Source organism: Mycobacterium sp. 4D054, assembly GCF_052245755.1.
Taxonomy (GTDB): domain Bacteria; phylum Actinomycetota; class Actinomycetes; order Mycobacteriales; family Mycobacteriaceae; genus Mycobacterium.
On record NZ_JBQQCF010000022.1, the window covers coordinates 1 to 56,097 of the forward strand.

At 67.6% G+C, this 56,097-nt stretch carries 56 protein-coding genes (1 of these 56 only partly in view); 29 read left to right on the top strand and 27 right to left on the bottom strand.

What is annotated here, in order from left to right; genetic code table 11:
- The 3 genes from ACTWP6_RS16810 to ACTWP6_RS16820 all read right to left on the bottom strand — a co-directional run.
- A partial coding sequence (locus ACTWP6_RS16810) for an MBL fold metallo-hydrolase (RefSeq protein WP_443188295.1) occupies positions 1-641 on the bottom strand: 641 nt, incomplete at its 3' end.
- Between the two features lie 9 nt (positions 642-650).
- Positions 651-1,859 (bottom strand): MFS transporter, encoded by a 1,209-nt coding sequence (locus ACTWP6_RS16815; protein WP_260755568.1) that lies wholly within the window; start codon positions 1,857-1,859, stop codon positions 651-653.
- A gap of 98 nt (positions 1,860-1,957) precedes the next feature.
- Positions 1,958-2,722: a LamB/YcsF family protein gene (locus tag ACTWP6_RS16820; RefSeq protein WP_260755567.1), complete on the bottom strand. Its 765-nt coding sequence runs from the start codon at positions 2,720-2,722 to the stop codon at positions 1,958-1,960.
- A 97-nt stretch (positions 2,723-2,819) separates the two neighbouring features.
- On the opposite strand from ACTWP6_RS16820, the gene ACTWP6_RS16825 reads away from it, so the two are divergent.
- From ACTWP6_RS16825 to ACTWP6_RS16840, 4 genes are read left to right on the top strand one after another with little or no spacing between them, the layout of a single operon-like run.
- The gene (locus ACTWP6_RS16825; protein WP_260755566.1) at positions 2,820-3,773 is read left to right on the top strand and encodes a metal ABC transporter solute-binding protein, Zn/Mn family; all 954 of its coding nucleotides are present in this window, start codon (positions 2,820-2,822) and stop codon (positions 3,771-3,773) included.
- Positions 3,760-4,545, top strand: coding sequence for a metal ABC transporter ATP-binding protein (locus ACTWP6_RS16830; protein ID WP_260755565.1), 786 nt, complete (start codon positions 3,760-3,762; stop codon positions 4,543-4,545). The genes ACTWP6_RS16825 and ACTWP6_RS16830 overlap by 14 nt, the downstream gene beginning before the upstream one ends.
- On the top strand, positions 4,542-5,414 hold the full coding sequence (locus tag ACTWP6_RS16835) for a metal ABC transporter permease (protein ID WP_443188296.1): 873 nt from the start codon (positions 4,542-4,544) through the stop codon (positions 5,412-5,414). The genes ACTWP6_RS16830 and ACTWP6_RS16835 overlap by 4 nt, the downstream gene beginning before the upstream one ends.
- A gap of 11 nt (positions 5,415-5,425) precedes the next feature.
- Positions 5,426-6,526 carry a LacI family DNA-binding transcriptional regulator gene (locus ACTWP6_RS16840; protein ID WP_443188297.1) on the top strand — a complete coding sequence of 367 codons (1,101 nt, stop codon included), beginning with the start codon at positions 5,426-5,428 and terminating at the stop codon, positions 6,524-6,526.
- A 10-nt stretch (positions 6,527-6,536) separates the two neighbouring features.
- On the opposite strand, the gene otsB is transcribed toward ACTWP6_RS16840, so the two are convergent.
- The gene (otsB, locus tag ACTWP6_RS16845; protein ID WP_260755562.1) at positions 6,537-7,298 is read right to left on the bottom strand and encodes a trehalose-phosphatase; all 762 of its coding nucleotides are present in this window, start codon (positions 7,296-7,298) and stop codon (positions 6,537-6,539) included.
- Between the two features lie 3 nt (positions 7,299-7,301).
- Positions 7,302-8,009 (bottom strand): cholesterol catabolism transcriptional regulator KstR, encoded by a 708-nt coding sequence (gene kstR, locus ACTWP6_RS16850; protein WP_260755561.1) that lies wholly within the window; start codon positions 8,007-8,009, stop codon positions 7,302-7,304.
- Between the two features lie 194 nt (positions 8,010-8,203).
- On the opposite strand from kstR, the gene ACTWP6_RS16855 reads away from it, so the two are divergent.
- Entirely contained in the window at positions 8,204-10,327 is a 2,124-nt protein-coding gene (locus ACTWP6_RS16855) for an acyl-CoA dehydrogenase family protein (protein WP_443188298.1), read from the top strand.
- 6 nt (positions 10,328-10,333) lie between these two features.
- Here ACTWP6_RS16855 and ACTWP6_RS16860 read toward each other — a convergent pair whose 3' ends face one another.
- Both ACTWP6_RS16860 and ACTWP6_RS16865 read right to left on the bottom strand, forming a co-directional pair.
- Entirely contained in the window at positions 10,334-10,912 is a 579-nt protein-coding gene (locus tag ACTWP6_RS16860; protein ID WP_443188299.1) for a hypothetical protein, read from the bottom strand.
- A gap of 22 nt (positions 10,913-10,934) precedes the next feature.
- Positions 10,935-12,005, bottom strand: coding sequence for a ferredoxin--NADP reductase (locus ACTWP6_RS16865; RefSeq protein WP_260755558.1), 1,071 nt, complete (start codon positions 12,003-12,005; stop codon positions 10,935-10,937).
- A 161-nt stretch (positions 12,006-12,166) separates the two neighbouring features.
- Here ACTWP6_RS16865 and hsaA point away from each other — a divergent pair, with 161 nt between their 5' ends.
- From hsaA to hsaB, 4 genes are read left to right on the top strand one after another with little or no spacing between them, the layout of a single operon-like run.
- Positions 12,167-13,351: a 3-hydroxy-9,10-secoandrosta-1,3,5(10)-triene-9,17-dione monooxygenase oxygenase subunit gene (hsaA, locus tag ACTWP6_RS16870; protein ID WP_443188300.1), complete on the top strand. Its 1,185-nt coding sequence runs from the start codon at positions 12,167-12,169 to the stop codon at positions 13,349-13,351.
- A complete protein-coding gene (gene hsaD / locus ACTWP6_RS16875) occupies positions 13,351-14,265 on the top strand; it encodes a 4,5:9,10-diseco-3-hydroxy-5,9,17-trioxoandrosta-1(10),2-diene-4-oate hydrolase (protein ID WP_260755556.1) in 915 nt (304 codons plus the stop codon). Before hsaA ends, hsaD begins: the two co-directional genes overlap by 1 nt.
- Positions 14,262-15,164, top strand: coding sequence for an iron-dependent extradiol dioxygenase HsaC (hsaC, locus tag ACTWP6_RS16880; RefSeq protein ID WP_443188301.1), 903 nt, complete (start codon positions 14,262-14,264; stop codon positions 15,162-15,164). Before hsaD ends, hsaC begins: the two co-directional genes overlap by 4 nt.
- 32 nt (positions 15,165-15,196) lie before the next feature.
- Positions 15,197-15,763, top strand: a complete 567-nt coding sequence (hsaB, locus tag ACTWP6_RS16885; protein ID WP_260755554.1) for a 3-hydroxy-9,10-secoandrosta-1,3,5(10)-triene-9,17-dione monooxygenase reductase subunit — start codon at positions 15,197-15,199, stop codon at positions 15,761-15,763.
- Between the two features lie 87 nt (positions 15,764-15,850).
- Here hsaB and ACTWP6_RS16890 read toward each other — a convergent pair whose 3' ends face one another.
- Entirely contained in the window at positions 15,851-16,804 is a 954-nt protein-coding gene (locus tag ACTWP6_RS16890) for a LysR family transcriptional regulator (RefSeq protein ID WP_443188302.1), read from the bottom strand.
- 69 nt (positions 16,805-16,873) lie between these two features.
- Between ACTWP6_RS16890 and ACTWP6_RS16895 the strand changes: the two genes are divergently transcribed.
- From ACTWP6_RS16895 to ACTWP6_RS16905, 3 genes are read left to right on the top strand one after another with little or no spacing between them, the layout of a single operon-like run.
- The gene (locus ACTWP6_RS16895) at positions 16,874-18,244 is read left to right on the top strand and encodes an MFS transporter (protein ID WP_443188303.1); all 1,371 of its coding nucleotides are present in this window, start codon (positions 16,874-16,876) and stop codon (positions 18,242-18,244) included.
- Positions 18,241-18,987 (top strand): 3-hydroxybutyrate dehydrogenase, encoded by a 747-nt coding sequence (locus ACTWP6_RS16900; RefSeq protein WP_260755553.1) that lies wholly within the window; start codon positions 18,241-18,243, stop codon positions 18,985-18,987. Before ACTWP6_RS16895 ends, ACTWP6_RS16900 begins: the two co-directional genes overlap by 4 nt.
- Complete coding sequence (locus ACTWP6_RS16905; RefSeq protein ID WP_443188304.1) at positions 18,972-20,882, top strand: acetoacetate--CoA ligase; 1,911 nt, start codon at positions 18,972-18,974, stop codon at positions 20,880-20,882. Before ACTWP6_RS16900 ends, ACTWP6_RS16905 begins: the two co-directional genes overlap by 16 nt.
- Here ACTWP6_RS16905 and ACTWP6_RS16910 read toward each other — a convergent pair.
- Genes ACTWP6_RS16910 through ACTWP6_RS16920 form a run of 3 tightly spaced genes read right to left on the bottom strand, consistent with a single transcriptional unit; the run spans position 20,863 to position 24,315 of the window.
- Positions 20,863-22,158: an HNH endonuclease gene (locus tag ACTWP6_RS16910; RefSeq protein WP_443188305.1), complete on the bottom strand. Its 1,296-nt coding sequence runs from the start codon at positions 22,156-22,158 to the stop codon at positions 20,863-20,865. The genes ACTWP6_RS16905 and ACTWP6_RS16910 overlap by 20 nt on opposite strands.
- Before the next feature lie 59 nt (positions 22,159-22,217).
- Positions 22,218-23,612, bottom strand: a complete 1,395-nt coding sequence (locus ACTWP6_RS16915; protein WP_443188306.1) for a xylulokinase — start codon at positions 23,610-23,612, stop codon at positions 22,218-22,220.
- 1 nt (position 23,613) lies between these two features.
- Positions 23,614-24,315 (bottom strand): hypothetical protein, encoded by a 702-nt coding sequence (locus ACTWP6_RS16920; RefSeq protein WP_260755549.1) that lies wholly within the window; start codon positions 24,313-24,315, stop codon positions 23,614-23,616.
- Between the two features lie 596 nt (positions 24,316-24,911).
- On the opposite strand from ACTWP6_RS16920, the gene ACTWP6_RS16925 reads away from it, so the two are divergent.
- On the top strand, positions 24,912-25,145 hold the full coding sequence (locus ACTWP6_RS16925) for a hypothetical protein (protein ID WP_260755548.1): 234 nt from the start codon (positions 24,912-24,914) through the stop codon (positions 25,143-25,145).
- Between the two features lie 262 nt (positions 25,146-25,407).
- On the opposite strand, the gene ACTWP6_RS16930 is transcribed toward ACTWP6_RS16925, so the two are convergent.
- From ACTWP6_RS16930 to fadD3, 6 genes are read right to left on the bottom strand one after another with little or no spacing between them, the layout of a single operon-like run.
- Positions 25,408-26,583 (bottom strand): MFS transporter, encoded by a 1,176-nt coding sequence (locus tag ACTWP6_RS16930; protein ID WP_260755547.1) that lies wholly within the window; start codon positions 26,581-26,583, stop codon positions 25,408-25,410.
- Positions 26,571-27,683: a pyridoxal phosphate-dependent aminotransferase gene (locus tag ACTWP6_RS16935; protein ID WP_260757826.1), complete on the bottom strand. Its 1,113-nt coding sequence runs from the start codon at positions 27,681-27,683 to the stop codon at positions 26,571-26,573. The genes ACTWP6_RS16930 and ACTWP6_RS16935 overlap by 13 nt, the downstream gene beginning before the upstream one ends.
- A 51-nt stretch (positions 27,684-27,734) precedes the next feature.
- On the bottom strand, positions 27,735-28,676 hold the full coding sequence (gene ipdE2 / locus ACTWP6_RS16940) for an acyl-CoA dehydrogenase IpdE2 (RefSeq protein WP_443188307.1): 942 nt from the start codon (positions 28,674-28,676) through the stop codon (positions 27,735-27,737).
- A complete protein-coding gene (locus tag ACTWP6_RS16945; protein ID WP_443188308.1) occupies positions 28,673-29,644 on the bottom strand; it encodes an acyl-CoA dehydrogenase family protein in 972 nt (323 codons plus the stop codon). Before ACTWP6_RS16945 ends, ipdE2 begins: the two co-directional genes overlap by 4 nt.
- 6 nt (positions 29,645-29,650) lie before the next feature.
- Entirely contained in the window at positions 29,651-30,775 is a 1,125-nt protein-coding gene (locus ACTWP6_RS16950) for an acyl-CoA dehydrogenase family protein (protein WP_443188309.1), read from the bottom strand.
- 1 nt (position 30,776) lies between these two features.
- Positions 30,777-32,351 carry a 3-((3aS,4S,7aS)-7a-methyl-1,5-dioxo-octahydro-1H-inden-4-yl)propanoate--CoA ligase FadD3 gene (fadD3, locus tag ACTWP6_RS16955; protein ID WP_443188310.1) on the bottom strand — a complete coding sequence of 525 codons (1,575 nt, stop codon included), beginning with the start codon at positions 32,349-32,351 and terminating at the stop codon, positions 30,777-30,779.
- Between the two features lie 58 nt (positions 32,352-32,409).
- On the opposite strand from fadD3, the gene ipdE1 reads away from it, so the two are divergent.
- The 8 genes from ipdE1 to thpD all read left to right on the top strand — a co-directional run bounded on the left by ipdE1 (position 32,410) and on the right by thpD (position 39,689).
- Entirely contained in the window at positions 32,410-33,573 is a 1,164-nt protein-coding gene (ipdE1, locus tag ACTWP6_RS16960; RefSeq protein ID WP_443188311.1) for an acyl-CoA dehydrogenase IpdE1, read from the top strand.
- Complete coding sequence (gene ipdF / locus ACTWP6_RS16965; RefSeq protein ID WP_443188312.1) at positions 33,570-34,361, top strand: (5R,7aS)-5-hydroxy-7a-methyl-1-oxo-2,3,5,6,7,7a-hexahydro-1H-indene-carboxyl-CoA reductase; 792 nt, start codon at positions 33,570-33,572, stop codon at positions 34,359-34,361. Before ipdE1 ends, ipdF begins: the two co-directional genes overlap by 4 nt.
- On the top strand, positions 34,358-34,984 hold the full coding sequence (gene kstR2 / locus ACTWP6_RS16970) for a TetR family transcriptional regulator KstR2 (RefSeq protein ID WP_260755540.1): 627 nt from the start codon (positions 34,358-34,360) through the stop codon (positions 34,982-34,984). The genes ipdF and kstR2 overlap by 4 nt, the downstream gene beginning before the upstream one ends.
- Positions 34,977-36,137 carry a steroid 3-ketoacyl-CoA thiolase FadA6 gene (gene fadA6, locus ACTWP6_RS16975; RefSeq protein ID WP_443188313.1) on the top strand — a complete coding sequence of 387 codons (1,161 nt, stop codon included), beginning with the start codon at positions 34,977-34,979 and terminating at the stop codon, positions 36,135-36,137. Before kstR2 ends, fadA6 begins: the two co-directional genes overlap by 8 nt.
- Positions 36,138-36,572: 435 nt before the next feature.
- Positions 36,573-37,037 (top strand): diaminobutyrate acetyltransferase, encoded by a 465-nt coding sequence (gene ectA / locus ACTWP6_RS16980; protein ID WP_260755538.1) that lies wholly within the window; start codon positions 36,573-36,575, stop codon positions 37,035-37,037.
- An 18-nt stretch (positions 37,038-37,055) separates the two neighbouring features.
- A complete protein-coding gene (gene ectB, locus ACTWP6_RS16985; protein WP_260755537.1) occupies positions 37,056-38,345 on the top strand; it encodes a diaminobutyrate--2-oxoglutarate transaminase in 1,290 nt (429 codons plus the stop codon).
- A gap of 40 nt (positions 38,346-38,385) precedes the next feature.
- Positions 38,386-38,778 (top strand): ectoine synthase, encoded by a 393-nt coding sequence (locus ACTWP6_RS16990; RefSeq protein ID WP_260755536.1) that lies wholly within the window; start codon positions 38,386-38,388, stop codon positions 38,776-38,778.
- Entirely contained in the window at positions 38,775-39,689 is a 915-nt protein-coding gene (gene thpD / locus ACTWP6_RS16995; protein ID WP_260755535.1) for an ectoine hydroxylase, read from the top strand. Before ACTWP6_RS16990 ends, thpD begins: the two co-directional genes overlap by 4 nt.
- Positions 39,690-39,755: 66 nt before the next feature.
- Here the strand turns inward: thpD and ACTWP6_RS17000 are convergent, their stop codons facing one another.
- The 6 genes from ACTWP6_RS17000 to echA20 all read right to left on the bottom strand — a co-directional run bounded on the left by ACTWP6_RS17000 (position 39,756) and on the right by echA20 (position 45,971).
- Complete coding sequence (locus ACTWP6_RS17000; protein ID WP_260755534.1) at positions 39,756-40,868, bottom strand: NDMA-dependent alcohol dehydrogenase; 1,113 nt, start codon at positions 40,866-40,868, stop codon at positions 39,756-39,758.
- 67 nt (positions 40,869-40,935) lie between these two features.
- Positions 40,936-42,480, bottom strand: a complete 1,545-nt coding sequence (locus ACTWP6_RS17005; protein ID WP_260755533.1) for a phospholipase D family protein — start codon at positions 42,478-42,480, stop codon at positions 40,936-40,938.
- Positions 42,481-42,515: 35 nt separating this feature from the next.
- Entirely contained in the window at positions 42,516-43,589 is a 1,074-nt protein-coding gene (ipdC, locus tag ACTWP6_RS17010) for a (3aS,4S,5R,7aS)-5-hydroxy-7a-methyl-1-oxo-octahydro-1H-indene-4-carboxyl-CoA dehydrogenase (RefSeq protein WP_260755532.1), read from the bottom strand.
- Positions 43,586-44,332: a cholesterol ring-cleaving hydrolase subunit IpdB gene (gene ipdB, locus ACTWP6_RS17015; protein ID WP_260755531.1), complete on the bottom strand. Its 747-nt coding sequence runs from the start codon at positions 44,330-44,332 to the stop codon at positions 43,586-43,588. The genes ipdC and ipdB overlap by 4 nt, the downstream gene beginning before the upstream one ends.
- On the bottom strand, positions 44,332-45,219 hold the full coding sequence (gene ipdA / locus ACTWP6_RS17020; protein ID WP_260755530.1) for a cholesterol ring-cleaving hydrolase subunit IpdA: 888 nt from the start codon (positions 45,217-45,219) through the stop codon (positions 44,332-44,334). The genes ipdB and ipdA overlap by 1 nt, the downstream gene beginning before the upstream one ends.
- Positions 45,216-45,971, bottom strand: a complete 756-nt coding sequence (echA20, locus tag ACTWP6_RS17025; RefSeq protein WP_260755529.1) for a (7aS)-7a-methyl-1,5-dioxo-2,3,5,6,7,7a-hexahydro-1H-indene-carboxyl-CoA hydrolase — start codon at positions 45,969-45,971, stop codon at positions 45,216-45,218. The genes ipdA and echA20 overlap by 4 nt, the downstream gene beginning before the upstream one ends.
- A gap of 52 nt (positions 45,972-46,023) precedes the next feature.
- Between echA20 and ACTWP6_RS17030 the strand changes: the two genes are divergently transcribed.
- Both ACTWP6_RS17030 and ACTWP6_RS17035 read left to right on the top strand, forming a co-directional pair.
- Positions 46,024-46,812, top strand: a complete 789-nt coding sequence (locus ACTWP6_RS17030) for an SDR family oxidoreductase (protein ID WP_260755528.1) — start codon at positions 46,024-46,026, stop codon at positions 46,810-46,812.
- A gap of 15 nt (positions 46,813-46,827) precedes the next feature.
- Complete coding sequence (locus ACTWP6_RS17035) at positions 46,828-47,733, top strand: SDR family oxidoreductase (RefSeq protein ID WP_260755527.1); 906 nt, start codon at positions 46,828-46,830, stop codon at positions 47,731-47,733.
- Positions 47,734-47,737: 4 nt separating this feature from the next.
- Here ACTWP6_RS17035 and ACTWP6_RS17040 read toward each other — a convergent pair whose 3' ends face one another.
- From ACTWP6_RS17040 to ACTWP6_RS17055, 4 genes are all read right to left on the bottom strand, one after another.
- Entirely contained in the window at positions 47,738-47,863 is a 126-nt protein-coding gene (locus ACTWP6_RS17040) for a hypothetical protein (RefSeq protein ID WP_260755526.1), read from the bottom strand.
- 322 nt (positions 47,864-48,185) lie between these two features.
- Entirely contained in the window at positions 48,186-48,686 is a 501-nt protein-coding gene (locus tag ACTWP6_RS17045; RefSeq protein ID WP_313901344.1) for a nitroreductase family deazaflavin-dependent oxidoreductase, read from the bottom strand.
- 9 nt (positions 48,687-48,695) lie between these two features.
- Positions 48,696-49,079: a hypothetical protein gene (locus ACTWP6_RS17050; protein WP_260755525.1), complete on the bottom strand. Its 384-nt coding sequence runs from the start codon at positions 49,077-49,079 to the stop codon at positions 48,696-48,698.
- Between the two features lie 10 nt (positions 49,080-49,089).
- Entirely contained in the window at positions 49,090-50,253 is a 1,164-nt protein-coding gene (locus tag ACTWP6_RS17055; protein ID WP_260755524.1) for a steroid 3-ketoacyl-CoA thiolase, read from the bottom strand.
- Between the two features lie 121 nt (positions 50,254-50,374).
- On the opposite strand from ACTWP6_RS17055, the gene ACTWP6_RS17060 reads away from it, so the two are divergent.
- The 6 genes in view from ACTWP6_RS17060 to ACTWP6_RS17085 are tightly spaced (at most 37 nt apart) and all read left to right on the top strand, a layout consistent with a single transcriptional unit that may run on beyond the window.
- A complete protein-coding gene (locus tag ACTWP6_RS17060; protein ID WP_260755523.1) occupies positions 50,375-51,658 on the top strand; it encodes a cytochrome P450 in 1,284 nt (427 codons plus the stop codon).
- 37 nt (positions 51,659-51,695) lie between these two features.
- Positions 51,696-52,727 (top strand): acyl-CoA dehydrogenase family protein, encoded by a 1,032-nt coding sequence (locus ACTWP6_RS17065; RefSeq protein WP_443188314.1) that lies wholly within the window; start codon positions 51,696-51,698, stop codon positions 52,725-52,727.
- Positions 52,728-53,891 carry an acyl-CoA dehydrogenase FadE29 gene (gene fadE29 / locus ACTWP6_RS17070; RefSeq protein ID WP_260755521.1) on the top strand — a complete coding sequence of 388 codons (1,164 nt, stop codon included), beginning with the start codon at positions 52,728-52,730 and terminating at the stop codon, positions 53,889-53,891.
- Positions 53,888-54,847 carry a bifunctional MaoC family dehydratase N-terminal/OB-fold nucleic acid binding domain-containing protein gene (locus ACTWP6_RS17075; RefSeq protein WP_260755520.1) on the top strand — a complete coding sequence of 320 codons (960 nt, stop codon included), beginning with the start codon at positions 53,888-53,890 and terminating at the stop codon, positions 54,845-54,847. The genes fadE29 and ACTWP6_RS17075 overlap by 4 nt, the downstream gene beginning before the upstream one ends.
- Positions 54,844-55,248 (top strand): MaoC family dehydratase, encoded by a 405-nt coding sequence (locus tag ACTWP6_RS17080; protein WP_260755519.1) that lies wholly within the window; start codon positions 54,844-54,846, stop codon positions 55,246-55,248. The genes ACTWP6_RS17075 and ACTWP6_RS17080 overlap by 4 nt, the downstream gene beginning before the upstream one ends.
- Positions 55,245-56,097 carry the 5' portion of a lipid-transfer protein gene (locus ACTWP6_RS17085; RefSeq protein WP_260755518.1) on the top strand. 311 nt of this gene lie beyond the right edge of the window, so only the first 853 of its 1,164 coding nucleotides appear in the window; it begins with the start codon at positions 55,245-55,247; its stop codon lies beyond the right edge, outside the window. Before ACTWP6_RS17080 ends, ACTWP6_RS17085 begins: the two co-directional genes overlap by 4 nt.

Below are 56,097 nucleotides of genomic sequence, written 5' to 3' on the forward strand. Positions count from 1 at the left end.
TCGGCGCGACGGCCGGCAAGCGCGCCCGGCAGGAATCCCGCGCTGCCGACGACCAGCAGTCCGAGACCGCTGGGGCGATGGTGCACGACGGCTGACCACGCTTCGCCGCACCGGTAGGCCGACGCGCGGGCCGGCGGCTTCACCGGTGCGGTGATGCTGCCGGGGAACCGGTCCGGCGGGCAGTGGTTGCCCTGGATGAGGGTGAGCTCAAAGTTGCCCGCGGTGACGGTCTCACCGGGGGTGACGACCTCGACCCGGTCCAGTCCGTGCCCGCGGCCGAGGTGCGCCGCCGATGTCCCGCCGATCAACCGGGCACCGGTCAGTTCGGCGACGAGTGCGGAATCCATCGCATGGTCGTAGTGGGTGTGCACCGGGGTGACAGCCTCCAGGCGACGCACGCCGAGCCGTGACAGCGCGTCGTCGATGCGGCGGCGCGACGGGCGCAGCGGCCGGGTGGCGACGGTGAGCAGTCCCGGCCGGGAGAAGAAGCCGTCGGTCAGCACCGCCGACCGGCCGTCGTCGATGAGCAGGGTGGTCACCCCAGCCCACGTCACGGTCACCGAGGCCGACGGTGCCGCTGCCGGCAGATCGAAATACGCGGAGTAGGCCTGCAGGTCAGGCCGCCCGGCCTTCAGGCGCATGACGCCACCCTAAGCGGTGCGGGCCGCCCTGATGCTGCGCAGCCCGGCGATCGCGGCACCCAGGCAGGCCGCGGCCACTGTGCCTGCGAACCACGGGAACACCGCGGCCAGATCCCAGCGTGTGGCGGCCCAGCCCGCGATCAGGGTGGGCACCGCCATCGCGGTATAGGCCAGCAGATAGAACGCCGACATCGTCTCGCCACGCCGGTCAGCGGGGACGACGTCCGACAGGTGCCGCAACGAGCCGCCGAAGCCGAGTCCGAAGGTCGCGCCGAGCAGCGCCGCCGCGACGAACACCAGCTGCCACTGATGGGTCAGCAGCACCGGGATCGTGAGCAGCAGCGCAGCGGCCATGCCGGTGTCACCGGTGATCGCGGCGTACCTGGCCGGGATGCGGGTGGCGGCCAACTGCGCCAGTGCGGCGGCGAAGGCCGTGGTGCCGACGACGGCGCCGCCGAACACCAGGTTGTCGATGTGGGTCTGGCGCGCGGCAAGCGACGGGTACAGCGACAGCAGCACCCCGAGCACCGACCAGGAAGCCATCGCGCCGAGTGCGGAGAACCAGAAGTCGCCCCGGATCTGCTGCGGTACCGCGGGTTTGGCGATCCGGATGGGGCCGCGGGTGCGGGTGGTGTGGGTCTCGCGCAGGGCCAGCAGGCCGACGCCGACGGCCAGGCAGATCACCGCGACCACCGCGTACGGCGTTCTCAGTGGATGAGGGGCGTATTGCGCGAGCAGCGCGGACCCGAGGATCGCCACGGTCATGCCGATGTTGAAGCTGACGCCGCTGAGCTGCCCGGCGCGCACACCGTGGTCGGGCCGCAGGTCCAGCAGCGCCGCAGCGCCGGCGACGACGATGGAACCCACCGCCGCGCCGTGGATGGTGCGGGCCAGCAGCAGCATCCCCATGCTGTCGGCGACCAGGAACACCCCGAGCCCCACCATCAGCGCGAGCAGCGCGGCGACGAGTACCGGTTTGCGGCCCACCACGTCGGAGATCCGACCCGAGACCAGTACCGCCGCCAGCGCGGCGACGGCGTACACCGCGAACACGACCGTGGTGGCCAGCGGCGAGAGGTGCCAGTGGGTCTCGTAAATGCCGTACAGCGGCGCCGGCAGCCCGGACACCCCGAGCGCCACCCCGCTGAGCACGAGCAGCAGCGGGTAGGCCCACCGCTGTGGGGGAGTCGCCGGAGGGTCGAACGCGACGATCCTCATCACCTCCGACGGCTGATTGACGTGTGCCGAACCCGACGAGGTTACGTCGGAGTCCGCCAGACACAAACCCGGCGGGGTGGGGGATATTCCCGGGGCCCTCAGGTGAACGGGGCCAGTGTCACACCGTCGCCTGTCAGCCGTTCACGCACCGCCGTGGCGATGCGCACCGCGCCGGGCGAGTCGCCGTGGACGCACACCGACTCGACGGTGATCGGGATCGTCGAACCGTCGACCGCGGTCACCCGTCCGGCGGTGACCATGGAGATCACCCGGTCGGCGATCTCGTCGAGGTCGTGCAGCACCGCATTGCGCTCGCGGCGCGAGACCAGCTGTCCGTCGGGCCGGTAGGCCCGGTCGGCGAACGCCTCGGGCACGGTGCGCAGCCCGAGTTCGTCGGCGGCGGTGAAGAACACCGAGCCGGCCAGGCCGAGCACCGGCAGCGCCGGGTCGACGGCATGCACGGCTTGCGCGACGGCCTGTGCCTGCGCGCGGTGGGTGACGATCGAGTTGTACAGCGCCCCGTGCGGTTTGACGTAGGACACGGTGGAGCCGGCGGCGGCGGCCAGCGCCGACAGCGCCCCGATCTGGTACATCACGTCGGCGACCAGGTCCTCGGTACTGACGTCGATGAAGCGCCTGCCGAAACCGGCCAGGTCGCGGTAGCTGACCTGGGCGCCGATCCTCACCCCACGGGCCGCGGCGGCGCGGCACACCTTGAGCAGCGTGGCGGGGTCGCCGGCATGGAATCCGCACGCCACGTTGGCCGATGTGACGATCTCGAGCATCGCGTCGTCGTCACCGAGGGTCCAGACCCCGAAGCCCTCACCGAGGTCGGCGTTGAGGTCGACGGAGACCGGTGCCATGACGTCGAGCCTAGTGTCCGCGTGACGGTCGCCACGACGATGTGCACTCGTTATTGAAAACGGTTATCGTTGCGATGTGTTTGGTACGTCCCGGAATATGCGTGCGCTCGCCGCGTCCCTCGTCGCCTGTCTTCCCTTCGCCCTGTCCGCGTGCGGCGGTGGGGACACGTCGTCGCCTGAGGCGCAGGGCCCGGAGTGCCCGACCGAACCGGTGAACGTCGTCGTCAGCGTCGACCAATGGGGCGACATCGTCTCCCAGCTCGGCGGCGCGTGCGCTTCGGTGACCACGGTGCTGGCCGGCTCGTCGGTCGACCCGCACGACTACGAACCGGCCCCGTCGGATGCGGTCGCGTTCGAGGGCGCGCAACTGGTGGTCGTCAACGGCGGCCACTACGACGAGTGGGCGACCAAACTCGCCGCGACCTCGGCCGCCGATGCGCCGGTCGTCAATGCGGTCGAGCTCAGTGGCGGGCACGGTGAGGAGGCGGGCCACGACCACGGGCACGATCACGATCACGAGGGCAACCCGCACGTCTGGTACAACCCCGACGCGGTGACCGAGGTCGCCGACGCAGTGACCGCCGAGCTGACGACGCTGTCGTCGGCGGCGACGGACTACTTCGCCGAGCGCCGGGCCGAATTCGATGCGTCGATGACTCCGTACCGCGACGCGATCGCCGCAATCAGGGCCGGCGCCGCCGGAAAGACCTACGTGACCACCGAGAGCGTGTTCGACGACATGGCGACCGCGCTGGGGCTGGTCGACCGAACCCCGCGCGGCTACCGGGCCGCAGCCGCCAACGAGAGCGAGCCGTCGCCGGCTGATCTCGACGCATTCCTGCAGTTGCTCGCCGACCGGGGCGCCGACGTGCTGATCTACAACGTCCAGACCGAGGGATCGGTACCCGAACAGATCCGCTCTGCGGCCGAGGGCGCCGGGATCGCCGTGGTCGAGGTCACCGAAACACTTCCCGACGACGCCGATTCGTTTCAGGATTGGCAGGTGGCGCAACTGAATTCTCTGGCCGGGGCGCTCGGTGTCGGAACCTGAGCCGGCCGCCGTCCCGGCGCTGACCTTCGACGACGTCAGCGTCGAACGGGGTGGGCGCACGGTGTGGAGCGAGTCGACGTTCCGCGTCGATGCGGGCCGGTTCGTGGCCGTCATCGGGCCCAACGGGTCGGGCAAGACCACGCTGCTGCAGGTGATCCTCGGTTTGCTCGCCCCCTCATCGGGCGAAGTCCGGGTGTACGGCCGTCGCCCGGGTGCGGTCAACGACGAGATCGGTTACGTCCCACAGAATTACGATGCCAATGCCAACGAGGCGATCCGTGCCCGCGATGCGGTGCTGCTCGGCCTTACCGGCCGGCGGTGGGGTTTCGGGCGCACCGGCGCCGCCGATCGCGCGCGCGTCGACGAGGCGCTGGGCTGGGTCGACGGCCTCGAGATCGCCGATCGCCGCCTCTCGGACCTGTCCGGTGGGCAGCGGCAGCGGATCGCGCTGGCCGGTGCATTGGTGGCCCGGCCGCGGATGCTGATCCTCGATGAGCCGCTGGCCTCCCTCGACCTGCGCAACCAGCACGAGATCGTCGCGGTGCTGGGCCGGCTCAAGCGCGAGCTCGGCGTGACCGTCTTGGTGGTGGCACACGACCTCAACCCGCTGCTGACGGTCCTCGACAGCGCGATCTACCTGCTCGACGGGCACGCCCACCACGCGCCGCTGGACCGCGTCGTCGATTCCGCACTGCTCACCCACATGTACGGGACCAGCATCCAGGTCGCCCACACCCTGCAGGGTGAGCTCTACATGCGGAGCGGGCAGTGACCCACACCGTCGTAGCGCTGGGGTATCAGGACAACTGGCTGCACATCCTGGGTTCGTCCTTCATGCGCAACGCGTGGCTGGGCGGCACCATCGTCGCTCTCGCGGCCGGCTTGATGGGGTACTTCATCGTGGTGCGTCACATCGCGTTCGCCGCGCACGCACTGGCCCACATCGGTCTGCCGGGCGCCACGGGTGCCGTGCTCATCGGCCTGCCCGCTGCGGTGGGGCTGGGGGTGTTCTGCGTCGGCGGTGCGCTGATGATCGGCGCGCTGGGGAAACGAGCCGCCGAACGGGAGGTCGCCACCGGCACCGTGCTGGCGTTCGCCACCGGTCTGGGGTTGTTCTTCAACTCGCTGGCCACCCGCAATTCCTCCACGCTGACCAACGTGCTGTTCGGCAACCTGCTGGCGATCAGCACCGAACAGCTGCTGTCATTCCTCACGCTCCTGGTGCTGACCGCCCTGGGTATCTCGTTCATCTTCCGGCCGCTGCTGTTCAGCTCGGTCAACGGCAAAGTCGCTGAAGCCAAGGGCATTCCGGTGCGCGCCTTGTCTATCGCGTTCATGGTGCTGCTCGGACTGACGGTGACGATGGCAGTGCAGGCGGTGGGCACGCTGCTGCTGTTCGCGTTGGTGGTGACCCCGGCCGCGACGGCGCTGATGCTCACGGCGCGCCCGGTCGCCGCGATGGCGGCGTCGGCGGTGATCGGCCTGGTCTCGGTGTGGGTCGGCCTGACGTTCTCGGCGATGTTCAACCTGCCGCCCAGCTTCGTGATCGTGTCGATCGCGTGCGCGGTGTGGCTGGCGGTGTGGGCCGGTTGCCGGGCGCCGCGACCGAGTCGTAGGTCGGCGACGGGCGCCATCCACTAACGTCGGGGAGCATGACCAGGAGTCCGACGCCCCGACGGCGCGCGACCCTGGCCTCGCTGGCCGCCGAACTCAAGGTGTCGCGCACCACCGTCTCCAATGCGTACAACAGACCCGACCAGCTCTCGGCCGAGTTGCGCGAGCGTGTGCTTTCCACCGCCAAACGGCTGGGCTATCCGGGACCCGACCCGGTGGCACGCTCGCTGCGCACCCGCAAGGCAGGCGCGGTGGGTCTGGTGATCACCGAACCGCTCAACTATTCCTTCAGCGACCCCGCCGCGCTCGACTTCGTCGCCGGGCTGGCTGAGTCGTGCGAGGCGGTGGGCCAGGGCCTGCTGCTGGTCGCGGTGGGCCCCAACCGCAGTGTGGCCGAGGGCTCGGCCGCGGTGCTTGCCGCCGGCGTGGACGGGTTCGCGGTGTACTCCGCATCCGACGACGACCCGTATCTGCCCGCGGTGCTCGAGCGCCATCTACCGGTCGTGGTGGTCGACCAGCCGCGGGACGTGCCCGGGGCCTCGCACGTGGGCATCGACGACCGTGCCGCGATGCGGCGGCTCGCCGAACACGTCATCGAGCTCGGGCACCGCGAGATCGGCTTGCTGACCATGCGGCTCGGTCGCGACTGGCCCCGGGGCGGACCCGGCCCGGTGCTGGCCGACCCGGAACGACTGCGCAGCCCGCACTTCCACGTTCAGGGTGAGCGCATCCGCGGATTATGTGACGCGATGTCGGCGGCGGGCCTGGATCCGGAATCGTTGACCGTCGTGGAGAGTTACGAGCACCTGCCCACCTCCGGTGGATCGGCTGCGGACGTCGCGCTCGCCGCCAACCCGCGGATCACCGCGCTGATGTGCACCGCCGACGTGCTGGCGTTGTCCGCGATAGACCATCTGCGCGCGCGGGGCGTCTATGTGCCGGGGCAGATGACGGTGACGGGGTTCGACGGCGTGCCCGAGGCGCGACGCCGGGGCCTGACCACCGTGCTGCAGCCGAGCATCGAAAAAGGAAGGCGGGCAGGCGAACTGCTGCACGAGCCGCCGCGGTCGGGATTGCCGGTCATCGAGGTGCTCGAAACGCAGGTCGTGCGCGGGCGCACGTCGGGGCCGCCCGCCTGATCACCCCCGCTCAGGTGAGGCGCGGGTGTGACCGCCGCTGGTTCACGAGGTGCTGCAGCACGAGGGTGACGTCATCGGGGGAGTCCACCCGGTAGCGGGCGGCGGTGTCACCCGGGCCCACCTTGACACCGACGTCGGCATCCCGCAGCCGGGTGAACGCCTTCTCGTCGGTCACGTCGTCACCGAGGAACACCACGGCCGTCGCGTCGTGTTCGGCGCGCAGGATGTCGATCGCCTCTCCCTTGTCGGTCGAGATGACGGCGAACTCGAGCACCGCCTTGCCCGTGGTCACGTGCGCGTTCCACTGCGGCGCTGACTCCCATGCTTGCGCCAGGGCGGCGTCGGCGTCGGCGGGGGCCGCGTTGCGGACGTGCAGAGCGACACTGGCCGGTTTGGTCTCGACGTGCACACCTGTTCTGCCCGAGGCGATCTCACGCAGTCTGTCGGTGATGGCGTTCAGGAGCTCGCGGTCAATGTCGTGGGCGAAGCCGGAGGCGAACTGCGCGCCGTGGCTGCCCACCAGATGCACCGACGCGGGCATCGACGACAACGCGCGCAGCGTGTCGAGGTCCCGTCCCGAGATCAACGCCGTTGCCGTCGAGGGCAATTCGGACAGTGCGACGAGGGCCTCGGCGGCCGGCGGCAGCGGCCGCGCGTCGGCCGGGTTGTTCACGATCGGCGCGAGCGTGCCGTCGAAATCCGAGGTGACCAGGAGACGCGGGGTGTCCGCCACAGAGGAGAGTGCGCGAACAAGCTCGGGCGGGAGGTCCACCCCTCAGATCTTAGGCTGCTCACCGTCGCCGATGAGTAACCGCACAGCCAGGTCCAACCGCTTGGCGACGTCGGTGGCCGACGCGCGCCGGGTCAGCCAGGCCAGCAGATTGGACAGCCACACGTCGGATATCACCCGGGCGATGTGGTACTGGTCCTCGGTGGGCTCACCGTCGCTCATCGCCCGGGCGAACATCGAGTCCATCAGCTTGCCGACGTGGTCGACCTCGCCGGCAGCGGACGCGTCGGCGAACACGAATGCGCGCGTCATGGCCTCGGTCAGCAGCGGGTTGCGCTGCATGGCGCGGTTGAGCTTGCCGACCATGATGTTGAGCCGCTGATAGGCGGAGGCTCCGGTGGGAAACGCCGACCGGTCGGTCTTGGCATCGATGCGCTCGAACTCGCGGCCCAGCGCCGATACCAGCAGATGCACCTTCGACGGGAAGTAGCGGTACAACGTGCCCACCGCGACGTCGGCGCGTTCGGCTACCGCGCGCATCTGGACGGCTTCGTAGCCGCCCTTCGACGCGATCGCCAGGGTGGCGTCCAGGATGCGCTTACGCCGTTCACGCTGCGCTTCGGAGCCGAGTTCGGATTCGGCGAGCACCGCGACGTTCGTCACCTGGCGGGGTCGGGACTCAGAGCCTGCGCCCGACGTGACGCGCGCAGACGTCTGCGCTTTGTCAGCTGTGAACTCCGACGTCCCCGACATGCGGCGAATGGCTCCTTCGTGATGCGTCCCCGGTGAGAACGATACGCATCCCGGTCCCGTTTCTCTTCTCCGTGCCACAGGCGCGCGCGTGGGCCCTGCAGCGAAGGCGGTCGACTTGACGGTCGAACGCTGTCACTATTAGAACACGTTCTAGTGAGAAGCATCGTCTTCTCGCCCAATCGCTAGGAGACACCGTGTCGGCTTCAACGTCCGCTCCCACCACCGACGACCAGTCCGCCGCACGGGAACTGGTCCGGACCTGGGCCGCAGCGTCACGCGCCATCGAGGCCGCGCGTGATGTAGAGCAGGGCAACAGCGACGCGTGGCGTTCACCATACGGCGGTCTGGCCGAACTAGGGATCTTCGGCGTCGCACTCCCCGAGGAACACGGCGGGGCCGACGGCACGGTGTCGGATCTGGCCGCGATGCTCGACGAGGCGGCCGCGGCGCTGGTGCCGGGACCGGTGGTCACCACCGCGCTGGCCACGTTGGTGCTCTCGGGTTCGCACGCCGGCCTGCTGGAGGCGCTGGCCGGCGGTGAGCGCACGGCGGGCCTCACGCTGACCGCCGACCTGGACTTCGCCGACGGCCTGGTGTCGGGCACCGCGCCGTATGTGCTCGGCGCGGAGCCGGCGGGAGTGCTGCTGCTACCCGCCGGTGACACCTGGCTGCTGGTCGACGGCACCTCCGAGGGGGTGACGGTCGAATCGCTCGACGCCACCGACTTCTCCCGTCCGCTGGCCCGCGTCGTCCTCGACGGTGCGGCGGCCGAGGCACTGGAAGTGCCCGCGCAGCGGGTCGTCGACCTGGTCGCGACGCTGCTGGCCGCCGAGGCGGCCGGTCTGGCTCGTTGGCTGCTGAACACCGCCACCGAATACGCGAAGGTGCGGGAGCAGTTCGGCAAGCCGATCGGGAGTTTCCAGGCGATCAAGCACATGTGCGCCGAGATGCTGTTGCGGTCCGAGCAGGTCTCCGTCGCCGCCGCCGACGCCGCCCGCGCGGCCGGCGAACCGGACGCCGATCAGCTGTCAATCGCTGCGGCGCTGGCGGCGTCGGTCGCGATCGACGCCGCCAAGGCCAACGCCAAGGACTGCATCCAGGTGCTCGGCGGCATCGGCATCACATGGGAACACGATGCGCATTTGTACCTGCGGCGGGCCTACGGCATCGCGCAGTTCCTGGGCGGACGGTCGCGCTGGCTGCGGCGGGTGGCGGCCCTGACGCAGCAGGGTGTGCGCCGGGAACTGCACATCGACTTGGAGTCGGTCGCAGATCTGCGTCCCGAAATCGCCTCCGCGGTGGCCGAAATCGCCGCCGCGCCGGAGAACGAGCGTCAGGTCGCGTTCGCCGAGACCGGGCTGCTGGCGCCGCACTGGCCGCGTCCCCACGGCCGCGCCGCCGGACCCGCCGAGCAGTTGCTGATCGACCAGGAGCTGGCCGCGGCAGGGGTGACGCGTCCCGATCTGGTGATCGGCTGGTGGGCGGTGCCGACCATCTTGGAGCACGGCAGCCCGGAACAGGTCGAGCAGTTCGTTCCGCCGACCCTGCGCGGCGAGCTGGCCTGGTGCCAGCTGTTCAGCGAGCCCGGCGCCGGTTCGGACCTGGCGGCACTGCGCACCAAAGCCGTTCGCGCCGAAGGAGGTTGGAAGCTCACCGGGCAGAAGGTGTGGACCTCGGCGGCGCAGAAGGCGCATTGGGGTGTGTGCCTGGCAAGGACGGACGCCGACGCACCGAAGCACAAGGGCATCACGTACTTCCTCGTCGACATGAAGAGCCCGGGCATCGTGATCCGCCCGCTGCGCGAGATCACCGGCGACGAGCTGTTCAACGAGGTGTTCTTCGACGACGTGTTCGTTCCCGACGAGATGGTGGTCGGTCAAGTCAACGACGGATGGCGGCTGGCCCGCACGACGCTGGCCAACGAGCGCGTCGCGATGGCGCAGGGCACCGCCCTGGGCAACCCGATGGAGGAACTGCTGCGCGTGGTGGCCGAGCTCGAAGTCGATGGGGCGCAACAGGACCAGCTCGGTCAGCTGATCGTCACTGCGCAGGTCGGCTCGCTGCTGGACCAGCGGATCGCTCAGCTCGCGGTCGAGGGTCAGGACCCGGGCGCACAGGCCAGCGCGCGCAAGCTCATCGGCGTGCGGTACCGCCAGACGCTGGCCGAGTTCCGGATGGATCTGTCTGAGGGCGCCGGCGCGGTGGTCAACCCGCAGGTGCACGACTTCCTCAACACCCGCTGCCTGACGATCGCCGGCGGCACTGAGCAGATCCTGCTGACCATGGCGGGAGAGAGGCTGCTCGGCCTGCCCCGCTGACCCGTGTTACTCGAACGTCGTCTGCGCGCATGCGCTGGGCGTCGTGAGGTTCACCCCGCCGTAGACCACCTGGATCTGCGAGCACACGATGAACTGCGAGCCCTTGGCCGGCTGCCCGGTGGTCCACTCGGTCGGCACCGAGTCACCGTCGGTGGTGAAGCGCTCGATCGGCCCGCCGCCGAAGTAGGTCACCGACACCTCGACATCGCGCAGCGATTTCAGCATGCGTGACAGTACGTTCTCGTGGTTGGCCCCCTTGAGTTCACGCGGGGTGCCCGCCGGCGCGCTGTACCAGGCTTCCTGCCAGACGTTCTGCGAGTCGCTGCGCAGTGTGATGGTCTGACGCGCCCAGGCGTCACCGGGGAAACCGGTCGGCCCGTTGGGGGTGAGCAGATTCGCCGTGGTCCGGTAGAAGCACCTGTTCTGCGCCGCCTCGCAGTTCGCGGTGACGTGCATTTCGATCTGTGTGGCCGGGTCGACGTGAATCGAGGACATCGAGGTGTTGGACGCGGCCGTCGCCGTCGGAGGGTGGGCGAAAGCCAACGCCGCCAGCGCGACCGCACTTGCCGCTGCGAGCCGGTTCATCGTGATGAAGGTAATCCCCCTGCTACTCGTCATAGGTGACTTCGACCGAATCCGAGCGCGGATGCGCCTGGCAGGCCAGGATCAGGCCCTCGTCGAGGTCCTGCTGTTCCAGGACGTCATTGACCTCCATCTCGGTGTCGCCGGACTTCTTCACCACCGCGCAGGCGCCGCAGTGCCCTTCGCGGCAGGAGAACGGCGCGTCGAGGCCCTTGTCCAGCAGCACGTCGAGCAGTTTTGCCCGGCGCGGCCAGGACACCTCGTGGGTTTGTCCGTCCAGCGTCACGACCGCCGTCGCGGGCCCCTCGTCGCTGTCGTCGGGTTCGAGTTTCACCGCCGCGAACGGGTCGGATTCCAGCGACTTGAACACCTCGATGTGGATGCGCTCGGCGGGCAGGCCCGCCGTCGTCAGGGCCTCCTCGGCGGCGGCCATGAATGGACCGGGGCCGCAGATGAACGCCTCGCGGGAGGTGTAGGGGGCGAACAGCTCAGCCAGGGCGGACACGCTCGGAAGACCCTGGACCGACTCCAGCCAGTGGATCGCGGTCAGCCGGTCCGGGTACTTGCCCGCCAGATCACGCAGTGCCTCGGCGAAGATCACGGACTGCTCGTCGCGATTGGCATAGACCAGCGTGACCTTGCCGCTGCCCTCGGACAGGGCCGATTTCAGGATCGCCAGCATCGGGGTGATGCCGCTACCGGCCGCGAGGAGCAGAAAGTCGGTGTCCAAATTCTTCGGCACGAAAGTGCCCGACGGGGCCAGCACATGGATCTTCATTCCGGCATGGGCGTTGTCGCACAACCAGTTCGACGCGTACCCGTTGGCGGTGCGTTTGACCGTGACGGTCAACGGGTCGCCGGTGAACGGGGAGCTGCACAGCGAGTAGCAGCGGGCCACCGACCCGGTGCGGTCACTGGGCACCCGCAGGGTGAGGAACTGCCCCGGCGAATACCGGAGTTTCTCCGGCGCAACGGGAGCGTCGGCGGGGGATTTGAACACCAGCGAGCGCGCGTCCGGCGTCTCGTCGATGACGTCGGCGATCTCCAGCTCGAGCACATGCGCGCCCAGCGGTTCGTCGGCGGCTACGTCCGTCACAAGATGAGCCCTCTCTTCGCGCCGCGATCGGTCATAACTAGAACAGGTTACAGAAATGCATGTGCGCAGGTCCAGCCGCTGCAGGACACCGCTACTCGACACAAATCGTAACGTGTTCTAATCTCTTGTAGGTTACTTCGCACGCCTCGGGAGGCACACCAGTGACGTCCATTGAACAGCGCGACGCGCAGTCGGTTCTCGCCGGTATCGACGACCTGCTGCCGCGGATCGCCAAGCGTTCCCAAGCCGCTGAAGAGTTGCGCCGACTGCCCGACGAGACCGTGACCGAGCTCGATGAGGTCGGTTTTTTCAAGCTGCTCCAGCCCAAGCAGTGGGGCGGCCTGCAGTGCGATCCCACGATCTTCTACGAGGCCGTCCGACGTATCGCGAGCGCGTGCGGATCCACCGGCTGGGTGTCGTCGATCATCGGCGTGCACAACTGGCATCTGGCGTTGTTCGACCAGCAGGCCCAGGAAGACGTGTGGGGCAGTGATCCGACGGTGCGTGTGTCGTCGTCGTACGCGCCGATGGGTGCGGGCACCGTCGTCGACGGCGGCTACCTGGTCAGCGGGGCCTGGCAGTGGTCATCGGGTTGTGACCATGCCGCCTGGGCATTTCTCGGCGGACCGGTGATCAAGGACGGCAAGCCGGTCGACTTCGGCAGCTTCCTGATCCCGCGCACCGACTACCGCATCGACGACGTCTGGAACGTTGTCGGCCTGAAGGCCACCGGTAGCAACACCGTGGTGGTCAAGGACGTCTTCGTCCCGCGCCACCGGTTCCTGTCGTACAAGGCGATGAACGACGGCACCGCGGGCGGCTACCGGACGAACACGGCGCCGGTATATAAGATGCCTTGGGGCACAATGCATCCCACCACTATCAGCGCCCCGATCATGGGAATGGCCTACGGTGCCTACGAAGCCCACGTCGAGCACCAGGGCAAGCGTGTCCGCGCGGCGTTCGCCGGGGAGAAGTCCAAGGACGATCCGTTCGCGAAGATCCGCATCGCCGAGGCCGCCAGCGACATCGACGCCGGCTGGCGTCAGCTGATCGGCAACGTCCGCGACGAGTATCGGCTACTCCAGGCCGGCGAGGAGATCCCGTTCTCGTTGCGTGCGGCGGCCCGGCGCGACCAGGTCCGTGCCACCGCACGTGCGATCGCGTCGATCGACCTGCTGTTCGAGGCCTCCGGTGCCACCGCGCTGCAGCTCGATCAGCCCGTGCAGCGGTTCTGGCGTGACGCCCACGCCGGCCGGGTGCACGCGGCCAACGAGCCCGAGCGCGCGTACCTGATCTTCGGCAACGACGCGTTCGGCCTGCCGCCGCAGGACACGATGGTGTGATGACGTCCTTCGCCGCGGAAGCTGCTCAGCAGCAGGAGATCACGTTCGAGTCGACCTCGCGCTACGCACAGGTCCGTGAGGACATGCGCTTGCATTACCACGAGGCCGGCGCCGTGCACCGCGAGACGGCAGGCACGGTCGTGCTGCTGCACGGCGGGGGTCCGGGTGCGTCGAGCTGGTCGAACTTCTCGAAGAACATCCCGGTGCTCGCCCAGCACTTCCACGTGCTGGCCGTCGACCAGCCCGGCTACGGGCACTCCGACAAGCACACCGAGCACGAGCAGTACAACCGTTACAGCGCGACCGCGCTGCTGAACCTGTTCGACCATCTCGGTATCGAACGTGCTGCGCTGGTGGGTAATTCGCTCGGCGGTGGCACCGCTGTGCGGTTCGCGCTGGACAACCCCAAGCGGGCCGGCCGGCTGGTGCTGATGGGTCCCGGGGGCCTGAGTGTCAACCTGTTCGCGCCGGACCCGACCGAAGGCGTGAAGCTGCTCGGCAAGTTCGCCGCCGAACCGACGCGGGAGAACATCGAGAAGTTCCTGCGCATCATGGTCTGGGACCAGAGCCTGATCACCCCCGAACTGGTCGAGGAGCGGTTCCGGATCGCGAGCACGCCGGAATCGCTGGCCGCGACCAAGGCGATGGGAAAGTCGTTCGCCGGGGCTGATTTCGAGTTGGGCATGATGTGGCGCGACGTGTACAAGCTGCGTCAACGGGTGCTGCTGATCTGGGGTCGCGAGGACCGGGTCAACCCGCTCGACGGCGCTCTGGTGGCGCTCAAGCAGATTCCGCGGGTGCAACTGCACGTGTTCGGCCAGTGCGGCCACTGGGCGCAACTGGAGAAGTTCGACGAGTTCAACAAGCTGACCATCGACTTTCTCAACGGCGGAGCCAAGGAGGCAAAGTCATGAGCATCCGTTCCCTGGGCTACCTGCGCATTGAGTCCACCGATGTCGCTGCTTGGCGCGAGTACGGCCTCAAGGTGCTCGGCATGGTGGAGGGTTCCGGGAGCACCGAGGGTGCCCTGTACCTGCGCATGGACGAGTTTCCGGCGCGTCTGGTGATCGTGCCCGGTGAGCACGACCGGCTGCTGGTCTCCGGCTGGGAAACGGCGAACGCCGCGCAGCTGCAGGACATCCGGAAGAGGCTGGAGATCGAGGGCACTCCGTACAAGGAGGCCACGGCCGCCGAGCTGGCCGAGCGGCGAGTCGACGAGATGATCACCTTCGACGACCCGTCGGGCAACACCCTGGAGGTGTTCCACGGGGTCGCGCTGGAGCACCGTCGGGTGGTCAGCCCGTACGGCCACAAATTCGTCACCGAAGAGCAGGGACTCGGCCATGTCGTGCTGACCACCCGGGACGACGCCGAGACGCTGCGCTTCTACCGCGACGTGTTGGGCTTCTACTTGCGCGACTCGATGAAACTCCCGCCGCAACTGGTGGGCCGGCCCGCAGACGGAGCGCCTGCGTGGCTGCGCTTCCTCGGGGTGAATCCACGTCACCACAGCCTGGCGTTCATGCCGGGTGAAACGCCCAGTGGCATCGTGCATCTGATGGTCGAGGTGGAGAACTCCGACGACGTCGGCCTGTGCCTGGACCGCGCCCTGCGGCGCAAGGTGAAGATGTCGGCCACCCTGGGGCGTCACGTCAACGACAAGATGCTGTCCTTCTACATGAAGACCCCCGGCGGGTTCGACATCGAATTCGGTTGTGAAGGGCTCGAAGTCGACGACAGCAACTGGGTCGCTCGGGAGAGCACCGCCGTCTCGCTGTGGGGCCACGACTTCAGCGTGGGTTTCAAGGACTAGTGTCGAGCGCTGATGCGGGAGATCAAGCACCGGTGTCCGAGCCTGCGATCGACCCCCGCACCTTCCGTAATGTGCTCGGGCAGTTCTGCACGGGTATCACGGTGATCACGACGGTGCACGAGGACCAGCCCGTTGGTTTCGCCTGCCAGTCGTTCGCGGCGCTGTCGCTGGATCCGCCGCTGGTGCTGTTCTGCCCGACCAAACTCTCGCGTTCGTGGGCGGCGATCGAGGCCAGCGGCCGGTTCTGCGTCAACGTCCTGCACGAGGACCAGCAGCACGTGTCGGCCCGTTTCGGGTCCCGGGAGCCGGACAAGTTCGCCGGCATGGACTGGACGCCGTCCGAGCTCGGCTCGCCGGTCATCACCGGCAACCTTGCCCACATCGACTGCACAGTGCACTCGGTGCACGACGGCGGTGACCACTTCGTGGTGTTCGGCGCCGTGCACTCACTGTCGGACATCCCGACCAAGAAGCCGCGGCCGCTGCTCTTCTACCAGGGGCAGTACACCGGTATCGAGCCCGAGAAGAACACCCCGGCCGACTGGCGCAACGACCTTGAAGCGTTCCTGACCGCCACCACCGACGACACCTGGCTCTAGGCCGACCGCTGCGCCGCGTGGATGAATCACACGCATGTGATTCATCCACACTGGGGATAACACTTGTGGATAACTCCCCGGTCGACGTCAGCCCCGGCCGAGCAGCACATCGTGTTGCTCACGCACCCGGTCCCGGATCGCGTCGACGACCGCGGCGACTTCGGGACGACGCAGTGTCTCGGCCCTGGTGACCAGCCAATAGGCGAGCCTGATCGACACGTGGTCGGGCAGCACGCGCACCAGGTCGGGGTGCCGGTCGGCCATGAAGCACGGCAGTAGACCCAGACCGGCTGACGCCCGGGTGGCCTCGACGTGCACGAACACGTTGGTCGACGTGACCGACTCCCTCATGGTCGACGGGGCGAAGCTCGTCGCGAGGTCCAGGTCGTCGACCTGCAGCATCGAATCGATGAAATAGATGAGTGGGAAGTGCTGCAGGTGGTCCACGTCGGTCGGCCCGCCGTGCTCGGTCAGGTAGTCGCGAGAGCCGTACAGGCCCAGGCAGTAGTCGCCGAGCCGCAGTGCCTCGGCTCGGTGGACCTTGGGCTCGCCGACCACCACCTCGATGTCCATTCCCGACCGTTGCTGGGTCGCGCGGCGGGTGGTGGCCACGATCTCGACGGCGACTTTCGGGTGGCTGCGCTGCACCGTGGCGGCGGCCGGCGCCGCGATGTAGGCAGAGAACCCGTCGGTGGCCGAGATCCGCACCACCCCTTCCAGTGCCCGCCGTCCGGTCGCGTCTGTGGCCAGCGACCGCACCGCGTTCTCGACGGCCTCAGCCGCAGCGAGTGCTTCCCGGCCCAGGTCGGTGAGCTCCCAGCCGCCGCCGACCCGCGCCAGCACCCGCCCGCCCATGGCACGCTCCAGAGCGGCGATCCGGCGGCTGATCGTGGTGTGGTTGAGTCCGAGTTCGTCGGCCGCCGTCGTATACCGGCCGGTCCGGCCGACCGCCAGCAGGACCAGCAGGTCGTCGGCACTGGGGCGACGGGCGGGCGACGGCATCTCTGCATTTTCGCAGATGCATGGTGCGGTTTTGGCCATTGCTGGGCGGGGTAGCTGCATGAATACTCACTGTCGTCTGTGGTGGCCATCACAAGGGAGGGGTGTGCGATGAGCACGCAACAAAACGGGACGCCGGACCAGACGGGTTCGATCACGACGGGGCTCAAACGGGTGGTCGTCGCCTCCATGGCCGGCACGGTCGTCGAGTGGTACGAGTTCTTCCTGTACGCCACCGCGGCGACGCTGGTGTTCAACAAGGTGTTCTTCGCCGAGGGCACGAGCGAGGCGGCCGGGCTCATCGCCGCGCTGTTGACCTACGCCGTCGGATTCGTCGCGCGACCGCTGGGCGGCATCGTGTTCGGGCACTTCGGCGACAAGTACGGCCGCAAGAAGCTGTTGCAGTTCGCGATCCTGCTCGTCGGCGCCGTGACTTTCCTGATGGGCTGTCTGCCCACCTACGCTCAGATCGGGGTGTGGGCGCCGATCCTGCTGGTCGTTCTGCGATTCCTGCAGGGCTTCGCGGTCGGCGGAGAATGGGGTGGAGCGGTCCTGCTCGTCGCCGAACACAGCCCGAACAAGGAACGCGCGTTCTGGTCCAGTTGGCCGCAGGCGGCCGTGCCGGTCGGCAACATGCTGGCGACCGTCGTGTTGCTGGTGCTGACCGGGGTGCTGTCCGAGGAGGCGTTCCTGTCCTGGGGCTGGCGTGTGGCGTTCTGGCTGTCGGCGGTGGTGGTGCTGATCGGGTACTACATCCGGACCAAGGTCACCGACGCGCCCATCTTCGTCGCCGCGCAGGAAGAGGTCGAGCGGGTCAAGTCCGTGTCCTACGGCGTGGTCGAGGTGCTCAAGCGTTACCCCCGCGGCGTTTTCACCGCGATGGGACTGCGCTTTGCGGAGAACATCATGTACTACCTCGTGGTGACGTTCTCCATCGTCTACCTGAAGACCCACGTGGGCACTGACACCAGCGACATCCTCTGGTACCTGCTGGCGGCGCACGCGGTGCACTTCATCGTGGTTCCTCAGGTGGGTCGACTGGCCGACCGGTACGGGCGGCGGCCGGTGTACATCGTTGGCGCGACTCTGGCGGCCACGTGGGGCTTTTTCGCGTTCCCGATGATGAACACCGGCGACTATCTGATGATCATGGGAGCGGTCATCCTCGGCCTGATCATCCACGCCCTGATGTACGCTCCCCAGCCGGCGATCATGGCCGAGATGTTCCCGACCAGGATGCGGTATTCGGGTGTGTCCCTTGGTTATCAGGTGACATCCATCGTCGCCGGTTCGCTGGCACCGGCGATCGCCACCTGGCTGCTCGACAGGTTCGGCACCTGGGTGCCCATCGCCATCTACCTGGCCGGCGCCGCGGTGATCACGCTCGTCGCGGCGTGGTTCACCCGGGAGACCAATGGCATCGATCTGCACTCGCTCGACGAAGCCGACCGCGAACAGCTGGCCAAGGCGGGGCTGGTATGAGTGAGCGCAGTGGCCGCACCGCGCTGGTCACCGGCGGCGCGGGCGGCATCGGCGCCGCATGCGCGCGGGCGCTGGCCGATCAGGGCGTCACGGTCACCGTGGCCGACATCGACGACGCCGGCGCCAAGGCCGTCGCAGAGGAGATCGGCGGAACCGCCTGGGCGCTAGACCTTCTCGACGTCGACGCGCTGGCGAACCTGGCGTTGGACGTCGACATCCTGGTCAACAACGCCGGCATACAGAACATCAATCCGATCACCGAGTTCCCTCCCGACAAATTTCGCGCGATGTTGACGTTGATGGTCGAGGCGCCGTTCCTCTTGATCCGGGCCGCGCTTCCGCACATGTACCGCAACGAGTTCGGGCGTGTCATCAACATCTCGTCGATCCACGGGCTGCGTGCATCGCCGTTCAAGGTCGCCTACGTGACCGCCAAGCACGCGCTGGAAGGTCTGTCGAAGGTGACGGCGCTGGAGGGCGGTCCGCACGGCGTCACGAGCAACTGCATCAACCCCGGCTATGTGCGCACCCCACTGGTGACCAAGCAGATCGCCGACCAGGCCAGGACCCACAACATCGGTGAAGAACAGGTGGTATCTGACATCCTGCTCAAGGAGAGCGCAGTGAAGCGTCTCGTCGAGCCGGAGGAGGTTGGTGCGTTGGTCGCATGGCTGGCATCGCCCGTGGCGGGCATGGTAACCGGAGCGTCGTACACGATGGACGGCGGATGGAGCGCGCGGTGACGGTGACGACCGATGCGGCGCAGTGGGAACCCACCGACGAGGACATCGCCCGGGCGCAGGTCACGGCGTTCACGCGATTCGTCGAGCAGCGCACCGGACGGACCTTCGCCGACTACCACGCGCTGTGGCAGTGGTCGGTCGACGACATCGAGGCATTCTGGGGTGCGCTGTGGGACTACTTCGACCTCGGTGAGCACCACGGTGTGCTCGAAGGCTCGGAGATGCCCGGCGCCAGATGGTTTCCGGGCACCTCGCTGAATTACGTCGACCAGGTCGTGCGCAACGCGCGTACCGATCGGCCGGCAATCATCCACGTCAGTGAGGACGGGCCCGACCGCGAGGTGTCGTGGGCCGAACTGCTGGGACGCACCACGGCATTCGCCGAGCGATTGCGGGCCGTCGGGGTCGGGGCCGGGGACCGTGTGGTGGGCTACCTGCCCAATATCCCCGAGGCGGTGATCGCGTTCCTCGCGACGGCCAGCGTCGGCGCGGTGTGGAGTGCTTGCGGTCAGGACTACTCCGCCAAGGCCGCGTTGGACCGGCTGGGCCAGCTGGAGCCGAAGGTGCTGGTCGCGGCAGACGGCTACGTGTTCGGCGGGAAGTACCGCGACAAGCGCGACGACGTGCAGGCCGTGGCCGCCGGTCTCCCGACATTGGAGGCGACGTTCTCCGCCGCAGATCTCGCCGAACGCAGCGACGGTGCGCTCGACCCGGTCGGTGTGCCGTTCGAGCATCCGCTGTGGATCCTGTTCTCCTCCGGCACCACCGGTCTGCCGAAGGGCATCATGCACGGCCACGGCGGGGTGGTGCTCGAACATCTCAAAGCCGTGGCGCTGCAGTCGGACATCGGGCGCGACGACACCTTCTTCTGGTACACGAGCCCGAGCTGGATGATGTGGAACTTCCAGGTCGCGGGGCTGCTGGTGGGTGCGACCATCGTCTGTTACGAGGGCAGTCCGAACGTGCCGCAACCAGATTCATTGTGGGACATCGCCGCCCGAGTTCGAGCCACCGTGCTCGGCACCAGCCCCGGTTACGTTCTCGGCTGCATCAAGGCCGATGTCCAACCAGGTCGCACGCACGATCTTTCGGCACTGCGATGCGTGGGGATCACCGGTTCCTCGCTTCCGCCGTCGTCGTCGCTGTGGCTGCGCGATCACGTGGACGCGCAGGTCGCCTCGATCAGTGGCGGCACCGACGTGGTGTCGGCGTTCATCGGCGGCGTCCGCACCGTGCCGGTGTGGCCGGGCGAGCTGTCGGCCCCGTATCTCGGTGTCGCGCTTGACGCATGGGACGAATCGGGACACCCGGTGCGAGGTGAGGTCGGAGAGCTCGTCGTGACCAAGCCGATGCCGTCGATGCCGGTCGCGTTCTGGAACGACCCCGACGGAAGCCGCTACCGCGCAGCCTATTTCGACACCTTCCCGGGCGTGTGGCGGCACGGTGACTGGATCACCCTCACCGAGCACGGCAGCGTGATCGTGCACGGCCGTTCCGATTCCACCCTCAACCGCAATGGCATCCGGATGGGCAGCGCCGACATCTACCAGGCCGTCGAGAGCCTTCCTCAGGTGGCCGAAGCACTGGTGATCGGTGCCGAGCAAGCCGACGGCGGGTACTGGATGCCGCTGTTCGTCGTGCTCGCCGAGGGCGTCGAACTCACGGACTCCCTGCGTGAACGCATCAACGGCATCATTCGCACCGAGGTGTCGCCGCGTCACGTTCCCGACGAGATCATCGTCGCGCCGGCGATTCCGCACACTCGCACCGGAAAGAAGCTCGAGGTCCCGATCAAGAAGCTGTTCCAGGGCGGGGACCCGGCGAAGGTCGTCGAGCGCAGCGCGGTCGATGACCCCGCGTTGCTCGACTGGTATGTCAGGCGGCGTCGAAGGTGATGAGGTCGATGGTGAGTTTGCCTTCGAGGAGGCTGAGGCGGCGGCGGACCGGTGGGCCGGGTAGTTGGGGTGCGCTGGTGCGGTAGATCGCTGCGGTGGGGGTGGTGAATTCGGCGGTGTGTTCACCGTCGGTATCGGTGGTGTTGACCTGCCAGCCGGGGGCTTCTTTGGCGTAATTGCAGGCCTCGCACATCCCGAGGCCGTTGCGTGCGCTGGTCGGCCCGCCGGCTCGATCGGGTATGGCGTGGTCGTGGTGGCGGATCACGGCGTTGCAGTACGGGGTCCGGCAGGTGCGGTCGCGGCGCTCGAGCAGCTGCGCCAGTCCTTTCGGGAAGATCCGGGCCCTGGATTCCATCGCCACCAACTGCCCACTGTCGGGATGGCGGTAGAGCCGGCGCAGGGTGGCTTTGGGTTGGGCATCAGCAACCGCATCGGCGGTCAGGGCCCGGCAGAACCCGGCCGGGACCGGGCCGTACCCGTCCAGCCAGCCCAGCTCGTCGTCATCGCCGGCCAGGGTGGTGTCGGCCATCACCAGATTCAGTGCGATCGGCACCGGCCCGGCAGCGGGATGTCCGGTGACGCGTTCATAGATCGTCTCGGCCATCACCTGCCCGCGCGGGCGCCCGTCACCGCTGGTGTCGGCGGCGCGTTTGCACGCCGCGTACAGCCCGACCCCTTGGGCCAGCGGCAGCCGCACCGTGACGTAGACCATGGTGTTGGGGGCGGGCCGGCAGGACACCGCACAATCGGCGGCGCTGCTGTTGATCCGTGCCACCACCGCGGCGGCGTCCAGGCGGGCGGTGATCTTTTTGGCCTCGGCCTCCACGCGCTTGTTGCCCCACCCCGTCAACCGCGACGGATCGGCACACAGTTCTTCATCGAGTTGGCGGCGATGCTGCACCGACAGGCAGGCGGATTCCCGCACGATCAGGGTGGCCCGCCATTCCGAGAGCGCCCCGCACGCCAGCGCGGCCAACGTGTAGGGCATCTCCTCGACCAGGGCCTGGGCGAACCCGAGATGGCGGCCCCCGCACACCGGGGCATCACGGCGGGCCAGCGCGATCTCGGAGGCCAACCCTTTACCGCGCCGATCGGCGCGGATCCCGGCGGCGTCCTCGGCGGCGCGGCGTTTGGCCGCCCACAACGCGGTCGCGCGGGCCTGGGCGGCGGCCGCGGCCGATTTCAGTGCTTCACACCGCTCGACCACCGCCCGCAACTCGGCCTGCGACGCCCCCTCATCAACATCGAAATCGATATCGAACACACTTTCGAACATAAACCCGACGCTACCCCGCGCCTCTGACAACCCCGCCCCACCAACCGAAATCCGCTGATCTATCGCAAGGTCAGCGGCGCTGCCATCTCATATTGATCGCGAACGTGTGGTGTTGGGTCGGCCTCGTATCGCGCGCGGCCTGCGCTCGACCACGGCGGTGGTGCGTCCTGCCTGGAGAGCACCCAGGCCGCCTGCCGCGCCGCACCGAGCGCCACATACTCGGCAGGCGCCGGTACATCCACCGCCGCACCCAGCACTGCCGGTGCGATCTGCCGGACCGCCTCTGATCGGGCCGCGCCTCCCACGAGGATGATGCGCTGCGCATCGACTCCCTGTTCACGGATCTTGTCCATGCAGAAGGCAATCGAGCAGAGCAATCCTTCGACGGCGGCACGGGCGATGTTGGCGGAGCTGAAGTTACGCGTCGTGACGCCGTGGAGGGCGCCGGTGGCGTCAGGCAGATTAGGGGAGCGTTCGCCCTCGAAGTAGGGCACCAGAACCAAGCCTTCGGCGCCGGCAGGCGCCGACAGTGCGAGCCGGTCGAACTCGTCGAACTCCACCCGCAGCATGTTCGCGACCGCGGCCAGTACCGGCGCGCCGTTGAGGGTGCACACCAACGGCAGCTGGCGTCCGGTCGCGTCGGCGAAGCCGGCGACTATCCCCTCGGGATCCCGCGCACCGACGGAACCCACCGCGCTCACCACGCCCGATGTCCCGAGGGACACCACACAGTCGCCCGTAGACGCCCCCAAACCCAGTGCGGCAGCGGCGTTGTCGCCTGCTCCCGGTCCCAGGGTGAAGCCCCGCGGCGACGTGCCCGCCGGTGCGGAAGGTCCCAACACCTGGGGCACCATCGGCCGCCGTCCCCGCAGCGCAAGCTCGAGCAGGTCGTGGTGATATGTGTCGGTCCGAGCCGAGAAGTACCCTGTCCCGCTGGCATCGCTGCGGTCGGTGTGCAGGTCGGCGATCTCCGATGAGCCGCGCAGCCGCCACGTCAGCCAGTCATGGGGTAGGCACACCGCCGCGGTGGCCTCGGCATGGCGCGGTTCGTGATCGGCCAGCCACCGCAGCTTGGCCGCGGTGATGGCAGCCACCGGAACGACGCCGACCCGCTCGGCCCATGCCGCGGCACCACCCAGCTCGTCGATGAGTTGCGCCGCAGCGCCCGCGGATCGGGTGTCATTCCACAGCAACGCGTCTCGGACCACCCGGCCGGCGTCGTCCAGGCAGATCATGCCGTGCTGCTGTGCCCCCACAGAGACTGCGTCCACGTCGTCGAGTCCGCCCGCAGCGGTGATCGCGTCTTGCAGTGCGCCCCACCACAACTCGGGATCGACCTCGGTGCCGCCGGGGTGCGGCGTCGTCGCCCAGCGCACCGGCCGGCCTGTGGCGGCGTCGCAGACGACCACCTTGCACGATTGCGTCGATGAGTCGACTCCGGCGACGAGCGTCATGTCAGCACCGTCCCGGGTCGGCGAGTGCAGGGGCGAAAGCCAGCCCGGCCACCCTGATGACCAAGGTGTCCGCACCCAGCGTGGCGGGGACGACGCGCACCAGATCCCGCGGCGCCGCCATGGAACGGCGCGGGTCCGTCGAGATCGGCGAACAGTCCTGCCAGCCGCCTCTGGACCACCTAGGTCTCCAGGCATCCCACGCTGCCGCAGTGACATTGCCTGCTGCCGTCGACTCCAAGCCGTCACGGATGCGGCCGATCGCCTGGTCGGCGGTTCGCACGGTTTCCGAAGGGCTCGGCACCTGGGCGTTCGGTATCCGCACCGCCTCACGGACGACGCCGCCCATGGACACCACACCCATCGTGATGGCGTCCACTTCGCGGGCCACTGACAGCGCAAGTAGTGAATCAGTCGGCCGCACAACAGGACTGGGGCGACCGACCTGAGACGGCGGCGGTGCCGGCGACTCTTCGACCAGATCGCGAGCGATCAGCTCTTCGACGAGGTCCTTGGTGATGGAGCGCGACAGTCGGGTGTGACGGGTCAATTCGGCTCGGCTGACGCAGCGCCGACGATCCACCAGCGTGAGCACCCTGGACAGGTTGCGGCGGCGGACGTCGTCGGTGTTGGTGCCCGCCGTCGCGGTCCGCGGGCTTCGCTCGTCTCTGACCCCGCGATACCCCTTCGTATCAAGCCTTGGCACTGGCGCAGACCACCTCTTATGTTCGCACGGGAAACAAAAACCAGCTCCTGTTGTTGGGAGCCTCCCGATGACTGTATTGCAGTCCAGCGTCCCGCGTTCGAAGCGCCGCCCCCAGCGTGCGGAAAAGATCTCCTTCGGGACTTGGCAAGCGCATCGGCGCCCGCAGCCGCGCCGAAGTGGGTGCCCGACCCGACCCGCACGACGATCAGGTGACCCCCCACCGCTTATCTTCCGCACGTCCTCTACCACGACCGGTGCTGTCGAAACCGGCGTCGTCGCCGTCCTCGCCTCGGCCGCCGCCTGTGGGGTCCTCGAAGGGTAATCGGCGATCGACGGTTCCAACGACTGGTGGCCACTGACGCCCGTCCAGTGCGACGACGACGACACCCTCATCTAGGGCCCCGCCCGCTGTGTCGATGCCGACGCTGCTCGATCCCGCGTCGACGAGGAGATCCCCCAGCTGCGCCGCCACCTTGAATGACGTCAGGCTTGCTGTGTCAGGGTCTGTGTGAGCCTTCGGCCGGGCGCCTCGATCTTGATTCGTGCCAAGCGTGTAGCGCTCTGGTAGACACGGACGCCATGCGGACACCTGGGATGTGGAATCAGATTCCGTCGGTGCTCGTAGCGCCGACCACATCGTGCAGGACACCGCAGAGAGTGTCCGCCCAGGCTCGATCATCTTGCTGCATGTTATGGCTGAAGGCCGCGCTGCGTCACGCGCTGCCGTGCCGGACATCATTGACCGGTTGCAGTCCGACGGCTACCGATTTATCACCGTCAGTGAACTGCTCGCGCTTAAGCCGCCGGGCCAGATGTACTCCTCGGTGTAGACCGGGCCGGGTCGCCGCCATCATCATCAGCGGGCGGGCCGGTACACCTTCGACCGGATGCTGCCGGACCGCCCCCGTGCGATCCTCGCGGTCGGGTCTGGGCGGCGCGCTGGTCGTGGCAGCGCGGAAACACCTGATGGACAGCGATTTCTATGTAGCGACGCTGTTGGGCATGGAACGCATCGAAGGTGCCAGGTTCTATGAATCCGACGGGCGGCACTCGACGGCGCGGCACGCGTCGAGGTCATCGGCGATACATCCGTCAGAGAGGTTCGGTACGGCCGCGAGCTCGACTGACTCCGCGGGTCGCCACCCCCGATACCGCCACGACCGCCGCCAGCCCGATGAAGCCCCACGGCACCCCGGCCGCCGCGGCGATGGCCGCCACCATGAGAGGGCCCGCCGCGTCGCCGCATTCACGGCCGACCTCGGCGGCCCCCATGGTCTGGCCCAGCCGCTCCTGCGGTGTCGACCGCGCCAGCATGGTGAACGCCAGCGGAGTGATCAGCCCGCACCCGGCGCCGATGACCACCGCGGCGCACAGAAGGCCCGCCATACCGGGGATCAATGCGGTCGCCAAACCCACCGCGGTGACCGCAATCCCGGTGGTGATGCCCCCGGTGACGGTGATGCGCCCGGCGTCCAGAGCCCGTCCGGCGGCGGGCTGCACCATCGCGGTGGTAAGGGCCAGCACCGAGACGACAGCCCCGGTGACGACCGGTGACAGCCCGGCCGCAGTGCCCAACACCGGCAGGAACCCGACCCCGACCGATAACGCCGCAGTGGCGGCTGCCAGCGCGAGTGTCGGTGTCACGAACGATGATTCGGAGAAGCGGCGCACCGTGTCGAGTAGGGTCTGCCGGGGCCGCGGCAGCGGCGTCACCACCGGCACCGCGACGGCGGCCCACACCGCGACGCCAGCCGCCAATACGGCCATCACGGCGAACAACGAGCGCATACCGCCCAGCGCGACGATGACACCGCCGAGCAGCGGCCCCAGGGTGTAGCCGACGGATTTGTACGAGCCGTAGGTGCCGAACGCGCCGCCGTGTCCGCCGGGCGGGGCGAGCATCGCCACGAGCGCCGACGCGGCGGGGGAGAACGCCGCCGCGCCGATACCCTGGCCGAACCGTCCCGCCCACAGCCATGCGGTGTCGTCGGCCACCGCGTAGGCCGCCGAGGCCGTCGCGAACATCACCAGACCGGCGATCAGCACCTTGCGCGCCCCGATCCGATCGGCCAGCGAGCCGAACACCGGTTTGAGCACCACTTCGGCACCGTCGTAGATCGCCAGGAGCGCACCGAGCGTCAGCAGCGAAGCCGCTGTACCCGTCGTGGTGGTGCCGAGGGTGCCCGCGACGGCGTGCGCGCCGAACGCGGTCGTGAAACCGGCGGCCAGCAGCGGCGCCCGCGCAGTTGCGGGCCTCAGGCCAGCCATGCCCCGATGCGGCGCAGCGCCTCGTCGAGGTCCGAGGACGGACCGGCGAACGACAGTCGCACGAAGGCTCCGCCGCGCACGGTGTCGAAGTCGACTCCCGGCGCGATCGCAACCCCGGTGTCGTCCAACAACTTCGAACAGAACGACAACGAGTCGGTGGTCAGATCAGACACGTCGGCGTACACGTAGAAAGCGCCGTCGGCAGGGGCCAGCCGGTCGATGCCGATCTTGGGTAGACCGTCCAGCAACAGCGCGCGGTTGGCGGCGTAGCCGTGCAGCAGCGATTCGGCTTCGACGACGGCTTCGGGAGTGAACGCCGACACGGCGGCGATCTGCGGCAGTGCGGGTGGGCAGATGGTGAAGTTGCCGGTCAGGCGGTCCACCGCACGTTTGAGCTCGTCCGGTACGAGCAGCCAACCGAGGCGCCACCCCGTCATCGCGAAGTACTTCGAGAAACTGTTCACCACAACGGATTCCCGGGAGGTCTGCCATGCGCAGCTGGTCTGCGCCGCACCCGGATAGACCAGCCCGTGGTACACCTCATCGCTGATCAGGCGCACCCCCGAAGACTCGCACCACGACGCGATCGCCGCGAGTTCCTCGGGCGCGATCACCGTGCCGGTCGGGTTGGCCGGGCTGGCCACGATGACGCCGGCCACCGGAGGAGCGAGGTCCTGCAGCATCTGCAGCGTCGGCTGGAACCGCGTCTCTGGCCCACAGGGCAGCTCGACGACCTCGCAGCCCAGCGCCGACAGGATGTTGCGGTAACACGGGTAGCCGGGGCTGGCGATGGCAACCCGGTCCCCTGCGTCGAAGCAGGCCAGAAACGCCAGCAGGAACCCGCCCGACGACCCGGTCGTCACCACGACGTCGCCGGGATCGACCGCGAGTCCGTGCCGCGTCGAGTACGAATCGGCGATGGCGGCGCGCAGCTCAGGAATGCCCAGCGCGACGGTGTAGCCGAGATCGTTGCGGTGCAACGCCGCGACGGCCGCGTCGCGGACCGCCGACGGAGCCCCGGCGCTGGGCTGGCCGGCCGACAGATTCACCAGGTCACCATGGGTGCGCTGGCGTTCGGCTGCGGCCAGCCACACGTCCATCACATAGAACGGCGGGATACCCGATCGCAGCGAAGGAGTCACCTCGCCAGGCTAGAACACCTCGGCTTCGAGCCGGTGGAGCTGCTCCCTCGGCGGTCCCAGCAGCGCGGCACTGCCGTGCGCCCGTTTGAAATACAGCTGGATGTCGCTCTCCCAGGTGATCGCGATGCCGCCGTGCATCTGGACGGCCTCGGCCGCGACCTTGCAGAACGCCTCGCTCGCCGCCAGCCGCGCCAACGTCGCCGCGGCCGGGGTCGGCTCGGACACCGCTTCGTCGACCACGGCCTTGGCCGACTGCACGGCCACGAAGAGGTCGGCCATCCGATGCTTGAGCGCCTGAAAACTGCCGATCGGCCTGCCGAACTGCACGCGGTCCTTGGTGTACTGCACGGTGAGCTCAAGACAGCGGGTCGCGGCGCCGACCTGTTCGGCGGCCAACAGGATCGCCGCCGTGTCGGCCAGCCCGGGATCGGCACCCAGCGGTGCCGTGTCGCCGGCCTCGACGGAGGCCAGCGGCCGCGTGATGTCCATGGCCACCGCGGGCGTGGCGGTGAACGACGTCCAACGGGTCAGCGTCTGGCCGTCGGCTGCGATCACGACATCGGCGACGTTACCGTTGACCACATACCCGGGGTCGAAGACGACCGTCCCGATCGCCGACCCCTCGGCAAGCCCCTCCAGGAGATCGGCGTCCGGCTCGTCGACCGAGAGCAGCGCCAGTTCCGCGAGCGTGGTGCCGAGCAGCGGCGTCGGCACCAGACCCTTCCCCAGCTCTTCGAGAACTGCTGCGGCATCGCCCAATTCGCCTCCGGCGCCGCCGAGCTCCTCGGGAACCACCAGCGCGGCGGCTCCGACTTGTTCGCAGAGCATCCTCCACAGCGACTCGTCGTAGCCTCGCTCGGACGCGGCGGCGTTGCGGACCGCCTCCGGCGAGGCATGCTTGCCGACGAGCGCGGCGACGGTGTCGCGCAGCAGGTCACGTTCTTCGCTCATTTGGTCAGTGCCTCCAAGACTCGCTGCCGGTGCCATGTCGGGTCGCCCCACGCCGGACGCAGTGCCTGAACCCGCAGCAGCAGCAGCGACAGATCGTGCTCCTGGGTGAAACCGATTGCCCCGTGGGTCTGCAACGACGACCGCGCCGACAGCAGGGCGGCGTCCGCGGCCGCCACCTTGGCAGCGCTGACGTCGCGCGCGGTGTCTGCCGATCCGTCGGCGAGTGACAGTGCCGCGCCGTACACCAGCGGCCGGGCCAGCTCGACGGCGATCAGTACGTCGGCCAGCTTGTGCTTGATGGCCTGATAGGTGCCGATCACCGTGCCGAACTGGCTGCGTTGCTTGGCGTACGCCACCGACGCGTCCAGCATCGCCTGTGCCGCCCCCACCAACAGAGCCGAGGTCGCGAGCGCGCCGAGCTCGAATGCGCGGGACACGTCGGCGGCTTTCGCATCACCGGACGCGCTGACATCGAACAGCTTCCGGCTCGGGTCCACCGACGCGTGTTCGGCGCCCACCGACGCGTCGCTGACCGAGCCGTCCTCGGCCAGCAGAACGAGCCCCGCGCTGTCGGCGTTCACGGCCCGGGGGACCAGAGGCGGCGCGGCGACGGTGGCGATCAGCTCGCCGGCGGCCAACGCGGAGCTGCGCTCGGCCCAGTCCTCATGGCCGGCGAGGAGCGCCGGAGCCACCGCGATCGACTCGGCGACTGGCCCCGGCACGTTCCACCGGCCGAGACGCTCCAGTGCCACCACGAGGTCCACCGGATGGGCATCGATGCCGTCGAATCTCTCGGGCACCATCAGCGCGGTCACACCCAGCTCGCCGAGTTGGGTCCATACCTTGCGACCGGGTGTGGTATCGCCGTCACCCCAGGCCCGCGCCGCGGCGGGCACATCGGCAGCGCCCAGCGCGGCGTCGATGCTCGCGGCGAAATCGCGCTGCTGTTCGTCGATCTCAAAATTCACGTTCGTCTACTTTCGGGGCAGGCCTAGGAGCCGCTCGGCGATGATGTTGCGCTGGATCTCGTTGGTGCCGGCGTAGATCGGTCCGCCGAGTGCGAAGAGCAGACCCTCGGTCACCGGATCCACGAGCTCACCGTCCGCCCCGCGCAGGTCCAGCGCGGTCTGGTGCAGCGCGACGTCGAGCTCGGACCAGAACACCTTGGTGATCGACGACTCTGCGCCCAGCTCACCGCCGTTGCTGACCCGGGTGACGGTGCCGAACGTGTGCAGGCGGTAGGCCTGCGCCTTGATCCACGCATCGGCCACCCGATCGGTGAACGCCGGGTCGGGGTTGTCTTTCCACTGTGCGACAAGGCGTTCCGCAGGGGCCAGGAAGCGGGCCGGACTGCGCAGCGACATGCCGCGCTCGTTGCTCGACGTGCTCATCGCGGCACGCCAGCCGTCGTGCACCCCGCCGATCACATCCCGGTCGGGAACGAAGACCTCGTCGAGGAAAATCTCTCCGAACCCGGTGTCGCCGCCCAGCTGTGCGATCGGGCGGACCGTGACCCCGTCGGCCTTCAGGTCGAACATGAAATAGGTCAAACCCTTGTGACGCTGGGCCTGCGGGTCGGAACGGAACAGGCCGAAGGCCCGCTCACCGAACACTGCGCGTGAACTCCAGATCTTCTGCCCGTTGAGCAGCCAGCCGCCGTCGGTCCTGGTCGCCGTCGAACGCAGCGAGGCCAGGTCGCTGCCGGATTCAGGCTCCGACCACGCCTGCGCCCAGATCTCCTCGCCGCTGGCCATTTTCGGCAGGATGCGGTCCAGCTGTTCCTCGGTGCCGTGTGCGAACAACGTGGGCGCCAACATCGAGGTGCCGTTGGCGCTGGCCCGGCCCGGCGCACCGGCGCGGAAGTACTCCTCCTCGTACACGATCCACTGCAGCAGCGATGCATCCCGTCCGCCGTACTTGGCCGGCCAGGTGATCACCGACAGGCCGGCGTCGAAAAGCGCCTTGTCCCAGCGGCGGTGCTGCTCGAACCCCTGGGCGGTGTCGTACGACTTGGTGGGGAACGCATCCCGGTTCGCGGCCAGGAACTCGCGCACCTCGGCCTGGAATTCCAGCGTGGCGTCGTCGAAGGTCAGGTCCAACTCAGGCCCTCTCACTGTGTTCGCGCAGCAGTGGCTTGACCACCTTGCCGCCCGGGTTGCGTGGAAGCGCGTCGAGGAATTCGACGCTTCGCGGGGTCTTGAAGTTCGCGAGATGCTCCCGCGTGTAGGCGATGACGGTCTTCTCATCCAGGGTGACGCCGGGCCTGAGGACCACGAACGCCTTTCCGACCTCGCCGAGGCGCTCGTCGGGTACCCCGATCACCGCAGCCTCGGCGACCCCGTCCAGGCGCGCGAGCACCTGCTCGATCTCGGCGGGGTAGACGTTGAAGCCGCCGCAGATGTACATGTCCTTGAGCCGGTCGGTGATCTTCAGGTTGCCTGCGTCGTCGAGCTCTCCGACGTCGCCGGTGTGCAGCCACCCCTCGGCGTCGATCGCCGCCGCGGTCGCTTCCGGGTCGTCGAGGTAACCCAGCATCACGTTGGGTCCGCGCAGCAAGACCTCGCCCTGATCCCCGATGCGCAGTTCGAAATCCGCGATCGGGCGCCCCGAGGTCGTCGCGACGGTCACCGCGTCGTCGTCGGCGCGGCACATCGTCCCGAAACCCGCCGCCTCGGTCAGCCCGTACGCGGTGAGCACAATGTCGATGTCGAGTTCGTTCTGCATCCGCTCGATCAACACGACGGGGATGGTCGCGGCCCCCGTCACCGCGAATCTCAGTGAGCTGAGGTCGTATTCGGCACGCTTGGGGTGGTCGAGCAGCGTCTGGTAGATCGTCGGCGGACCGGGCAGCACGGTGATGCCGTGCTGCCCCACGGCACGCATCGTGTTCTCGGGGTCGAATGTCAGCTCCGGGAACAGGGTGGCGCCGGTCTGGAGGCAGGCCAGGATGCCGGCCTTGTAACCGAAGTTGTGGAAGAACGGGTTGATGCACAGGTAGCGGTCGGAGCTGGACACCTCACCGCACGCCGCCCACGCCGCCGACGCGTCGAGCGACTGCCGGTGTGCGCAGCGCACACCCTTGCTGCGGCCGGTGGTGCCCGACGTGAACAGGATGTCGGAGACGTCGTCGTCGGCGACCGCCGCGACGCGCTCGTCGACCGCATCCATGTCGGTCCCCCGACCCATGAACTCGTGCCAGGACCCGTCGTCCTTCTCGATCGGGATCCGCACCACGTGGCGCAGCGCGGGCACCGCGTCACGGTCTACCGAACCGGCCTTGTCCGCGCCGAGGAACTCCCCGGAGGCGAACAGCAACGGCGCACCGGTGCGCGACAGGATGTCTTCGGCCTCTGTGGCGGTGTAGCGGGTGTTGAGCGGGACCAGGACGCCGCCGGCGTGGTGAATGGCCAGGCACGCGACCACCCAGTGCCAGGTGTTCGGCGACCAGATCGCCACCCGGTCGCCCGGTTTGATGCCCAGATCGATCATCGCCGCGGCGGCCCGGCGGACCTCGGCGCGCAGTTCGGAGAATGTGAGCGTCCTGGCCTGAGGGCCGCCCGCCACCACCGCGTCGTGGTCGGGAAGCTCGCGCGCGATCCGATCGAGAGCCGCGGGAGTGGTCCGCCGCCGGTCCCTTTCCCGGTCGCTGCGCTCCTGCCCACCGGCGGTCGTCATCGATGCTCCTCTAGGGATCGGCTACCCAAGCAAGTGCTTGGTAGGCTACCCTACAGGGGTGATAGAGGTCCAGGAGTTCAGGGCTGAGGTCCGCGACTGGCTCGCCGAGAATCTGGTCGGTGACTACGCCGCGCTGAAGGGTCTGGGAGGCCCCGGCCGCGAGCATGAGGCCTTCGAGGAGCGGCTGGCGTGGAACCGTCATCTGGCCGCCGCGGGGCTGACCTGTCTGGGGTGGCCTGAAGAGCACGGCGGCCGTGGTCTGTCGGTGGCGCACCGCGTCGCGTTCTACGAGGAGTACGCCAAGGCCAACGCCCCCGACAAGGTCAACCACCTCGGCGAGGAGTTGCTCGGCCCGACACTGATCGCGTACGGCACCCCCGAACAACAGAAGCGATTCCTGCCGAACATTCTCGACGTCACCGAACTGTGGTCGCAGGGTTACTCCGAGCCGGGCGCCGGCAGCGACCTGGCCAACGTGTCCACCACCGCGGCACTCGACGGCGATCAGTGGGTCATCAATGGACAGAAGGTCTGGACGTCGCTCGCGCACTGGGCTCAGTGGTGCTTCGTGGTGGCCCGCACCGAGAAGGGCTCCAAGCGGCACGCCGGCCTGTCCTATCTGCTGGTTCCGCTGGACCAGCCCGGGGTTGAGATCCGCCCGATCATCCAGCTCACCGGCGACTCCGAGTTCAACGAGGTGTTCTTCGACGACGCCCGCACCGACGCCGACCTCGTGGTGGGCGAGCCCGGCGACGGGTGGAGGGTGGCCATGGGGACACTGACGTTCGAGCGCGGTGTGTCCACACTCGGTCAGCAGATCCGTTATGCGCGTGAGCATTCCAACCTCGTCGAGTTGGCCAAGCGCACCGGCGCGGCTGACGACCCACTGATCCGGGAGCGGCTGACCCGGTCGTGGGCGGGTCTGAAGGCGATGCGCTCGTACGCGCTGGCGACCATGGATGTCGAAGGGGCGGCATCGGCCGCCGGAAAAGACTCAGTGTCGAAACTGTTGTGGGCGAACTGGCATCGCGAGCTCGGCGAGATCGCGATGGACGTCCAGGGGATGGCCGGGCTGACCCTGCCCGACGGCGAGTTCAGCGAATGGCAGCGGCTGTACCTGTTCTCCCGCTCGGACACCATCTACGGCGGATCCAACGAGATTCAGCGCAACATCATCGCCGAGCGGGTGCTCGGACTGCCCAGGGAGGCCAAAGGTTCATGACCGATCTTTCTGTCGCGCCCCCCGAGATCGAGGGCCACGGCCTGCTCAAGGGCAAGGTCGTGTTGGTGACCGCCGCGGCGGGCACCGGCATCGGGTCGACGACGGCGCGGCGCGCACTGCTCGAAGGCGCCGACGTCGTCGTGTCCGACTATCACGAACGCCGGCTGGGGCAGACGCGTGACGAACTCGCCGCGCTCGGGCTGGGCAAGGTCGACTCGGTGGTCTGCGACGTCACCTCCACCGAAGCCGTCGACGCGCTGATCAGCTCCACGGTGGAAAAGGCCGGCCGGCTCGACGTTCTGGTCAACAACGCCGGTCTGGGTGGCCAGACCCCGGTCATCGACATGACCGACGATGAATGGGACCGTGTGCTCAACGTGACGCTGACGTCGGTGATGCGTGCGACGCGCGCCGCGTTGCGCTACTTCCGCGACGCACCGCACGGCGGCGTGATCGTCAACAATGCCAGCGTGCTGGGTTGGCGCGCACAGCATTCCCAGTCCCACTACGCCGCGGCAAAGGCCGGTGTGATGGCCCTGACTCGTTGCAGTGCAATCGAGGCAGTCGAGTACGGGGTGCGCATCAACGCGGTGTCGCCCAGCATCGCCCGGCACAGGTTCCTGGAGAAGACCAGCAGTTCCGAGCTGCTGGACCGGCTCGCCGAGGGTGAGGCGTTCGGCCGCGCCGCCGAGCCGTGGGAGGTCGCGGCCACCATCGCGTTCCTGGCCAGCGACTACTCGAGTTACCTGACCGGCGAGGTGATCTCGGTGTCGAGCCAGCGCGCATGAGCGGTGAACAGGCCCCGCAGGCCAATACCCGGCGCGACGAGCTGCTCGCGCTCGCCGCGACGATGTTCGCCGAGCGCGGCCTGCGTGCCACCACCGTGCGTGACATTGCCGACTCGGCCGGGATCCTGTCGGGCAGCCTCTACCACCACTTCTCGTCCAAGGAGGAGATGGTCGACGAGGTGCTGCGCGGCTTCCTGGACTGGCTGTTCGCGCGCTACCAGCAGATCATCGAAACCGAGTCCAACCCGTTGGAGCGCCTCAAAGGTCTGTTCATGGCGTCATTCGAGGCCATCGCGACCCGGCATGCCGAGGTGGTGATCTATCAAGACGAGGCGAAACGGTTGTCCTCCCACGAGCGGTTCAGCTATGTCGAGGAACGCAACAAAGAGCAGCGCAAAATGTGGGTGGACGTGCTCACCCAGGGCATCGCGGAAGGCTATTTCCGCCCCGATGTCGACGTCGACCTGGTGTATCGGTTCATCCGCGACACCACCTGGGTGTCGGTCCGCTGGTACCAGCCCGGTGGACCGTTGACCGCGCAAGAGGTGGGCCAGCAGTACCTTTCGATCGTTCTCGGCGGGATAACCGCCGGGCCAACAAGCAAGGAGAGCAGCAATGGCTGAGGCGTATGTCATCGACGCTGTACGCACCGCGATCGGCAAGCGCAACGGGTCGCTGGCCGGCATGCATCCGGTCGATCTCGGTGCGGCGGGATGGCGCGGCCTGTTCGCGCGCAACGACGTCGACCCGGCCGCCGTTGACGACGTCGTCGCCGGCTGCGTCGACGCAATCGGCCCGCAGGCCGGCAACATCGCGCGGCTGTCCTGGCTCGCCGCCGGCTACCCGGAAGAAGTGCCCGGTGTGACCGTCGACCGCCAATGTGGTTCCAGCCAGCAGGCGATCTCGTTCGGTGCACAGGCGATCCTGTCGGGCACCGCTGATCTGATCGTCGCCGGCGGAATGCAGAACATGAGCCAGATCCCGATCAGCTCCGCGATGATCGTCGGCGAGCAGTTCGGATTCACTTCTCCGACAAACGAATCCAAGAGCTGGCTGCACCGTTACGGGGACCAGGAGATCTCGCAGTTCCGCGGCGCCGAGATGATCGCCGAGAAGTGGGACATCTCCCGTGAGGACATGGAGCAGTTCGCACTGACCAGCCACCAGCGCGCGCAGGCCGCGATCCGGGCGGGCCACTTCGAGAACGAGATCATCCCGGTCGACGTGGAAGGCGGCAGCTTCGCGATCGACGAGGGCCCGCGTGACACCTCGCTGGAGAAGATGGCGGGCCTGAAGACCCTCGTCGACGGGGGACGGCTGACCGCGGCGATGGCGAGCCAGATCTCCGACGGCGCCAGCGCCGTGCTGCTCGCCTCTGAGAAGGCGGTCAAGGAGCACGGCCTCAAACCCCGCGCGCGCATCCACCACATCAGCGCCCGCGGCGCCGATCCCGTGTTCATGCTCACCGGCCCTATCCCGGCCACCCGCTACGCGCTCGACAAGACCGGGCTGTCGATCGACGACATCGACACCGTCGAGATCAACGAGGCGTTCGCGCCGGTCGTACAGGCCTGGCTCAAGGAGACCAAGGCCGACCCGGATAAGGTCAACCCGAACGGTGGCGCGATCGCTCTCGGCCATCCGCTCGGCGCCACGGGCGCAAAGCTTTTCGCCACGATGCTGAACACGCTGGAGCGCACCGGCGGGCGCTACGGCCTGCAGACGATGTGTGAGGGCGGCGGCACCGCGAACGTCACGATCATCGAACGACTCTGAAGATCAGGTAACCGTGGCGCCACGCCGGTAAAGGCGTGCTCGTTCGTGTGTGGCCCGTCTCGCGCTGTCTTGTGAGATGGATCACCGCGCCGGAGCCAAGGTAACGATTTGATCACAGCTGAGAAGGTGCTGTGAGCTGCTGATGGGCGGAAACGCCGCCGTCAGCGCGCCGCAGCGGGAATGGGATTCCGTATCTGGGCGGCCATCGGAGGCTTGCGCGTCAAACCTTTGCCGGAATACGGTCGGAGCACCGATGACGTAACTGATGACGCACGAAAACTCTGTTCGGTGGTGATCTCAAAAGTGAACATACCTGTGCCGCCTGGCGCAGACCTTGCGCCGCGCACGTGGACAACCGCTGCGAAAAGCGCTGTGGTACGCAGCAATTCATGGGCCCGCTTTCTTCGGCGACCGTCTGATCGGGACGCGATCGCGATGCACGGTCTTGTTGCCGACACCGGCGTGCTCGATGTGAACTCGACGTACACCTATCTGCTGATGGCCACGGACTTTGCCGACACCACGATAGTGGCGGACCGGGACGGCGATCTCTGCGGTTTGATCACCGCCTACTTCCCCCCAGCCCGGCCCGACGTCCTATTCGTCTGGCAGGTCGCCGTCGCCGCTTCCGCGCGCGGTACCGGACTGGCCGGCGTCATGCTGGACACCTTGGTCGACAGGGTGCGGCGTGACCGCCACGGTCATCCGGTCACCGTCGAGGCCACCGTGTCACCGGACAACGCGGCCTCGCGGGCCTTCTTCGGCGCATTCGCCAGGCGGCACGGCGTCCGTATCGTCGAACAACCCCACTTCACCTCTGCTCAACTCGATTCCGGCGGAAACCACGAGGACGAGCCACTTCTGCGAATCGGTCCGCTCGCGACACCCCTGGTCGACTGACCACCACCGAAAGGACACATGTCAACTCCAGCCACCATCGTCCGTCCCGAAGAACCCGATCTCCCAGCGGTGTACAGCTCCGTCGAATCGGAGGTTCGCAGCTACTGCCGCGGCTGGCCGGCCACCATGGCTACCGCCCAGGGATCGTGGGTGACCGACACCTCTGGTTGCCGCTATCTTGATTTCTTCGCCGGCGCAGGGGCTTTGAACTACGGACACAACAATCCGATCCTCAAGGAGCCGCTGCTCGATTACCTGTCCAGCGACATGATCGTGCACTCGCTGGACATGGCGACCGAAGCCAAGACCCGCTTCCTCGAGACGTTCGAGCGGCTGATCCTGCGGCCGCGCGGACTCGACTACAAAGTGCAGTTCCCGGGACCGACCGGGGCGAACACGGTCGAGGCAGCGCTCAAACTCGCCCGCAAGGTGACCGGCCGCGAGTCGATCATCAGTTTCACCAACGCATTTCACGGAATGACGCTCGGGGCTTTGTCGGTCACCGGCAACTCGATGAAGCGCGCCGGTGCCGGAATCCCACTGGTCCATGCGACGCCGATGCCGTACGACAACTACTTCGGCGGGGTCACGGAGGATTTCCATTGGTTCGAGCGTGTGCTCGACGACTCCGGCAGCGGCCTGAATCGACCGGCTGCCGTCATCGTCGAAACCGTACAGGGCGAAGGCGGTCTCAACGTGGCGCGGGTGGAGTGGCTGCGCGGGCTGGCCGAGTTGTGTCAGCGTCGTGAGATCCTGCTCATCGTCGACGATGTCCAGATGGGGTGCGGGCGGACAGGTCCGTTCTTCAGCTTCGAAGAGGCCGGTATCGTCCCCGATATCGTCACGCTGTCGAAGTCGATCAGCGGTTATGGACTGCCGATGGCGCTGACCCTGTTCCGCCGCGAACTCGACGTATGGGCTCCCGGTGAGCACAACGGGACCTTCCGGGGCCACAACCCGGCTTTCGTCACCGCCGCCAAAGCGCTCGAAACCTATTGGGAGACCGAAACATTCGTCGAGGACACACTGGCCAAAGGTCAGCGGGTTCGAGAGCGGCTCGACGGTATCGCCGCGAGCCACCCGGGCATCAGTGCCCGTGGGCGCGGGTTGGCCCAGGGGCTGAAGTTCGAGGATGCGGCGCTGGCGGGTGCGGCGTGCGCCGCCGCGTTCGAGCGGGGCCTGCTGATGGAGACCAGCGGTCCGTCCGACGAGGTGATCAAGCTACTACCCCCGCTGACGACATCCGAAGAGGAGCTGGACACAGGCATCGACATCCTCGCCGAGTCGATCGCGGTGACCGTCGCCTGAACGACCGCCGAACCATCTACAGAAAGGAGCGTGCAGACCGTTGATCGTCCGCACCACTGACGAGATTACCGGGACGAATCGCGATGTGGCAGCCAAGCATTGGCGGTCCAAGCGGATCATCCTGGCCGACGACGGCGTCGGGTTCTCTTTTCACGAGACCACCATCGACGCGAACTCGGTGAGCGAGTTCCACTATCAGCACCATGTGGAGGCCGTCTGGGTCGTGGAGGGCACAGGCACGCTCACCGATCATGAGACCGGCGAGGTGTATCCCTTGCGGCCCGGCACCATGTATCTGCTCAACGGTCATGAGCGGCACCGGGTCACCTGTGAGACCACGATGCGCATGCTATGTGTGTTCAACCCGCCCGTCACCGGCCAGGAGGTCCACGACGAGAACGGCGCCTACCCCCCGGCGGTGCGGGCGAGTTGAGTTCCGAGCATCCCTCGCAGAGCGCAGACCGGTACCCCACCCGGCTCGATGAGCAGATCGACCCGATCACGCGCGCGGAGCCGACGGTCTGGGGTACATCGGCCCACGGCCCGCTCGCCGAATCTGATCTGCAGTCCATGGCGCGCAACGGCTATCTGGTGCGGTCCGACACCGTGGAGGCGGCCTGGCTGCCGGCGTTGACCGCAGAACTCGACCGCGTTGCGGCGACATCGGACGGGCAGGACCCACGGATCATCCGCGAGCCCGGTGGCAGCGTCCGGTCGGTGTTCCAGCCGCACCTGTTCAGCGATCTGATCGGCGAGGTCGTCACCCTCGACACCGTGCTTCCCGTCGCCCGTCAGCTTCTGGGTAGCGACGTTTATCTGCATCAGGCGCGCATCAACATGATGCCCGGCTTCACCGGCACCGGCTTCTACTGGCACTCCGATTTCGAGACCTGGCACGCCGAGGACGGCATGCCCGAGATGCGTGCGGTCTCATGCTCGATCGCGCTGACGCAGAACTTTCCATACAACGGCTCGTTGATGGTGATGCCCGGGTCGCACCGGGTGTTCTACCCCTGCGTCGGTGCCACACCCCGCGACAATCACGCGTCGTCATTGGTCAAGCAGGAGATCGGCGTACCGAGCCGCGCCACCTTGACCGCAGCCGCCGATCGGCACGGCATCGAGCAGGTCACCGGGCCCGCGGGAACCGCGCTGTGGTTCGACTGCAACATCATGCACGGATCGGGTTCGAACATCACGCCGTACCCAAGGTCGAACATCTTTCTGGTGTTCAACTCTGTGCAGAACCGGCTGGTGGCGCCGTACCGGGCCGAAACCCCGCGTCCGGAGTATCTGGCGGCTCGCACGAGCCACCCATTCAGCACCCCTGCCCTCGCCGGCTGACGCCGAAATCGCATTCCACGCGCCGTTTTTCGCGAAATCCGCACGTGGAATGCGATTTCGGCGGGCTCAGTGGTCGTGCAGGATCACGCCGCGGATGTTGCGTCCGGAGCGCATGTCCTCGTAGCCCTCGTTGACCTCGGCCAGCTTGTACTCGTGGGTGACGGTCTCGTCCAGCAGCAACTTGCCCTCGCGGTACAGCGACAGCAGCCGCGGGATGTCGGCGCGCGGGTTGGCCTCGCCGTAGAGGCTGCCGAGCAGCCGCTTCTGGAACAGCGTGAACATCATCATGCCCAGCGTCGGCTGATTATCGGCCATCGTCGACAGCGCCGTCATCACCACGGCCCCGCCCTTGCGGATGATGTTGGCAGCCTCCTCGAGCATCGAGCCCTCCAGCAGACCGACGGTCAGGATCGCCGAGTCGGCCATCACCCCGCGGGTGAGCTCGGCGACCAACGCGGTCGCCTCTTCCATCGAGGTCACGAAGTGTGTGGCACCGAACCGGAATGCCAAGTCCCGCTTCGATTCCACCGGTTCGACGACGACGATCTTCTCGGCGCCGGCCAGCCGGGCGCCCTGGATCGCGCCGCTGCCGATGCCGCCCAACCCGATGACGACGACGGTGTCGCCGGGGGAGACGTCGGCGGTGTTGACCGCCGAACCCCAGCCGGTGGTGACGCCGCAGCCGAGCAGGCACGCCCGCGACAGCGGCAGGTCGTCGTCGATCTTGACGATGGACGCCTCCGGCACGGTCCCGTACTGGGAGAACGTGCCGACGAGCGCCATCACGCCGACGTCCTGTCCGCGGATGTGGCGGCGGTAGGTGCCGTCGAGCTGAGTGCCGGCCATGATCATCGCGCCGAGGTCGCATAGGTTCTGATGGCCGGTCGAGCAGAACCGGCACCGCCCACAGGCGGGCAGGAACGACGCCACGACGTGGTCGCCCGGCGCGAGACCGACGACGCCCGGACCGACCTCGCGGACGATACCCGCACCCTCGTGGCCGCCGATCAGGGGCAGCGGGGCGGGCAGATCGCCGGTGCGGATGTGTTCGTCGGAATGGCACAGACCGGTGGCCTCCCAGGACACCAGCACCTCACCGTCACCCGGCGGATCGAGGTCGATTTCCTCCACCGTCCAGTCTCCGCCGTACTCCCACAGAATCGCCGCGTTGGTCTTCATGCGGCCGAGTCTAGGAAGCTCGCATCGAGCGCACGGCGGAATCGCTGGACGCGTGTCAAATGTGTGATCACCACCGGCCCCGGACGCGGTCGCGGTAGTTCCGCCCGCCCGGGTCGTAGAACATCCGGTAGGCCGGTCCCGCCCACAGCCGGGTCAACCGGCTCAGCCGCTCGGGCCGGTGCGGACGCAGTCGGCCCGCCGGGCGCGGACCCTGCCGCCCGGCCCTGTGCCAGTCTTCGAGTGCCTCAGCCGAGGCGATGATCTCCGCGACAGCGGTGTGTGGTTCGGCCAGCCCGCCGTCCTGGCTACCGTCCTCGGCACGGTCGAGGTGCTCACGCAGCAACCGCAGCCGCAGATCCCGCGCGAACACGCCGTCGTCGTCCAGCACCGCGCACGACAGCTCGCTGTCATGGGTCCAGGACCGTCGGTTGAAGTTGTCGCTGCCGACGCTGGCCCACACGTCGTCCACCACGCATACCTTCGCATGTACGTAGACAGGTGTACTCCAATGGTTTTCGAGGTCGAACACATGCACACGCTCAGGGCTGACCCGGCTGCAGGCCTCGATCGCCTCGCGACGGCCGATCAGGTTGGGCGGCAGCGCCAGCCTGCCGTCGACATCGGGATGACGCGGGACCACGGCCACCAGATGCAGGTCAGGATTGTCGGCGAGGGCACCGGCGAACAACTGAGCCACCCGCTTCGACCACAGATACTGGTCCTCCAGATAGATCAGCCGGCGGGCGCGGCGTACCGCCTTGCTATATCCCCTGGCGATGCTCCGCTCGCCGTCAGGGGCGAAATCGTACTCGAAATGCGCGTCGGGATAGGTGCGCAGCACCTGTACCGTGTGCCGCCCGCAGGGCGGTGGGTCGGGCGGTTGTTCGGGTAGTTCACCGGGTTCGAGGTCGGCGCCGCGCAGCTTGTCGCGGATCCAGGCGACCGGCGACAGCATGTCCAGCTGGGCGGGGTCGGTCCAGCGCTCTCGGAACGCGGTATCCAGCGCGCCGACCACCGGGCCCTGCAGCCGCAGCTGCACGTCATGCCACGGCGGGTGGTCACCGTAGCTTTTCGCCATCCGGACCGCTTGAGGGTCCCCGCGATGAGATGCGTCGTCGCGCCGGGAATGGCACAGGTCGATTCCTCCGGCGAAGGCGACGTCACGGTCGGGGGCGTCCGGATGGCGCAGCACGACGAGCTTCTGGTGGTGGGAACCGCCGAAGCGGACCCGCTGGTCGAGCAGCACCTCTCCGCCGGCCTTCTCGATCGCCTCGCCCAGGTGCTGGTTCTCTTCCTCGCTGTAGGCGAATCTGTCGAGATGCGAACGCCACACGAGACCTTTGACCACGACGCCGCGCTCGGCGGCGTGGCAGAAGAGCTGGGCGACTGTCGGTCCGTCGTCACGCATCTTCTGGCCGGGGTCACCGCGCCAGTCGGTGAAGAACAGGTGGTCACCGGCGCGTAACGCCTCCACTTCGGTGACCAGCTGGTCGAAGTAGGTCGCGCCGTGGATCAGCGGCTCCGCGCGGCTGCCCGCACACCAGGCGGGCAGCCGGGAGTGAGGGTTGCCGCGCTCCTCTTCGGTGAGGAACCACTCCGCGAGATCCGACATGCGTTCTCAATACCCGAAGCATGCCCGGTGAAGACCTACCCGGTGATCATGCCCGTGGCAGAGCGAAGATGCTCGATGGCATCGGCGACGATCGCGGGCACCAGCTCCGCGCACGACGGCAGATCCTCGATGATCCCGGCCACCTGACCCGAGGCCAGCACACCGGCCTCGGTGTTGCCCTCGACCAGACCCGCCTTGAGCAGCATCGGGGTATTGGCGGCCATCACCACCTGCGACCAGGTCAGGTCCTTACCGTGCCGCATGGCCAGCCCGTCGGTGATCATCGACTTCCAGGTCATGCCGGACATCTTCTTGAACTTCTGAGCGTTGAGCACCGCCGCCGAGAGGCCCCGGACCGGCGAACCGCTTTCCAGCTTCTCGACCAGCCCGGTGCGCAGCACGCGGTGCGGCATACCGTCGACCTTGGTCGACACCACGGTGCCGTCCAGCGCGGCGTTCAGATAGCGCTGTTTGACCGCATCGGGCACCGTCGAGTCCGACGTCAGCAGGAACCGGGTGCCCATCGCGACCCCCGCGGCGCCGTAGGACAGCGCGGCGGCAAGACCCCTTCCGTCGAAGAAGCCGCCCGCGGCGATCACCGGCATCCCGGTGCCGGCGACGGCGTCGAGCACGGACGGCAGCAGCAGCGTGGTCGCGATCGGGCCGGTGTGCCCACCGCCCTCGCCGCCCTGCACGATCACCGCGTCGGCGCCCCAGCCGGCGACCTTCTTGGCGTGTTTGGCCAGGCCGACCGACGGAATGACCACCACTTGAGCGTCTTTCAGTTTCGCGATCAGTTCCGGCTTCGGCGCGAGAGCGAATGACGCGACCTTGACGCCTTCGCGGATCAGCAGGTCGACGCGCTGGTTCGCATCACCGGCGTCGGCGCGGATGTTGATCCCGAACGGCTTGTCGGTGGCAGCCTTGACCTTGGCCACCGCGGTGGTGAGCTCCTCGAGCGTCATGGTCGCCGAGGCCAGAATTCCCAGACCGCCGGCATTCGAGGTCGCCGAGACCAGCCGCGCGCCGGCCACCCATCCCATCCCGGTCTGCACCACCGGATGCTCGATGCCGACCAGTTCGGTCAGCGGCGTGCTGAGCCGACTCATACCTTGACTTCCCTGTCCCGCAGCGATTTCGGGTCGATCACCTCACGCAGCAGCTTCTGCTCCTCGGCTGACGGAAGCCGGGTGCTCTCGGCCTCGCCGAGGCCGTGCACCTCGAATGAGGTGTTCTCCGCGACCTGGTCCGGTTCGACACCGGGGTGCAGCGACACGGCGCGCATCTGGTGGTCCGGGCCGTTGAAGTCGAACACGCCGAGGTTGGTGACCACCCGGTAGACGTTGACGAACCGGTAGGCCGGATTGTCGGGATCGACTTTGTCCCAACCGATGCCGGACACGATGTCGACTTCAGTGCCGAACACGCGCTTGGAATGGTTGCCCACCCAGTAGCTTGTGGCGTGGTTGATCGTGTTCCCGGGTGCGCCCCGCACGCCGAACATCTGGCGGGTCGGATGCTGCAGCGGACCGAACGCGGACAGGTTCTGATTGCCGTAGCGGTCGATCTGGTTGGCGCCCATCACGACATGCCGGCGGCCCCACGCCAGCGTCTCGAAGACGCGGCCGAACGGCATCCAGCCCTCGATCGCCGCGGCGGCGCCGATGGCCGGGGTGTCGGCGATCAGGCGGGCCTCCCCGTCGGTCAGCACGATGTCGGGGGAGAACGTCAACCGGGCCAGCCGGGCGCCGATCGACACGATGGTGGTCATCGGGCTGACCATGATCTCGCCTGCGTCGCGGAACAATTCGGCGCACGCGACGGCACAGATCTCGGCGCGGGTGGTGGACATCACTTCGACGCCTCCAATGCTTCTTTGAACCTGCGCACCGCGGCCTGGTAGTCGGCCTCGCTGCCCGACAGGTAGGTCTTGACGAACTCGGCCCATGCCTCGTCGGAGCCGGCCGCCTCGGCGTAGTGGCGCTGGAACTTCTCGTCGCGCCGGTAGTCGGGCTCGGCCGTGGTGAAGTGGGCGCCGTTGGGCGCCTCCACCACCGTGTCGACCATCATCCGGTTGACCAGCAGCGCTTGCGGCGGAACAGATTTCACCAGTTCCTCGGTGGATACCACCTTGTCCACCGACAGCAGCCGTTGCTGTGCCGACATCAGGAACAGGTCGTCGAAGTACGGGTCGATGCCGGTATAGGCGGCATTGCCCCGCTCGTCGCCGAGATTGAGGTGCACCAGCGCCACGTCCAGGTTAAGCGCCGGCATCGCGATGAGCTCTTCGTGGCCGGAGCCCGTCGGGTAGGGCGATCGCACGGTCTTGAGTTCATCGCCCCAGAACGCGCGGACGTCGCTGCCGAGACCGGCCCGGATCGGCAGGAACGGCAGTCGCTGTGCGGCTGCCTGCAGGCCGCAGCGCAGCATGCCCTCGTCCATCTCGCGGGCCTCGATCGAGCCCGAGGTGCGCGCCCTGGCGAACCACGGATCGTAGAACGGCGGTGAGTCCAGCGACACGAAGCCGTAGTAGACCCGCTTGACCTTGCCGGCCGAGCACAGCAGCCCGAGGTCCGGGCCGCCGTAGGTCACCACGGTCAGGTCGGTGACATCGGTGCGCAGCAACGCGCGGACCAAGGCCATCGGCTTGCGCCGCGACCCCCACCCGCCGATGCCGATGGTCATCCCGCTCTCGATCGAGGACACCGCCTCGTCCAGAGTTTTTCTCTTGTCTGTCACTGTTTCCCCTTGTCCGTGCCCGCGAAGGCGTCGCGGTGCTCGTCGGACACGCCGGCGAGGTTGAGTTCGAACGTGAAGCCCTGTTCCATCCGGTATCTCGCGTTGACGGGCTGGACGTCGATGAAGTTCAGCGCCTCCTTGGCCGCGCGGATCACCCGGGTGTCTTTCGATGCGATGTCGCGCGCGACGCGCAGCGCGGCCTCGTCGAGTTCGGCCCGCGGCACCACCTCGTGCACCGACCCGAAGTGGTGCAGCGTGTCAGCGGTGACGGTGGCGGCCGTGAAGAACAGTCGCCGCATCAGGTGCTGGGGCACCAGTCGCGAGAGGTGGGTGGCCGCGCCGAGTGCGCCGCGCTCGACCTCGGGCAACCCGAACTTCGCGTCGTCGGAGGCGACGATGACGTCGGAGTTGCCGACCAGGCCGATGCCCCCGCCGACGCAGAAGCCGTTCACCGCTGCGACGACGGGCACCGCGCACTCGTAGACCGACCGAAACGCTTCGTAGCAACCGCGATTGGCATCGATCAGCGCGGTGAACCCTTCGGTGTTCTGCATCTCCTTGATGTCGACGCCGGCGTTGAAGCCGCGTCCTTCGGCCCGCAGGATCACCACATGGGTGCTCTGGTCGCGCCCGGCGGCGGTGACGGCGTCGGCCAGCTCGAACCAGCCGCGCGACGGAATCGCGTTGACGGGTGGGTAGTCGACCGTGACGGACACGATGCCCGGCTCCACGGTCTTTGTGGTGATCGGCATGCAAACTCCTGGGTCGCTACCTAAGCAAGCACTTGCTTGGTACGCTAGCACAGTGACTGACGCCGTCGACAGTGCCCGCAGCGGCATCGCGCTGGGCCTGGCCGGACGCATCGTGCTCGTCACCGGTGGGGTGCGCGGCGTGGGTGCCGGCATCAGCAAGGTCTTCGCCGACCAGGGCGCCACCGTGGTGACGTGCGCGCGCCGCCCGGTCGAGGGATCCCCGTATGAATTCCGGCCGTGCGACATCCGCGAGGATGAGTCGGTCAAGGATCTGGTCGACGGGATCGTGGCCGACCACGGCCGGCTCGACGTGGTGGTGAACAACGCCGGCGGGTCTCCCTACGTGCTGGCCGCGGAGGCGTCGGCCAAGTTCAGCGCCAAGATCTTGCAACTGAATCTTCTTGGCGCACTGTCAGTCTCGACTCACGCCAACGCGGTGATGCAGCGCCAGCCTGCCGGCGGCTCGATCGTCAACATTTCCAGCGTCAGCGGGCATCGGCCCACTCCCGGCACCGCGGCGTACGGCGCCGCGAAGGCCGGCATCGACAACCTCACCGCGACGCTGGCCGTGGAATGGGCGCCGAAGGTCAGGGTGAACTCTGTCGTGGTCGGCATGGTGGAGACCGAGCAGTCGGAGCTCTTCTACGGAGACGCCGAGTCGATCGCGGCGATATCGAAGAACGTGCCGCTGGGGCGGCTGGCCAAACCCGAGGACATCGGTTGGGCCACAGCGTTTCTGGCCTCCGAAGCGGCGTCCTACATCAGCGGTGCGTCGCTGGAGGTGCACGGTGGCGGGGAACCGCCGCACTACCTGTCGACCACCACTGCCGACATCAAGTAAGGAGAGAAACGAACAATGGGACTGCTCGACGGCCGCGTGGTGATCGTGACGGGTGCTGGTGGCGGAATCGGTAGGGCGCACGCGCTGGCGTTCGCCGCCGAGGGGGCGCGCGTCGTGGTCAATGACATCGGCGTCGGACTCGACGGGTCGCCGGCAGGTGGCGGCAGTGCCGCCCAGGAAGTCGTCGACGAGATCGTCGCCGCCGGTGGGGAAGCGGTCACCAGTGGCGCCAACGTGGCTGACTGGGCGCAGGCCGAGGGCCTGATCCAGACGGCGGTCGAGCGCTTCGGCGGTCTCGATGTGCTGGTGAACAACGCCGGCATCGTGCGCGACCGGATGTTCGCCAACACCAGCGAGGAAGAGTTCGACGCCGTCACCGCGGTGCACCTGAAGGGGCACTTCGCGACGATGAAGCACGCCGCCGCATACTGGCGGGCCAAGTCCAAGGCCGGAGAGACCGTGGACGCGCGCATCATCAACACCAGTTCCGGTGCGGGACTTCAGGGCAGCGTCGGTCAGGCCAACTACAGCGCGGCCAAGGCCGGTATCGCGGCGCTGACGCTGGTCGCCGCCGCCGAGATGGGCCGCTACGGCGTGAGCGTGAACGCGATCGCCCCGTCGGCGCGCACCCGGATGACCGAGACCGTGTTCGCCGACATGATGGCCACCCAGGACAAGGACTTCGATTCGATGGCGCCGGAGAACATCTCGCCGCTGGTGGTGTGGCTGGGCAGTGTCGAGTCACGCGATGTCACCGGCAGGGTGTTCGAGGTCGAGGGCGGCAAGATCCGCGTCGCCGAAGGCTGGGCGCACGGCCCCGAGATCGACAAGGGCGCCCGATGGGATCCTGCCGAGCTGGGGCCCGTGGTTTCCGACCTACTGGCCAAGGCGCGCACACCGGTGCCGGTCTACGGCGCCTGAGGGATCAGGCGGCCTCGGCGCCCACAGGATCCGCGGCGCCGCTGTCGATGTCATCGGTGTCGGGCGCAGGGGACTCGGACTCGGCCACGTCAGCCTCGCGGGCGCCGGACTCCTCCGCATCCACATCCACAGACGCCACCGTCGCGGTGTCGTTTCTTCGGCGCATCCGCGTGGGTGACGGTGTCCTCGGTAGCGGTGTTCTTGGTGGGGCGACTGCGGCGACGAATCTCACCGGTGCCAGTACGACCTCGACGACAGCCTGTACGAAGGAGTCGGAGATCACCGCCAGATCGCCGGTCGCGAACGCCTTCCTGATGTTGTGGACGGCAGTCTGCGGGGCGGTGATCAGTTCGCGTACGTTGACGAAGGTCTTGGTCAGAAACGACGGTTCGGGATCGACGGTGATGCCGTGTTGGTCAGCGGATGACTCAGCAGCAGACCGCCCGACAGGACTATTCGGGGTCGCAGATCAGGATCGGGATCTTACGGTCGGTATAGGACCGGTAGTTCGCGAAGTCCGGGTACATCGCGTCGAGCTTCGGCCAGTACTCGTCGCGCTCGGCGTCAGTCGCCTCACGGGCAATCAGTTTGAGCTTCTCGTTCTTGATCTGGAACGTCACCTGCGGATTCGCCTTGACGTTCAGATACCACATGGGATTCGTCGCCCGGCCGCCCTGCGAGGCGACCAGCACGACGCGATCACCCTCGCGCAGGAACAGCAACGGGCTTTCGCGCGGTTCGCCGGACTTGCGGCCGATCGTCGTCAGGATGCCGACCGGGGGAGGCGCGCTGAACCGGTTGGATCCGCCGCGCCACTTGTAGCCGATCCGGCCACCGGTGGCCTTGTACGCCCACGTGTTGAACTTCGACATCCACTTGATGCCGGTGCCGACCGCCTTCGAGTTGAGGTTCTCGACCTGCTTCGGGCTCAGGGGTTTGGGCGCGTCGACCATGACGGGATCCTATCGGGTCAGGAACGGGCGGATCGAGGCGTTGATGTGGTGGATCTGCGCCCGCCCGGACGGGTCGTCGGCCGGGATCAGAAACGTCTCGTCGACGCGGGCGCCAACGCGGCGTCCCGCCAGGGTGGGTTTCGTCGACAGTTCGAAACGGGCCCGAACGGTGTCACCGTCCACAGTGAACTCCGGTGTCGTCACGGCTCGGATCACCCGGTACTGCAGACCCCGATTGAGACTGCGGCGCAGGTGCTTTCCGGAGAAGCCGGTCTTGAGGCCGACCTCGACACGGGTGCAGTCCGGTGCGAACGGCACGTCGTGCGCCCGGTGGCTGGCAAGCGCGTTGATGTAGGCCTGCGCGGCGGCGATGCGGTCCGCGTCGGTGATCACCGGATGGGACCTAGATCCGCTCGATGATGGTGCCGGTGGACAGAGCGCCGCCGGCGCACATGGTGATCAGTGCGGTTCCCTTGCCGGTGCGCTCCAGCTCGTGCAGCGCGGTGGTGATCAGCCGGGCACCGGTGGAGCCCACCGGGTGTCCGAGCGCGATCGCGCCGCCGTTGACGTTCACCTTGTCCATGTCGGCTCCGTGCACCTGCGCCCAGGACAGCACCACCGACGCGAACGCCTCGTTGATCTCGACCAGGTCGATGTCACCGAGCTTCATCCCCGCCTTCTCCAGCACCTTGGCGGTTGACTGGACCGGACCGTCCAGGTGGTAGTAGGTCTCGGCGCCGACATTGGCCTGCGCGACAATCCGCGCACGCGGCTTCAGGCCATGCGCTTTGGCCACATCACTGTCCATCCACAGCACCGCGGCGGCGCCGTCGGAGATCTGCGAGGACGTACCCGCGGTGTGCACGCCGCCGTCGATCACGGGCTTGAGGGAGGACAGCGCCTCGGCGGTGGTGTCGCGCAGACCCTGGTCGCGGGTCACCGGGGCCCACTCGGCGGTCGGCTGCTTGTTCTCGTCCAGCACCGGCGCGGAGATGGGGGAGACCTCGCGGTCGAATCGGCCTTCGGCCCAGGCCTGCTTGGCCTTGGCCTGCGATGCCAGCCCCAGTGCGTCCACGTCGTCGCGGGTGATGCCGCGCCGCTTGGCGATTCGCTCGGCGGCCTCGAACTGGTTGGGCATGTCGATATCCCACGACGACGCGCGGATGATGCTTCGGTCCGGGCCGGCGTTGGCGCCCAGCCCGACGCGGCTCATCGCCTCGATGCCGCACGCGATACCGATGTCGATGGCGCCGCCGGCGATCAGGCCGGCGACGAGGTGGTTGGCCTGCTGGGCGCTGCCGCACTGGCAGTCGATGGTGGTGGCCCCGACGTGCTCGGGCAGTCCGGCGGTCAGCCAGCCGACGCGGGTGATGTTGTTGGACTGCTCGCCGTACTGGGTGACGCAGCCGCCGATGATCTGCTCCACGTCGCCGGCGTCGATGCCGGCCTTCTCGACGAGTGCCTTCTGAACCGCGCCGAGCAACTCGGTGGCGTGCAGGCCGGACAACCATCCGTTGCGCTTGCCGATGGGGCTGCGGGTGGCTTCAACGATGACAGGGTTACCCATTGCGTCAGGCTAGAACACGTTTCATTAGTCTGACAAGCAGCGATGCCGTCGTGCCTTTCATCTGCGGTGGAGGCATGTTTTACTGGCACTAGAACACGTTGCAATTGAGGAGTGCTCCCCTATGCCCGGCCCGAACTCATGTCCGATCAGCCCCGATTTCGACTTCCTCGACGCGACCCTGAACCTTGAGCGGTTGCCGGTTGAGGAACTCGCCGAACTGCGCAAGTCCGAGCCTATCCACTGGGTCGACGTGCCCGGCGGAACGGGTGGATTCGGTGACAAGGGCTACTGGCTCGTCACCAAGCACGCCGACGTCAAGGAGGTGTCCAAGCGCAACGACATCTTCGGCAGCTCCCCAGACGGGGCGATCCCGGTCTGGCCGAAGGACATGACCCGTGACGCGATCGACCTGCAGAAGGCCGTCTTGCTGAACATGGACGCCCCGCAGCACACTCGGCTCCGCAAGATCATCTCGCGTGGGTTCACCCCGCGCGCCGTCGGACGGCTCGAAGAAGAACTGCGCCAGCGCGCGCAGAAGATCGCCGAGACCGCGGCGGCCGAGGGTACCGGCGACTTCGTCGAGCAGGTGTCCTGTGAGCTGCCGCTGCAGGCCATCGCCGAACTGCTCGGCGTCCCGCAGGACGATCGCGACAAGCTCTTCCGCTGGTCCAACGAGATGACCGCCGGCGAGGATCCGGAGTACGCCGACGTCGATCCGGCGATGTCCTCGTTCGAGCTGATCACCTATGCGATGAAGATGGCGGAGGAGCGGGCCACCAACCCGACCGAAGACATCGTCACCAAGCTGATCGAGGCCGACATCGACGGTGAGAAGCTCTCCGACGACGAGTTCGGCTTCTTTGTGGTGATGCTCGCCGTGGCCGGCAACGAGACCACCCGCAACTCGATCACCCACGGCATGATCGCGTTCTCGCAGAACCCCGAGCAGTGGGAGCTGTACAAGAAGGAACGCCCCGAGACCGCCGCCGACGAGATCGTCCGCTGGGCCACCCCGGTGTCGGCCTTCCAGCGCACTGCCCTGCAAGACACCGAGCTCGGTGGCGTGCAGATCAAGAAGGGCGAGCGCGTCGTGATGTCGTACCGCTCGGCCAATTTCGACGACGAGGTCTTCGAGGACCCCGACAAGTTCGACATCCTGCGTAACCCCAATCCGCACGTCGGATTCGGTGGGACGGGTGCGCACTACTGCATCGGCGCGAACCTGGCCAAGATGACCATCAACCTCATCTTCAACGCCGTCGCCGACCACATGCCCGATCTGAAGCCCATCGGTGAGCCCGAGCGGCTGAAGTCCGGCTGGCTCAATGGAATCAAGCACTGGCAGGTGGATTACACCGGCGCCGGCGAGCCGGCAACCGGGCAGAAGTGCCCCGTGCAGCACTGACGCGTCGACAGGTTCATTAGGGCTCAAGGAGGAGTCGGTGGATTTCAGTCCGGACGAGGGGCAGCAGGCTGTCGCCGATGTGGTGACGTCGGTGCTCGAGCGTGACAACACCTGGGAGGCTTTGGTTTCCGGCGGAGTGACGGCGCTGGGCGTGCCGGAGCGACTCGGCGGTGACGGTGTGGGTCTCGCAGAGATCGCAACCGCGCTGACCGAGATCGGCCGGCACGGCACGGTCAGCCCGGCGCTCGTCACACTCGGGGCGACCGCGGTGCTGCTCGACCTGGCCTCGCAAGCCCAGCAGGACCGCTACCTGGCCGGAGTGGGCAAGGGCTCGGTGGTGACGCTGGCGCTCAACGAGCCCGGCGCACAGCTGCCGGACCGGCCCGCCGTCACACTCGCCGCGGGAAAGCTCAACGGCACCAAGGTTGCGGTTGGCTATGCCGCACAGGCGGATTGGGTGGTGGTGACCACCGACGGCGGCGTCGTGGTGGTTCCCGCGGATGCCGGCGGTCTGACAGCGACCAGGACACCGACCTCGAACGGCTCGGACGAGTACGTGCTGACGTTCACCGACGTCGCCGTCGCCGACGACGACGTGCTCGACCGGGCGACCGCCCACCGGGTCAACCAGCTGGCGCTGGCGGCAGTCGGCGCGTTCGCCGCCGGCCTGGTCGCCGGTGCGCTGCGACTGACCGCCGACTACGTCGCCACCCGCGAACAATTCGGCAGGCCGCTGTCGACGTTCCAGACCGTCGCCGCCCAGCTCTCGGAGGTCTACATCGCCTCGCGGACCATCTCTCTGCTGTCCACCTCGGTGATGTGGCGACTGAGCGAAGGTCTCGACGTCGAGGAGGACCTGGCGGTTCTGGGGTTCTGGCTGACCTCCCAGGCTCCGCCGGCGATGCGGCTCTGTCATCACCTGCACGGCGGTATGGGGATGGACATCACCTACCCGATGGACCGCTATTACTCGTCGATCAAAGACCTGACCCGGCTGCTGGGCGGTCCGTCACACCGTCTGGATCTGGTGGGAGCCGGCCTGGGCGACGGAAGCGACAGGACACAATAGATGTACATCGAACTGACGCCGGAACAGCGCAAGCTGCAAGCCGAACTGCGGGAATACTTTTCGACGCTCATCACCCCCGATGAGGCGGCCGCGATGGAGTCCGACCGGCACAACGAGGCCTACCGCGCGGTGATCAAGCGGATGGGCTCGGACGGCAAGCTCGGGGTCGGCTGGCCCAAGGAGTACGGCGGCCTCGGTTTCGGCCCGGTCGAGCAGCAGATCTTCGTCAACGAGGCCAACCGTGCCGATGTGCCGCTACCGATGGTGACACTGCAGACCGTGGGCCCCACGTTGCAGGTGCACGGCACCGAGGAACAGAAGAAGAAATTCCTTCCTGGAATCCTTTCCGGCGACATCCATTTCGCGATCGGCTACTCCGAGCCCGAGGCCGGCACCGACCTTGCATCGCTGCGGACGTCGGCGGTGCGGCACGGAGACGAGTGGATCGTCAACGGGCAGAAGATGTGGACCACCGGTGCCCACGACGCCGACTACATCTGGCTGGCGTGCCGCACCGACCCGGAAGCCGCCAAGCACAAGGGCATCTCGATCCTGATCGTCGACACCAAGGACCCGGGCTACTCGTGGACGCCCATCATCCTGTCCGACGGGGCACACCACACCAACGCGTCGTACTACAACGACGTGCGGGTGCCCGCCGACATGCTCGTCGGTGAGGAGAACGGCGGGTGGAAGCTGATCACCACCCAGCTCAACCACGAGCGGGTGGGGCTCGGCCCCGCCGGGCGGATCGCCGGGATCTACGACCAGGTGCACGCATGGGCGGCCAAACCCGGCTCGGACGGCACGACCCCGCTCGATCACGGCGACGTCAAGCGACTCCTCGGCCAGATCAAGGCGATCTGGCGAGTCAACGAGTTGCTCAACTGGCAGGTCGCAGCATCGGGGGAGACCATCGCGGTCGCGGATGCGGCCGCCACCAAGGTCTTCTCGACCGAACGCATCCAGGAGGTCGGCCGGCTGGCCGAAGAGATCGTCGGCACGTACGGCAATCCCGCGGATCCGGAGACCTCCCGGCTGCTGGACTGGCTGGACAAGATGACCAAGCGCAACCTGGTCATCACATTTGGCGGCGGTGTCAACGAGGTGATGCGCGAGATGATCGCCGCGTCGGGTCTGAGAGTGCCGAGGGTTCCGCGGTGAGTGACCTGCAGGCCGGTATCGAGGAGATCAAGGCGGCCGGTAAGAGCGAACCGCGCAACGGTCGAGATCCTGTGAACCAGCCGATGATTCATCACTGGGTGGATGCCATCGGTGACAAGAACCCGATCTACGTCGACGAGGAAGCCGCGAGGGCAGCAGGGCATCCCGGTATCGTGGCGCCGCCGGCGATGATCCAGGTGTGGACGATGGGCGGGCTCGGTCAGGGCCGCTCCGACGACGATCCGTTGTCGAAGATGATGCAGCTCTTCGACGATGCCGGCTTCGTCGGCGTGGTCGCGACGAATTGCGAGCAGACCTATCACCGGTACGTGCAGCCGGGCGAGGAACTGACCATCCACGCCGACATCACCGATGTGGTGGGCCCCAAGCAGACTGCCCTTGGCGAGGGCTACTTCATCAACCAGCTCATCACCTGGACGGTCGCCGGCGGCGAGCCCGTCGCCGAGATGAACTGGCGCATCATGAAATTCCGGCCTCGCGCCGGGGACAACCCGGCGGTGCCGGACGACCTGGACCCGGACAAACTGATGCGGCCCGCCTCGTCGAAGGACACTCAGTTCTTCTGGGACGGCGTCAACGCCCATGAGCTGCGCATCCAACGCCGCCCTGATGGCACGCTACAGCACCCTCCGGTTCCGGCGGTGTGGAAGGACTACAAGGAACCGACCGAGGAGTCCGATTACGTGGTGGCCGCCGGGACCGGCACCGTGTTCAGCTACGTGGTGCACCACGCACCCCAGGTGCCTGGCCGCAGGCTGCCGTTCGTGATAGCCCTGGTCGAACTCGACGAAGGCGTGCGCATGCTCGGCGAGCTGCGCGACATCGACCCCAGCGAAGTGCAGATCGGAATGCCCGTGCGCGCAACGTTCATCGACTTCCCTGACAGTGACATCAGCCCCGCCTGGACGCTGTACGCGTGGGAGCCGGCCCGATGACCTCACCTGCCCTAGAGGTCGGCGCCACGCTGCCCGAGCTGAAGATCCATGGTGACCCGACGTTCATCGTCTCCACGGCGATCGCCACCCGCGACTACCAGGACGTGCACCACGACCGGGACAAGGCGCAGGCCAAGGGATCCAAGGACATCTTCGTCAATATCCTGACCGACACCGGTCTGGTGCAGCGTTATCTGACCGACTGGGCCGGACCGTCCGCGCGGATCAAGTCGATCGGGCTGCGCCTCGGTGTGCCGTGGTACGCCTACGACACCATCACCTTCACCGGCGAGGTCACCGCCGTAGAGGACGGTGTCGCTACCGTGAAGGTGGTGGGTGCCAACAGCCTCGGCAATCACGTCATCGCCACGGCCACACTATCTATGGGGGCAGAATCATGACCGGCCTCTCCGGCAAGGCTGCGATCGCCGGTATCGGGGCGACCGATTTCTCCAAGAACTCGGGACGCAGCGAGCTACGTCTGGCCGCCGAGGCTGTGCTGGACGCGCTCGACGACGCCGGCTTGTCACCCGCCGACGTCGACGGTCTGGTGACTTTCACGATGGACTCGAACCTGGAGACCGCGGTCGCCCGTTCCACCGGGATCGGCGAGCTGACGTTCTTCAGTCAGATCGGGTACGGCGGTGGCGCCGCCGCAGCCACCGTGCAACAGGCGGCGCTGGCGGTCGCCACCGGCGTCGCCGAGGTGGTGGTCGCCTATCGGGCCTTCAACGAGCGCTCCGAGCACCGGTTCGGTCAGGTGATGACCGGCCTGACTGTCAACGCCGATTCGCGTGGTGTCGAGTACAGCTGGTCGTATCCGCACGGCCTCAGCACACCCGCAGCCTCGGTCGCCATGATCGCCCGGCGGTATATGCACGAATATGGCGCCACCAGTGCCGATTTCGGCGCCGTATCCGTCGCCGACCGCAAGCATGCGGCCAACAACCCGCAGGCGCACTTCTACGGCAAGCCCATCACCATCGAGGACCACCAGAACTCCCGGTGGATCGCTGAGCCGTTGCGGCTTCTGGACTGCTGCCAGGAGACCGACGGCGGTGTCGCCATCGTGGTGACCACCCCGGAGCGGGCCAAGGATCTCAAGCACCGGCCCGCGGTCATCGAGGCGGCCGCCCAGGCCGCGGGCGCCGATCAGTTCACCATGTATTCGTACTACCGCGAGGAGCTGGGGCTGCCAGAAATGGGCTTGGTCGGTCGCCAGCTGTGGGAGCAGAGTGGGTTGTCCCCCG

Excerpts from the sequence above, each read along its gene's own strand:
- ectA (WP_260755538.1), top strand. The coding sequence starts at position 36,573 with ATGCACGGTCTTGTTGCCGACACCGGCGTGCTCGATGTGAACTCGACG.
- ACTWP6_RS17000 (WP_260755534.1), bottom strand. The coding sequence starts at position 40,868 with ATGAAGACCAACGCGGCGATTCTGTGGGAGTACGGCGGAGACTGGACG.
- ACTWP6_RS16895 (WP_443188303.1), top strand. The coding sequence starts at position 16,874 with ATGAGCACGCAACAAAACGGGACGCCGGACCAGACGGGTTCGATCACG.
- ACTWP6_RS17045 (WP_313901344.1), bottom strand. The coding sequence starts at position 48,686 with ATGGTCGACGCGCCCAAACCCCTGAGCCCGAAGCAGGTCGAGAACCTC.
- ipdB (WP_260755531.1), bottom strand. The coding sequence starts at position 44,332 with ATGTCCACCACCCGCGCCGAGATCTGTGCCGTCGCGTGCGCCGAATTG.
- ACTWP6_RS16840 (WP_443188297.1), top strand. The coding sequence starts at position 5,426 with ATGACCAGGAGTCCGACGCCCCGACGGCGCGCGACCCTGGCCTCGCTG.
- echA20 (WP_260755529.1), bottom strand. The coding sequence starts at position 45,971 with ATGCCGATCACCACAAAGACCGTGGAGCCGGGCATCGTGTCCGTCACG.
- ACTWP6_RS16910 (WP_443188305.1), bottom strand. The coding sequence starts at position 22,158 with ATGTTCGAAAGTGTGTTCGATATCGATTTCGATGTTGATGAGGGGGCG.
- kstR2 (WP_260755540.1), top strand. The coding sequence starts at position 34,358 with ATGAGCGGTGAACAGGCCCCGCAGGCCAATACCCGGCGCGACGAGCTG.
- ipdE2 (WP_443188307.1), bottom strand. The coding sequence starts at position 28,676 with ATGAGCGAAGAACGTGACCTGCTGCGCGACACCGTCGCCGCGCTCGTC.
- ACTWP6_RS16900 (WP_260755553.1), top strand. The coding sequence starts at position 18,241 with ATGAGTGAGCGCAGTGGCCGCACCGCGCTGGTCACCGGCGGCGCGGGC.
- ipdF (WP_443188312.1), top strand. The coding sequence starts at position 33,570 with ATGACCGATCTTTCTGTCGCGCCCCCCGAGATCGAGGGCCACGGCCTG.
- ACTWP6_RS16935 (WP_260757826.1), bottom strand. The coding sequence starts at position 27,683 with ATGGACGTGTGGCTGGCCGCAGCCGAACGCCAGCGCACCCATGGTGAC.
- fadA6 (WP_443188313.1), top strand. The coding sequence starts at position 34,977 with ATGGCTGAGGCGTATGTCATCGACGCTGTACGCACCGCGATCGGCAAG.
- hsaD (WP_260755556.1), top strand. The coding sequence starts at position 13,351 with ATGACGTCCTTCGCCGCGGAAGCTGCTCAGCAGCAGGAGATCACGTTC.
- ACTWP6_RS16815 (WP_260755568.1), bottom strand. The coding sequence starts at position 1,859 with ATGAGGATCGTCGCGTTCGACCCTCCGGCGACTCCCCCACAGCGGTGG.
- ACTWP6_RS17080 (WP_260755519.1), top strand. The coding sequence starts at position 54,844 with ATGACCTCACCTGCCCTAGAGGTCGGCGCCACGCTGCCCGAGCTGAAG.
- hsaC (WP_443188301.1), top strand. The coding sequence starts at position 14,262 with ATGAGCATCCGTTCCCTGGGCTACCTGCGCATTGAGTCCACCGATGTC.
- ACTWP6_RS16915 (WP_443188306.1), bottom strand. The coding sequence starts at position 23,612 with ATGACGCTCGTCGCCGGAGTCGACTCATCGACGCAATCGTGCAAGGTG.
- kstR (WP_260755561.1), bottom strand. The coding sequence starts at position 8,009 with ATGTCGGGGACGTCGGAGTTCACAGCTGACAAAGCGCAGACGTCTGCG.
- ACTWP6_RS17055 (WP_260755524.1), bottom strand. The coding sequence starts at position 50,253 with ATGGGTAACCCTGTCATCGTTGAAGCCACCCGCAGCCCCATCGGCAAG.
- ACTWP6_RS17005 (WP_260755533.1), bottom strand. The coding sequence starts at position 42,480 with ATGTCGGATCTCGCGGAGTGGTTCCTCACCGAAGAGGAGCGCGGCAAC.
- ACTWP6_RS16905 (WP_443188304.1), top strand. The coding sequence starts at position 18,972 with ATGGAGCGCGCGGTGACGGTGACGACCGATGCGGCGCAGTGGGAACCC.
- ACTWP6_RS16820 (WP_260755567.1), bottom strand. The coding sequence starts at position 2,722 with ATGGCACCGGTCTCCGTCGACCTCAACGCCGACCTCGGTGAGGGCTTC.
- ACTWP6_RS16930 (WP_260755547.1), bottom strand. The coding sequence starts at position 26,583 with ATGGCTGGCCTGAGGCCCGCAACTGCGCGGGCGCCGCTGCTGGCCGCC.
- ACTWP6_RS17060 (WP_260755523.1), top strand. The coding sequence starts at position 50,375 with ATGCCCGGCCCGAACTCATGTCCGATCAGCCCCGATTTCGACTTCCTC.
- ipdC (WP_260755532.1), bottom strand. The coding sequence starts at position 43,589 with ATGAGTCGGCTCAGCACGCCGCTGACCGAACTGGTCGGCATCGAGCAT.
- ACTWP6_RS17035 (WP_260755527.1), top strand. The coding sequence starts at position 46,828 with ATGGGACTGCTCGACGGCCGCGTGGTGATCGTGACGGGTGCTGGTGGC.
- fadE29 (WP_260755521.1), top strand. The coding sequence starts at position 52,728 with ATGTACATCGAACTGACGCCGGAACAGCGCAAGCTGCAAGCCGAACTG.
- fadD3 (WP_443188310.1), bottom strand. The coding sequence starts at position 32,351 with ATGACGACCGCCGGTGGGCAGGAGCGCAGCGACCGGGAAAGGGACCGG.
- ACTWP6_RS16890 (WP_443188302.1), bottom strand. The coding sequence starts at position 16,804 with ATGGCCAAAACCGCACCATGCATCTGCGAAAATGCAGAGATGCCGTCG.
- ACTWP6_RS16860 (WP_443188299.1), bottom strand. The coding sequence starts at position 10,912 with ATGAACCGGCTCGCAGCGGCAAGTGCGGTCGCGCTGGCGGCGTTGGCT.
- ACTWP6_RS16825 (WP_260755566.1), top strand. The coding sequence starts at position 2,820 with ATGCGTGCGCTCGCCGCGTCCCTCGTCGCCTGTCTTCCCTTCGCCCTG.
- ectB (WP_260755537.1), top strand. The coding sequence starts at position 37,056 with ATGTCAACTCCAGCCACCATCGTCCGTCCCGAAGAACCCGATCTCCCA.